Below are 57671 nucleotides of genomic sequence, written 5' to 3' on the forward strand. Positions count from 1 at the left end.
TAGCTCCGCTATCACGACGTTCCGGCGCCTTGCGATGCACCGCACCAGGCGCCGCACCCTGACCGACCCTGATCCACCAGACACCCCCTAGCCCGACGTGACCTCGCGCACCGCGGCCGCGAGCAGAGCGACCCCACGGGTGATGCGGGCCGCGGGCAGGGCCGCGTACCCCATGAGGAACATGGGCTCGGCCGGCGGGTCCTGGACGAAGTAGCCCGACGCGGGATGGATCCGCACCCCGCGCGCGGCCGCGGCCTCGGCGATCTTCTCCTCCGGGATGCCGCGCGCCCCGCTCAGGGTGACCAGGACGTGCAGTCCTGCCGCCTCCCCCGAGACACGGACCCCGGCCCCGAAGTGCTCGTACAGCGACCCCAGAAGGCGGCTGCGGCGCTGGCGGTACAGGCGCGTCATGCGGCTGATGTGACGGGCGTAGGCACCGGTGCGGATGAAGTCGGCGAGGGCGTCCTGGGCGACCGTGGGCGTGAGCCGGTCGGTGATCCACTTGATGCCGAGGAAGGGCTGAACCAGGTGCGGCGGCAGGATCGCGTAGCCGATGCGCAGGGCGGGGAAGAGCGTCTTGCTGAAGCTGCCGACGTGGACGACGGTGTCACGGTGCCGCTCGGCGGCGAGCGCGGGAAGCCGCTCGCCGGTGAACGTGAACTCGTTGTGGTAGTCGTCCTCCAGGACGATCGCCCCGTGCTCGTACGCCCACGCGAGGAGCCCCCGCCTGCGCTCCCCGGACAGGATGAACCCGGTGGGAAACTGGTGCGACGGTGTCACGTACACCAGCTTCACCCGCGCCGGATCGTGCCCGTACGCGCGGACGCACGCGTCGATGTCGCCGACGCGCAGCCCCTGTTGGTCCACCGGCACGGGCACCACATGCGCCTGCGAGCAGCCGAAGACCTGGCGGAGCACGGTGTGGCTCGGGTCCTCGATCACCACCACGTCGCCCGGCCCGACCAGCATCCGGACGACGATGTCCAGGGCCTGAGTGGCGCCGCTGGTGACCATGATGTGGTCGGGTGACGCGTCGAGTGCCCGGCTCCGGCGGACCAGGGACGCGATCTCCGTACGCAGCGCGGGCGAGCCCTCGGCGGGCCCGTACCCGAGCGAGGCGGCGTCCGCGCGGCCGTACGCGTCGTGCAGCGACTGCCGCCAGCGTGCCACGGGGAATTCGGCGAGGGCGGGCGTGCCGTGCCGGAAGTCGATGACGCCGCCCGGACGGCGGCCGGGCGCCGGCTCCCAGGGCTGCCACAGCGCGCTGTCGCGGTCGGTGGCCCTGGGCGGCTGCGGCGCGAACGCGGCGGTGGGCGTGCGCGGTCGCGGGGCCGCGACGCCGCCCGCGCCGGGCGCGATCCGCGTGCCGGAACCCCGCTTCGCGACGATGACGCCGTTGGCACGCAGCAGCTCGTAGGCGCGGGTGACGACGGTCCGTGACACGTCGAGCTGGGTCGCGAGCGCGCGGGAGGCGGGCACATCGTCGCCGGGCCGCAGCCGGCCTGTCCGGACCAACGCCGTGATCTGGTCGCAGAGTTGACGCTGCAACGGCGCCCCGTCGTCCCGGTCGAGGACGATCAGCAACTCCGACGACCCCACGCCCGCGCCCCCTCCGCCCGGCACCCCCGCCCGGCCCCGGCCGAAAGTCTGCCACGGACCGCGACCCCGGCTGCCCAGTCCGCGCGACGGCGTCGTGCGGTCATTGGTTTGCCTGATCCACCGCCCGCTGTTCCCGGCCCCCTGCCCGACGCCCGCCTCGTCGTCCGGGCACGGGGGCCGACCCCCACGCCCGGGTCAGAGGTGCATCATCGACATCACCTCGCCGCTGCGCACCCCCGTCGACACCGAGGGGATCTTCTCGCCCGGCTGGATCCAGCCGGCGCGCTCGGCGGCTGCGACGGCGTGTTTTTCCGTGTCGTCGGCCTCGGCGTTCAGCGCGGCGTTCGCGCCGAGGTGCCCGGCTCCTGCCGCCGCCGACGCGGCGAGCGACGCTGTGAGCGCGGCCGTGCAGGCGGCGACGGACGGCTCGGTGTCGCCGTCGACGAGCCGGCCCATCCGGGCGGCCTGCGCGGCGGAGGCGGCCGCATTCCTGGCGCAGCGGGAGTCCGCGGCCGGGTCGGGAGCGCTCTCGGCGATCACGGCCAGGGCCCCGGCCGCGACCCGGGCGGCGTGGGCGGACTTCCAGGCGGCCTCGGCGCGGGCCGTGGAGTCTTCGGACTCCGCTGCTGAGCCGCGCCGCTCGATGTAGTGGCTGAGGGCGGCGGCGCGTGCCGCGGCGCTCTCGGCGCGCGCGGCGTGGCGCTGCCTGAGGGCCGCCGCCTCGGGCGGCCGCCGGTCCTGGTCGCGTTCGCTCATCGGCTTCTCCCTGTCTGCCGGGACGACGGTGCGCGCCCTGTGCGCCCCGCCCTGCGCGTGCCGCCCTCCGAGAACGCTGTGCCATGGAGGGCGGACATGCGGGGCAGGGTGGCATGTAACGGCGTAACAGACCAGAGGCACGAGCGACGCTTCGACGCCGTGGCGCACGGTGGCCGAGGGAGGACGGGGCTACGCGCTGCGTTGCGAGGGGGGAAGCAACAGGTCACGCTCCGGATGGTGCGCACCCCTGACGCTGCCGCTCACCCCGAGGTCCTGGCGCGCGGCGTCGTGGAAGGCGTTGATGGCGCCGAACACGGCTCGATTGCGGGCCCGCCAGTCCTCAAGGGACCCGGTAAGCCGGCCGGTCGCCTGCCAATCGATTGTCAGCGCGACCGCGTTCACCTCGTGGGCGGCTTCGATGACGTCGTCACCGGCGAGGAGCATGATGCGCTCGAAGGCGCGCCCCCTGTGGTGTCCGGCGGCCGACATCTCGGCGTGGACTTCCCGCTCGCCCTGCTCGCTCTCACGGATGCCTTCGCGAAGCTCGTAGAGGTGGACCGCGAGGAAGACGCACGATCTGACCGCGTCCACGTACCCCTCGTACGCGTCGAGCTTCCGGGCGTCCCAGCGGACGCTGTAGTCGTGCTTGTGCCGGCTTCGCTGCAACGTGTAGTTGGTCAGGTGCGTGGTCAGCGCACCCAGCAACACCGCTGCCACTGTGACAAGTTGCTCGCCTGTTCCCACCGTTCCCCCAGGTCGGCCGCGCTCGTGCAGAGGTCCGGACGATCTTATGGGCGCGAAGCCCTCGCCGCGGGCTGACGGTACGTCAGTGAGGCGCGGCTCCGCCGATGGTGCGAGGGGGCGGATGTGGAGGAACGCTTGCCGTCGCCAAGGGCAGCCCATACGCTCGAATCTGATGGCCCGTCAGATTCGGGCCGGTGGAACCGGCAGGCAGCAGGGGGTAGGGCGTGGTCAGCAGCGAGAGCGGCAGCAGGGAGATCCCCCGGGTCATCAGCGTGGACGACCACGTGATCGAGCCCGCGCACCTCTTCGAGACGTGGCTCCCGGGCAAGTACCGCGACCGGGGCCCGAAGCCTTTCACCGCGGGCATCGGTGAACTGGCGTACATCGGCGGCAAGTACAGGTTCACGACCGACCCCGAGGGCCAGATCACCGACTGGTGGGAGTACGAGGGGCAGATCTTCCCCTACAAGCGCATCATCGCGGCCGTCGGCTTCTCGCGCGACGAGATGACGCTCGACGGGATCACGCGTGAGCAGATGCGGCGGGGGTGCTGGGATCCCAAGGCCCGCTTGGAGGACATGGACCTCAACCATGTCGAGGCCTCGCTCTGCTTCCCCACCTTCCCCCGCTTCTGCGGGCAGACCTTCGCCGAGGCCAAGGACAAGGAGGTCGGGCTGGCCTGTGTGCGGGCGTACAACGACTGGATGGTCGAGGAGTGGTGCGGGGACAGCGGTGGCAGGCTCATCCCGCTGTGCCTGATCCCGTTGTGGGACATCGACCTGGCCGTGGCGGAGATCAAGCGCAATGCGGCCCGCGGGGTGCGTGCGGTGACGTTCTCCGAGATCCCCACGTACCTGGGGCTGCCGTCGATCCATTCCGGCTACTGGGACCCGTTCTTCGCGGCCTGCGAGGAGAGCGGAACCGTGGTGAACATGCACATCGGCTCGTCGTCCCAGATGCCGGCGGCGTCTCCGGACGCCCCGCCCGCGGTTCAGGCGTCGCTGAGCTTCAACAACGCGATGGCGTCGATGATGGACTTCCTGTTCTCCGGCGTCCTGGTCAGGTTCCCCCGACTCAAACTCGCCTACAGCGAGGGGCAGATGGGGTGGATCCCCTATGCCCTGGAGCGCGCGGACGACGTGTGGGAGGAGCACCGGGCCTGGGGCGGGGTGAAGGACCTGATCCCCGAGCCTCCGTCCACGTACTACTACCGGCAGATCTTCTGCTGCTTCTTCCGCGACAGGCACGGCATCGAGGCCATCGAGACCGTGGGTGTGGACAACGCGACCTTCGAGACCGACTATCCGCACGTCGACTCGACCTGGCCGCACACGAAGCGGGTGGCCACCGAGCACGTGGGCGGGTTGTCGCAGGAGGTCGCGTACAAACTGCTGCGGGGCAACGCGATTCGGATGCTGGACCTGCCCTTCGACAAGGACCGCAGGCTCGCCGCCGGGCGCTGATCACGGCTGCCGTTCGTGCGGAGCGCTGGGGTGGCCGCCCTCCCCGGCGTTATCGTTCGCCCGTCCCCCGACGGAGAGGCAATCGGATGAGCAAGCCCATGTCGCAGGCCCTGGTCACGCTGGGCCGTCGGTACGTACGCGATGCGCCGGGCACCCTGGGGAAGGCCGCGCTCGCCGCGAGATACCTCAACCCCCGGCTCGGCGCAGAACCGCGTCGCCGGGTCACCCGGGACCGGTCCGGCGCCCGCTTCGCCGTCGACACGCAGGACCTGATCCAGCGCTACCTGTACCTGTTCGGAGTGTGGGAACCCCACATGACGCACTGGCTCCGGCGGCGACTGCGGCCGGGGGACACCTTCATCGACGTCGGCGCCAACATCGGTGTCTTCTCCGTGCTCGCCTCCCGCCTCGTCGGCGGCACGGGGCACGTCGTGGCGATCGAGGCGTCGCCCGCCTTCCACCGCCGGCTGCTCCAGAACGCGGACCTGAACCACTGCGACAACATCCGCGCGCTCAACGCGGCGGTCTCGGACGAGCGCAGGACGTTGACGTTCGTGCTGGCCAGCTCGGACAACATGGGTGCCAACTCGATCGTTCCCTACGACGGTCCGGCGGAGTCGGTCTTCGAGATGGAAGCGGCGCCCCTGTCCGACATCCTGGAACCGGACGAGGTGGCCACCGCACGCGTGATCAAGATCGACGTCGAGGGCGCGGAGGGTGGCGCCGTCCGGGGGCTCGCTCCCGTGCTCGGCGACCTTCGGCCGGATGTGGAGATCGCCATCGAGGTCACCCCGGAGCGGATGGCCCAACTCGGCGATTCGGCCGATGAGTTGCTGGACACCCTGCGCGCGCACGGCTTCCACCCGTATCGGCTGCCGACCGAGTACGCGCCGGGGAGCTACCCGCGAGCGATACAGCACCCCGTCGCCCCGGTCCGCTGGCGTCAGCCGATCACCGGGGAGACCGAGCTGATCTTCTCGCGCAGGGACGCCGAGACGCTGGGCTGACACGACGAGGCCCGGCCACCCCCTAGGGGGTGTCTGGTGGATCATGGCCGGGGGTGCGGCGCCTGGCACGGCACCTCGCGGCGTTGCCGAAACGCCCCGATAGCTCCGCTATCACGACGTTCCGGCGCCTTGCGATGCACCGCACCAGGCGCCGCACCCTGACCGACCCTGATCCACCAGACACCCCCTAGGGCCGGTCAGCCGCCGTTGTTGGGGTAGCGCCACTGGAAGTGGTCCAGTGCGCGCGCCCGGGCCTCCACGACAGCCATCCGTGCCGCGCGCTCGTCGGCGTCGACGTGAGCGGCCTGGCCGGTCGCCTGCCCCTCCCACTTCCGGTACAGGAGACCGACCTCGGACGAGAACCAGCCACGGGCGACGGCGTTCAGCGCCAGCAGCAGGCCGGTGTCCTCCGAGGCGGGAAGCGCCATCCAGCCGCCGAGCGCGAGGAGCAGATCGCGGCGCACGAAGAGTGTCGCCGGGTGGACCTGCGCCCGGTAGTCGTTGGCCGCCCAGTGGTCGAGCACTGCCTGCCGCTCGACCGGGCCGGGCTCGGGGTCACCCGGGAAACCGGCGGTCGAGCCGTCGGGCAGGAAGTCGAGCACGCGTGACGTGGCCCAGCCGATGCTCGGGTCGGCTTCCAGCGCCGCCAGGTCGCGGGCCAGCGTCCCCGGGGGAAGCTGGTCATCGGCGTCCAGGACCTTCACGTACGCGCCGTCCGCGTGGGCGAGCGCCATCATGCGCGCGACGCCGGGGCCGCCGGGACGGCCCTGCCGGAACGTGATCCGCTGGTCGTCGGGGACGTGCGGCGCCACCTGGTCCGTCCTGCCGTCCTCCTGGATCAGCCAGTGCCAGGTCCAGCCCTGCGGAAGCTCCTGCTCACACAGCGACTTGTACGCGTCCGGCAGGAAGTGCGCGGACGGCGCGTGAACGGCGGTGACGATGATGATGCGCCGGTTCACGGCTCACCACCTTTCCAAGTGAGTCGTGAACAGCATGTCGGTGCGGTCGCCCGGCAGGACCACGTCGGACACCTCGACCACCCGGCCCCCGGTGTCGTACGAGGACTTGCGGAGCACGAGCACGGCGGTGCCGGGCCCCAACTCCAGCTCCTCGGCCTCCTCCACGGTCGGCGGCCGCGCGGTGACGTGCTCGTCCACGCGGACGATCTCGATGCCGACCGTATGGAGCTGGTTCCAAGTCCCGCCCGGCCAGGGCTCGTTCGTCTCGTCCAGGAGGTCCGGGTTGCTCTCGATGTGGCTGCGCACCAGATGGGATGTGACCAGGGTGAACGGGGCGCGTTCCGCGCTGTGGCGCGTCCGGTAGGAGCGCCGGAGGAGCGGTGTCCCCTCCGGGACACCGAGTGCTTCGGCGATGTCCCGCGCCGCCTCGATCTCCTCGTACGAGGCGTGGAAGACGAGGTCGTCGACGGCCAGACCGGTGTCGTGCTCGGTCGCGCCGGTCGACAGACGCCGGGCCTCGGCCACCCGCGCCCGGTCCTTCTCCCACTGGTGCCGGGCGTTCGAGCGCTGGACGCGGGTCCGTGGCCGGCGGACGAAGGTGCCACGGCCGTGCTGCTTCTCGATCAGCCCCTCGGTCTGGAGGACACGCAGGGCCTGCTGGACGGTCGGCCCGCTCCGGCCGGTGCTCCGTACCAAGTCGGCCTCGGACGGCAGCCGGTCCCCGGGGCGTAGCTGACCTGCGCGAATGCGGGCGCGGAGGTCATCCGCGATCTTCTCGTAGGCCTTTGCCACGGGAGCACACCGTCCTGTCTTCCGGTGCGGCTCACCCTATGACTCCTCAAGAGGTCATGACGAGTCGGAGCGCCGGATCGGGTCGGCGGTGGGTCGCTCGGGTCGCTCGGGTCGGCGGTGGGTCGGCAGCGGCTCGGCAATGGGTCGCTCGTCGGCTGGCCGGTGTCGGTGTCGTGGCCGCATGCCATGGCGGCGCGGGCATGGCTCGGGGGAGACCCGGCCGAGCGGTGGGAGGTCATTGGCTACGTGGGGGCTGTGGGGCCTGTGGGGGTGCGCAGGGGGCATGTCTGCGCGCTCTGCGGTGGCCCCCGTCGATGTCTTGCCCGAAGCGCATCGGTAACCGTCGGCTCCCGCGGAATTCGGGGCGGCTTCCGAATCGTTTTTCGATGGCAAATCCCACGGCCCGACTGCAAAGGGAGGTTCGGCCTGCCAGGAGGTGAATCCGGGTCCGATCCCTGCCCGCGCGGCTGTCGCGGCCGTGCGGGCGCGCACGGCCAATTGCGGCAATGCGGACAATCCTTGCCGCCCGGAATTCCGCGGGAGCCGGCGGTTCGCGGTGCCTACGAATGCGCCGCCCACCAGTGACGACATGCGAACGCCCGATCGCTGGCGACGGGGGATGCACCAGCGATCGGGCTGTCGCCAACACTAACAACGCCGCGTGTGCGGCGGGAATCTCCTGTGGGGCCGCAACATCGGGTTGTGATCGAGATCACGTGGTGCGATTACTGATCGCAAGGGGGTGCGTACGACAGCCGTGGCAGATTTTCGTGCCACTTTTCAGCCGTCAGAACACCCCGGGTGGATGAGCAGATACGGCTAATGGCCTCGTTGGCGTCCAAGTTCCACAGCCGGACGGTATCGCTGCCGCTCGACACCCCGAGCAGGTGGCTGTTGGGGCTGAACGACAGGAAATTCCCCGTCTTGGCAGTGGGGCTCATCGACTGCCCGATGGCAGAGGCCTCGGACGGGCGGGCGACGTTCCAGAGCCGGACCGCGTTGTCGTTGCCTCCGCTGGCCAAGGTGCGTCCGTCCTGGCTGAAGGTCAGCGACACGACCGCCTCGGTATGACCCGTGAGCGGTGCCCCCAGCGGGGCCGGCCCATGGGGTCCTGCGATGGACCAGAGCCGGACGGTGTCGTCGTCGCTGCCGCTGGCCAGCGTATGGCCGTCGGGGCTGTAGGAGAGCGCGTTGATCGGCCCGAGATGGCCTGTGAGAGGCGCCCCGAGCGGGGAGCCGTGACGCGGATCGGCCACATTCCACAGCCTTATGGTGCCGTCCGCGCTGCCACTGGCGAGCGTTCGGCCGTCCGGGCTGAACATGAGGGAATTGACGTAGCCCCTGTGGCCCGAGAGCGGTGTGCCGAACGGAAGATGGCGCGAGGGATTCCCGATGTCCCACAGCTGAATGGTGCGGTCGTCGTAGGCGGTGGCCAGGGTGCGTCCGTCCGGGCTGAACGCCAATGCGCTGGGGCCCGAGAACCGGGTCCGCAGAGCGATGGGCGGACCGTAGGGAATCGGCCGCTTCGGGTCGAGGATGTTCCAGAGCTGTACGGTGCGATTGCCCATCAGCACGGCCAGGGTGCGGCCGTCGGGGGAGAACGCCAGCGAACGCACATCGCCGTCCCCGGGCGTGAACGGTTCGCCCAGCGGAACGGGTTTGTTTGCGCTGCCGACGTTCCACAGCCGGACCCTGTTGTCGCGCGCGGCCGTGGCGAGTACCCGCCCGTCCGGGCGGAACGATCCGATGCGGCCGATCATGTCCGACGTGGGAATCGACCACAGCCGCACCTTGCTGTCGCCGCTCCCGGTGGCGAGGGTGCGGCCGTCGGGGCTGAAGTCCAACGCGTACATCTCGCCGCTGCTCCCGGCGAGGGGTTCGCCGACCTGCGAGGGGTAGGCCGGATCGCTGACGTTCCACAGGCTCGCCGTACTGTCCGCGCTCGCGGCGCCGAGCTTGGTGCCGTCAGGGCTGAAGGCCACCGACCAGATGGGGCCGGTGTGGCCGGTGAGCGGTGTGCCGAGGGGGCTCGCGTGACGCGGGTCGCGCATGTTCCACAGCCGGATGGTGTCATCGGCGCCGCCGCTGGCCAAGGTGTGCCCGTCGGGGCTGAACGCCACCGAGTGCACGGTGCCCGTGTGCCCGGTCAACGTCGTGCCGACGGAGGCCGGGTGGCGGGGATCGGTCATGTCCCACAGCCGGATGGAGCCGTCGTCGCCGCCCGCCGCCAGCGTCCGCCCGTCGGGGCTGAACGCCACGGATCGTACGGCGGCGGTGTGGCCGGTCAGGTCGTCGAAGGCCTTGGGCCTGCGGGGGTCGGCCACGTCCCACAGGCGAACGGTGTGATCCTCATTGGCCGAGGCCAGCGTGTGCCCGTCCGGGCTGAAGGCGACCAGGTAGATCGTGCCGCCGGGGCCGCTCAACGGCGCGCCGAGCGGCTGCGGTCGGCCGGGATCCCGCACGTCCCAGAGCCGGACCGTGCCGTCGTCCGAGGCGCTGGCGAGCGTGCTGCCGTCCGGACTGAAGACCGCGCTGCTCACCCAACTCGTGTGCGTGGTGAGCGGTTTGCCCAGCGGTTCGGGGCGCGTCGGGTCCGACACGTCCCACAGCCGGACGGTCCGGTCGTAGCTGGCGGTGGCAAGGGTCCGCCCGTCCGGACTGAACGAGGTGAGGTAGACGGCGCCGGTGTGGCCGAGGAGCGGCGTCGCGAGGGGGGCGTTCACCGTCGAGATCAGCCGGTTGTTGGTGCCCTCGTCGTCGGGCCGCAAGTGGTGTGCCACCAAGGCGAGTTGAGCGGACAGCGAGGGATCGGTGTGCTGAGCCCTGTCGGCCTCGGCGAGCACCTGCTCGAACACGGCGTCGTCCCGTTGCTGCCGTGCGACGATCGCCGAACCGACGGCCAGCATGGCGAGGACGACCAGGGCCGCCACCGCACCGCGCATGAGCCACACCGTGCGCTTGCGTAGCTTGACCGAGGCGGCCAGGAACTCCACCGCGGCGCGGGTCAGGAAGGGGTCACCGGCGGACTTCGCCCAGGTGCGGGCCTGTTCCAGACGCGACCCCCGGTACAGCAGCGACGTGTCGCGGCTCGATGCCTCCCAGGCCCTGCCGTCCTCCTCAAGCCGCTGGCGCAGCAGGTTGCCCGTCCTGTCCTCGTCGATCCAGTCGCGAAGGCGCGGCCAGGCGTGGAGGAGCGCTTCATGGGTGATCTCCACGGTCTCCGCGTCGAGCGTCACCAATCGGGCGCGGACCAGCGCTTCGAGAGACTGCTCCGTCTTGTCGGAGTCCGTCGACTCTTCCGCCAGCTGGCGACGCGCCCCGCGCCTACGGGTGGCCTGGGTGTCTTCGCCGAGCCGGACCAGCCGGAGCAGGAGCAGCCTCGCGGCCGTACGCGCTGCCGGGTCGAGGCCCGTCCAGGCCTGCTCGGCGGTGGCCGCCACCGCTCCGTGGATCCCTCCCGCCGCGCGGTAGCCGGCCAGCGTCAGCCGTCCCGCCTTGCGCCGCTGCCAGGTGGCGAGCAGGGCGTGGGACAGGAGCGGCAGGGCCCCCGCGGTGTGCGCCCCTCGGGGGCCGTCGGTGCTCACTTCCCGCACGATCAGCTCCGCGAGGCCGGGTTCGAGTTCCATCCCCACGGCTTTGGCCGGCCCGGTCACCGCTTCGCGCAGTTCCGCGGCGGTCAGGGGCCCCAGCACCATGTGCCGGTGCTGAAGTGCGTCGGCCAGTTCCGGATACGCGAGGCACTGCTCGAAGAAGTCGGCGCGTACGCCGAGGACCACGAGCGCGGGGGCCGGCTCGCCCGGCTCGGCGGGCGTGCACGCGGCGTGCAGGATCTGGATGAAGGTGCGCTTGTTCGCGTCGTCGGAACTGAGGGTGAACGTCTCCTCGAACTGGTCCACGATGACGACCGGAGGGGCGGCCGCGTCCTTCTCGCGTCGCGCCCACGCCGTCACGGCTTCCCGTACCGCCTGCCCGAATCGCGGAGTCCCGCGCTCCGTCGCGGCCGGGCCCGCCGCGGCGGACACGACGGGTTCGAGCTCGGGGATCCGGCGGGTCAGCTCCGCGAGCGGATCGGCGCCGGGCACGAGCTGGAGTACTTCCCTCGCGCGGCCGCCCTGGCCGCCCTCGCCGCCGCCCAGCGCGCCCTCGCGCAGCGTGGGTACAAGACCGGCGTTCAGGAGGGAGGATTTTCCCGCCCCGGAGGCGCCCACGAGCATGACGAGACCGCCCGTCCTCTCCACGGCGCGGAGCTGGGCGACGAGAGCGTGCGTACTCCGTTCCCGGCCGAAGAACCACCGGGCGTCCTGTGGCCGGTAGGAGGCGAGCCCCAGATACGGGCACACACCGCCCGGTACGGCAGCGGTTTCGGCGGGGGGCTCCTTCTCCTCCGTGGGTGGCGCGGGGCGGTCGGCGACGGGGTCGGCGATCGCGTGCTCCCACAGCCGCTGCCAGTGGGCCACGTCGTACAGGCCCTCGGAGACCGGTGTGGGCCTTGAGCGTCGTGCTTCGGGTATCAGGATGTGCAGCACCACGGCGAGCGCGGCGAACTGGGCCGGCACGTTCCTGGCCCGCCGCCAGTCGCTGATCCGCTGCGCGGACACCCGTACCGGTCGCCCGCGCTCGTCGACCCGCTGTAGCCGCACGACGGACTCGGCGACGCGCTTGAGCGGCGGGTCGCCGGCCTCCTTGTACAGCAGCGCGAGCCGTTCCGCGAAGGCCGTGCGTGCCCCTGAGTCGGGACTCAAGGTCGCCTCTCCTTACTTCCCCCGTGCCTGCGTGTCCGGACCGGAAAACTCACCCTATAGGGCTGACCTGCGGTGAAGCCGTCGTCCGGATGCCGGAACCTCAACGGCGTGAGCCACAGGTGACAGGATCTCCACGTAGTCGCGCATCAACCGGGCGTTGCTGGCCGGGCCAGTCGGAACAGCGCTCGGAGAGACAGTTCATGATGCCGCATCTTTGCGGTTCCACCTCGGTGGAGCGGTGAGGCGGTGGCCACTTCCGGCCGCGTGGCCGGGAGCCCGGATCCCGGAGCCTTGGATTTGGGAGCCCCGGAGCCTGGGGTCCCCGAAGCCCTGGAGCCCTGGGCCGCCGGAGCCCTGGAGCCCGGGGCCGCCGGAGCCCCGGGAGCCCTGGGCCGCCGGAGCCCGGGGATCCGTGGAGTCGGTCCTAGCCGGACTGGCGTCGGCCGGGTCCCCGGGATCCCGGAACCCGGAGCTCCGGGATCCGTGGAGTCGGTCCCAGCCGGACCGGCGTCGGCACCACGGATTCGGTCGTCCGTGCTCCGCGCCGAACCGGTGCGGGGGGCGCGACGCCGGCCGTCTGGTTCAGTACCGGTCCCCACAGGGGAGGGACCGGTGCCGAACCAGACGTTCGGGGTCGGCGCTCCGGGGCCTGTACCACCGTCTCGTTTGCGGTCGAGCCTTCGTCGTCTGATCCCCGACGGTCGAAAGGGCTGTGGCTCGGAGGAAGCACCTGTGCCCCCGGAGCACCCACGCACACTCCGGCCCCGGAGCAGCAGGCCCGCACCCCTGCCTCATCCGGCGCACGAACCGCCCCCGCATCAACCGCGGCGGGGACCGACACACCCACAGCGCCCTCTACACCATCGTCCTGGTCCGCATGCGGCACGACGAACGGACACGGAGCGACGTGGCCGGACGCACGGCCGAGGGCATGTCCACCAAGGACAAGATGCGGTGTCCCAAGAGGTTCGTCACCCGTGAGCTCTACAGGCACCTCATGAACACCGACAACACCCCGAACACAACAGGCTCGGCCAGAGCCGGATCATGACGCCGACCGGTTACCGACCGAGTCGCCGGAACCGAGCGACGTGGCCGCAACCAGGCGCTCGACGAACGCCTGAAAGTGCGGGGCCAGCGGGAGCTCCGTGCCGTCGTCCACGTCGAACCACGTCACGGACGGCTCCCCGCCGCTGCCGCACACCCGATAGTCGAGAGCGATCCAGCAGTGACCGTCACCGGACAACAGCACCAGAGGTGACGGAAGACCCCACTCCTCGACCAGACAAGCCGTGTCAAGCAAGGACGACTGGCCGTTGTGACAGCCGATGCCCATCATGTCGTCGAGCGGAACGTGATTCTCGCTCCACGACGTCGGCACATCGGTCGGGAACGCGTTCCACAGCTCCGCCACCGCACCGCCGTTCCGGACCCGCAGGATCTCAAGCAACGAAGCCGGCAGACGGACACCGAGCCGACACTCGGCATCCTGAACGACCGCGTCGGTCAACGGCGGCTGAACCCCGTACCGGCCCTCGCCCCAGAACGTCGCCTTGACCTCATCAAATCGCGCCACGAACGCATCTTATGGACCCTGCCCACGGGCTTGACGAAGTGCTCTTATCCATCCGCCGCCGGAGCCCGACTGACGATGTCGGACAGAGGTCCGCGATAGGTGGTGCCGAGCTTGCTCACCGCGCCCAGGGTGGGGCCGGCCCCGTTCTTCATGCGGCTCACGTAGTTTTCGGGCAGCAGTACTCGGTCCCCGACCGCAAGTGGTGTGCTCCCTCGCCAGCGGTAGGCGTATCCGCCGACGTCCACGACCTGGTGGCCGCCGATCTCGTAAACGCGCTTCGCGTCGTCCAGCTGCTCCTCAAGCTCTTTGACACGCTGCTCCAGACGCTCGATCCGGGATCTGGAGGAGCTTGCACCGCTCTCACTGCCCGACTTGTAGCCGTCGCTCCACCCGCGTCGGTGAGCCTGGGCCACGGCTTTGTCCTGCTCCGTCGCATGCGTGCCGCAGGCCACGTCCGAGCCCGATATCCGGACCTTGCACGGGTTCCCGGAGCGGGTCGGGCGCCCGCAGGTGCGGTTGTGCTGGTCTGTCATGTGCGATCCCCCTGGGAGAAGCTGACCATGATCCTCTCTCAGGTTTCCTGCCGAGGGGACGGCAGAAATCAGACATACCTCGGATCTGTTGATTGGTGCGTGGCGGTGCCGTCGACCTGGCTCAATGGACACATGGAGACCGGGGAACGCTGGGCCTATCGGGCCACGCCGAAGGAACTGGGTGGCGCGGTGCGCCAGGTCGAGATCGTGCGGGTCCGCGGTTCTGGAAGATCAGGGAACATTCATGTGCGGTTCCTGGATGGTGAGGAAGCCGGCCTGCAGGAGTGGGTGAGCCCCGGATGCCTGGTGGCCTCGTGGAATGACGTCGACTCCTTCAGAGCGGATGACACAGCGGAGCTGGCGCTGGCCGAGGCGTCGAGGGAGGTCCGGGGCAGCACGGATTTCGAGGCCGCCCGCATGATCCTCGGCTACGTACGTCCCAAGAACAGGCTCCGCCTGCGCCGAACGGTGGCCGACGCCGGGGTCCTGGAACTGGGCTGCCTCGACGAGACGGCACCGCTCATCGGCATGGACGCAGCTGAACTGCGCGGCGACGCCATGGTCTACGAGAACCGTCACGGCATGAGCCTGGCCGGCTGGCCGGTCACCGAGCGCGTCGCCCGCCAGGTCGCCGGCCGCCTCGCCGACGAGATCCTGCCGGAGGTGGACCGCAAGCAGCAGGGCATCGAGCAGGAGCGCGCCCAGCCCTCCTGGTACTCCTACAGCCGAAGGGACGACCGGCAGCTGGACGCAGAGGCAGCTGTCCTGCGAACCGTCCGGGCCTGGTGCGGCGAAGAAAAGACCGACCGCTACGACGAGTTGGTGGCTTTGCGCGCCGAGGTCATCCGGCTCGGAGAGCTCGTCGACAAGGCGGTCAGGGCCCTACGCGACCGAGGTCACGGCGTCATCGCCGCCACCATTGAGCGCGACCTTGGCGTCCATATCGCCACCCTTGATCCTGATGTGCGTCGATGACGCCGCGCCACGGGTCTGGCTCCGGCTTCGGAGGCGTTGGCTGAGCCGGAGGCTCCTTCTCCGGCCGGTCCGGCCGCCAGCCGTCGAGGAACGGTCGCAGCTGCTTCTTCGTCGGCTCCACGTTGAAGTCACGGGCGGCCAGGCCCTTGCCGTTCGTCGTGGGGTCGAGCTGATCGGCCTCCGCGTTTCCCCAAGCCGACCACTCGCGCAGCCGCTCAGCTTCGGGGGCGTCCTCCGATGCGGCGGCGACGTCATCCAGCGCGGCACAGAAGGCCCGGATCTCACCGGCGACACGCCACTGCTCCAGGGCTGTGCCGAAGTGCTCGGCCCGTACCGCGTGAACCGCCTTGGCTGAAGCCGTACTTACGGCGGCCTCCCACTCCCGCCGCTCGCGCTCCTCCCGCTCCGCCGCCAGTCGTCGGCGCTCGGCCTCCTGACGCTCCCGCTCCTCTCGCAGACGCCGTTGCTCCGCCTCTCGTTCCAGCCGGGCTTGCTCCTGCTCCTCCGCGCGTGCCTTCAACGCACGCAGGACTGAGGCGATCTGGTCCTCCAACGGCTTCTTGGCCGTGTCGGCCCATTCCTTCTTCCAGCCGTAGTTGTAGCTGTAGTCCGAGTTCTCGCTGACCAGCAGCTCCAGTTCGCCGGACGGCTCGGACTTGTGGGCCGGCGTGACCCGCTGCCAGTCGTACGTGCGCCGACCCGGCTGCTTGGGGACGTAGCGGACCTGCTTCTGCCGCTCACGGAAGCCGACCTCGTACGTTCTTCCGTGGACGGTGAGCAGCGGCCTCGGCTGCCTGCGCTTCTTGGACACCGCGATCTCGCCGTACCGCGCGAGTGCCTGATCGGCGAGGAGCCGGATCAGTGCGAGCACCCTCGGCAGGACCTCCTCGGAGATCTCGAACGCGCTGTGGTCCTTGGCGACGGCGGCGAGCACGTCCTCGACGCCGGTGATCACACGACTGCGCGCCAAGCGGATCCGGTTCCACTCGGTGTCGTCTTCACCGGTCACCCGGAGCAGGCCGAGGAAGAAGTCCCCCTTCGCCCGCCCGCTGTACTTCAGGTGGTATCCCTCCGGAGCGCACAGCCGAGCTGCGTCGAACGCCCTGCGATACCGAGCCCGTTCCTCTGGGTTGGGATCAGGGATCCGGAGAAATCGTCCGGCCTCCTGCACCTGCGCGAGGAGCGCCGGCCCGACGGCCTCTGACGACGGGCGCGGAGGTTTCACGGCCCGTTTCGGAGCGGGCTTCGGCTCGGTCGGGGGATCGGCATCCTGCGACGGACCGGCGGCAACCGGCGCCCCGGCTTCAGACGCCGCCGCACGAGGCTTGCGTGGAGCCGACTCCGGACGGTCGGGATGATGCCCGTGCTCCAGGTAGAAGCACCCCGCGTCAGTGATCTCCGCCTGCCACCTCCCCTTCCTCCTGGGCATGGTCACCAAGCCCCGATCCCTGAGCGCGCGAGCCGTGACGGCGAGCTCGGGGCTGTCCGAGGTGACGGGGCCGGTTCCGCCCCCGATACGGGTGAGGAGTGCGAGCTGCCGGTCATTCAACGCAGACCAAGGGTGCATGGCGATCGTCGTACCGCCTCAGGTCTGCTCGGCACAAGCGGTGCAGTGACTCATTCGGGGGCGCGATGCGTACCTGCGCGCCGAGAGGAGACAGAAGGCCGCTCCCCGGGGAGCCGTTGGGAGCCGGATCCCGAAGATCACACCCGGCTGGCTCCCCAATGGCCCCCAAAACGGGGCCACAAAACAGGGCAACAAAACACATCAGGCTCGGTGCTGATCTCTCAGCACCGAGCCTGACCTGGTGTTTCAGCTGTCGGGGTGGCGGGATTTGAACCCACGACCTCTTCGTCCCGAAAGCGACTTGGCTGGGGGCTCTGCCTTGGGCTCGTGTGCCGTTCTCCTGCGCTGACAGTCCGCAGGCGTCCGTGCTTGTCCGCCGCTGTGCGTCGGCGTTGTCACGCGGTTAGAGACTCTTCGCCACCAGGGTGGCGTGCACCAACGAGGAGGCATGCCTGGGTTAGCGGTCGCCTGGTGGGTGTTATGTACCTTTAAGCGCAACTAACTTGTATTTGTCCATCTTGTGCCGAAAAACACTTCCGTCACCATGGGTGGGCTCATGCGAGATCAGCTGACCCGCCACATGCGGCAAAGAGCTCCGCTAGCATGATCGTCCCAAATGTGGGTGCTCAGCCGGGTGGGGGAAAAGGTGCATATGCACTTCTCGATAGACGGAGTTGTCGATCAAGTGGCCGGGGAGGGTCTTTCGTTTGACCGTGCGGCTATCGAAATAGATGAAATCATCCGAAGCATGGATGGTCATGAGTTCTCTGCCCTGCTGGTGAGGGCCGGATGTATTCCTGAGCGGTACAGCCACGACTCTACCGAGGAAAAGTTGTATGCCAAGGCAATGGATGCGGTCGTTGCCGAATCTCTTCGCCGGCTCGGATATGAAGCCGAAGTGTCACAAGAAAGAGCAAATTCGGCAGACGTGGTGGCACGCGGAGGAGCACCGGCGCACTCTCTGGTGGCGGATGCCAAGGCCTTCAGGCTTTCTCGCACAGCACTCAACCCGAAGGATTACAAGATCGAGGCGTTGAGCAGGTGGCGGAAGGGGGCTGATTTCGCTATCCTGGTCGCCCCTATCGCTGGTTATCCGGAGGGTGAAAGTCGGCTCTATGTGGAGGCTGACAGATATCAAGTGACGCTACTGTCCTACTCGCACCTCGCTCTGATGATCGACTCCGAGTCGGGGGCATCTCAGCTTGAGAGTATTTGGAAGCGTAGCGTCGAACACGCATCAGTCACCGTCAGTGCTCCAAAGTATTGGAGCGCACTGGACAGCGCACTGCGTCACGCTCTGTCGTGGGATCTGACGAATTGGTCGGAGGCGAGAAGAAAGTACTTCGAAAGTCTTCTGCTTAATGCAGAGGGGGAACTCGCTTACTTCGACCAAGTGAAAAAGGAAATTGCAGCCAAGAGTCGTGAAGAGCTCGTCGACATCGCTGTAGACGCACTCAAAATAGACAGTAAGACACGAACCATCCGAGCGCGGGTGGCTAAAACCCGGGCTCTTATGGATGAGATGGAAATTCGCGAACGGTAAAACAGCCGTGCGTTGCCTCCCTCGGTGCACCCCAGCCGCCAGAGGCAACGAAGATCAACGAGACGAGAAGCTGAATCCTGGGATGCCTTCGTAGATTCGATCGGCGACTTCCCGGCATGCCGAGTTTACTGCATCCTGCTGGCTCAACATCTCGCCCGTGAATTGACTGAGTCGGGCCTCAGCGGCGGAGACGAAGGCCAAAGTTGCTGCCACATCATCTGGCCAGTCGGCTGCGGCTGCGCGATCCATTGCCGCTTTGATCACCTCGTCAATATCGGGTGATTCTTGGACCAGGCCCATCGAGCTCGCTGCATCGTAGGGCCTGGCGACCAATACGAGAGAAGTGTTGATCGCGGCAGATTTCATCGAGCGAGGCCGGTGTGTTCGCTCGATTGTCATGGGCCACAGTTGAGTAATTTTAAGTTGTGCCCTCACGTAAGCCGCGATTAGCGATGACCAACCGCTAATAGAACTGTGAGCGTAGCAAACCGTAATTACTCCATCGGGCTTAATGACGCGACGTGATTCTCGCAGGACCTGTGTCATGCCTGTACTGAAGTAGGTCCACGCTTCTCCAGGGCTTCCCTGGCGCCTAGGAGCTGCGGTCAGTTCCCTGGTTGAGTCAGTTCTCGGCTCGCTGAAAATCTCAGGAAAGCAGCCAATCAGCGCCATCCTTTTGAAGGCATAAATGCAGTCGGCGAGGATGCTGTAGTACAGATTGTCGTAGTATGGAGGGTCCGTGACTACAGCGTCAAAGAAGGCGTCCGGGTAGGCCATTGAACGGGAGTCGCCACGAGTGATTCTTTCCTCTTGGTCCGCTGACATTGGGATTTGGTCTACGCCGGCAGCGATACGCTCGAGCTTTCCGTAAAGATTCGCTGGCCCGCGCAAAAGCGGGTCAATCTCAACGAAGTCCCACAGCATAGGCATACCGGGACCGGAGAGGCCTCGACCTACCTGCTCATTCTGTGAAATCCACATGCACAACCTGGAGTTCCAGTCAGCTAGCTGGTCAATAAGACCTGAAAGGAAAGCGACGATTGCCTTTGATTCGAGCTCGCCATATTTTTCCTCCCATAGCTTCTGTCGCTCATTCAAAATCCTGCATAGGCGGATGGTGACTGCGAGCTGTCGCTCTGTGAATAGGGAGGAAATAGTGTCATGGCCATACACGGTGGGGTTGGTGATGCCAGACCACGCCGGGATTGCAACGTCAGGAAGTTGAAGGCCGAGCGTGGCACAGTCTTCTTTGATCATCTGCTCCGCGAGGGCTTCAGTAATGTAGTTTTGAGGCACCGTTGCGGGAAGGAAATGCTTGCGCTTGTCGAGTTGAGTAACGGCTGTGAGTTTGTCGGTCGAAGCCTTTCGGATCAACTCGGCCGTTTGCTGTCTATCGTATTCCTGTCCACAAAAAAGGCATTTGAGAGAGTTTCGCCCGCTCCATGCCGAGAAGTCGGTCGCTGTGTCAGTGGATGCTTCGACGACGCGCACATCGAAGGACTTCGAGTCATAATTCGGGTCCTGCACAATAGCGCGCTGCTTCCCCGCTTTCTTGGAAAGCCAAGGTCGCTTTTGGAGGGGCATCTCGCCACCGCAGCCAGCGCACGTGGCGGAACGGCTCCAGAAGTAGCAGATGATGTTGTCGGCGTCGCGGGCCGGATAGAGGTCGCTGGTCTCAGATTTTAGTTGGTCCAAGACTTGCCTTCCCTCCAGCATCAGTAGATGTCGGAGCTGTTGGCCGGCCGGCCTGCTGAGATCGAGGAGTGCCTTCGCCGTGAAATAAGCGAGCTCGTTGTTCTCCATCCCGTACATCTTGACACCTAGGCGAGTACCGGCAAGCGGGAAGGTGGCGCCACCCACGAATGGGTCAAGAACCTTCGATTCCTCTGCTGGTTGAGCCGGGTCGAGGGAAGCGGAGATTAGATCTCGTGCCGTCGAGAACGGACGGCGAGCCCACCAAGTGAAGACAGTGTGAGGGGAAGAGGCGCGCTGGTATCTTTCGGAGGTACCTGCTTCGGAGATCGATGCGACGTCGAGATACTGCTCAATCGGACGCTTCTGGATCTCTGGCACTGCTTCTCCCTAGGAAATCTCAAATCAACATGGTGTCCCATATCCCGTGCGCTCTGCGGGAGCTCTACGGCTTCGTGGTCCACAAGACCATACCGAAGTCGCTGTGTTAGCGGGTCTGTGGCGGTAGTTCTGTAGCGGATAGCGCGCTGTCGAGGACACGGAGCGGCTTTGGGCTTGAGTTGTCATGGGGCGAGTGATCATGGCCCCGTAAGCTGATGGCGCGTAGGGCAGCCCCGCCCAAGGATGACACCTGCCGCACCATCGACTCCTGCGACTGGTTCTCCGCCCTGGTCTTCGATCACATCGCCCGTACGAAGCCGACGCCTTGTCGTTGCCATGGCAGGACGTACGCCTTCCGAGGGCAGGGAGCCGCCCGCACGGGTGGCCACCAGGGCGCGAAGCTCACCGATGTCGCCCGCCGCGCGGGGGGCTCCACGGGGACGGTCTCCAACGTCCTCAACCATCCCGACCGCGTACGCGAGGACACCCGCGTACGCGTCGAACTCGCCGTGGCGGAGCTCGGGTTCGTACGGTGAGGCACCACGTCCGAGTACGCCGCTCACTGGCGCCGCAACGGCTTCGCCACCTGGCTGTTCACCCCAGCGGCCCCCGGCTGGTACCCGAAGAAGGCGCCCCAGGAAGCCCGCCCGGTGCCGATCCTCGGCGAACCGTGGCTCGGCGTACCGGCCAGAGGCCGGGGTGCTGCTGCTCGGGCAGATACCTGCTGGCTCCCGATAGCAAAGGGCCCTACGCCTCACGGCCTTCGCCACCCGGGCGGGTAGCCGTCGGATCCCCCCCCCATGACCCCGCGCCAGGACGGCCACCACTGGTGATCCTTTGCCGAACAGTCGACCACGTAGCCGCTGTGCCCAGGTAGCTTCCAGACATCCGTTGATTGCTGGAGGTGGAGGGCGCCATGAGCCTGGTCAACTTGTTCGACGCCGCGGCTGGACTGCCGGATGCCTGGAACTCGCATCTTCTGGGGCAGGTGGGGACGGCCGACGTGAAGGTGCTGCGCATGGACGACTTGCCCGTCGGTGAGGAGGCGCACGGCACTGCCGAGGCGCTGGTGGTACTCGACGGCAGGCTCGAACTGGTCGTGGATGGTGTCTCCGTGGCGGTGGGGCCAGGTGAGCTCTATTGGGTTGCGGCGGGTGCGCGACACGCGGTCCGGCCGGGCAGCAGTGGCACGCTGGTGATTGTGGAAGTGCCCGAGGGCTGAGGGCTGGGCATGGGGCGGGGCGATCTGACAGATGCCGAGTGGGAACGGTTGCGGCCGTTCCTGCCGGTTGGCAACAGGCGTTGTGGCAGGTGGCGCGACCACCGGCAAGTGATCGACGGGATCTTGCACCGCGTACGGACCGGCGTTCAGTGGCGTGACCTGCCTGAACGGTTCGGTCCGTGGAAGACGGTCTATGAACGCCATCGTCTGTGGTCGGCCGACGGAACCTGGGAACGCCTGCTTCAGCAGGTCCAGGCCGCAGCCGACGCGGCAGGCGAGATCGACTGGGACGTCTCGGTCGACTCCACCATCGTGCGGGCCCATCAGCACGCGGCCGGCGCACGCGCCGAACCACCGCCGGCGCCCGGCTGAAAGGGGGACGCAGCGGCAGAACACCAGGACGAGAGGCCCTGGCAGAGCCTCGCCGCCCGCCTGGTGGAGGTGGTGCAGGAGGTGAGGGCCTGGGCCGCTCGCGCGGCGGGTTCACCACCAAGTTCCACCTGAGCGCGGACGGCCGCTGCCGCCCGCTGTCCCTGGTCGGCACTGCGGGACAGCGGGCGGACTGCACCCTGTTCAAGCCTGTGTTGGAGAAGGTCCGTGTCCCGCGGACCGGGCCGGGCAGACCGCGCACGAAGCCTGACAGCCTCGCAGCGGGCAAGGCTTACAGCAACAACCCCTGCCAACCCGGAGAAGACGGACAGCCAGGCCGCTCGCCTACGGAACTGCCCGATCGGCAGCAGGTTTCTCCTGTCCACGGCATTGACTGTGCCGTCTCGCGCTACCCGAGAGTCAAGCCCGTCCTCGAATGATGGCTTCACCGCCATCGCCAAGGTGCGCCCGGGCGTCCCCGCGCGCCGAAGTTCCGCGACGGCCTGATCCGAAAGACACCGAGGTGGCACTCGGTGCCATAGTGCGGAGATGAATCATTCGCATCAGTTGGGCACGGCACAGGCGTGGGCGGCATTGGACGGTGAACCCGGACTTCTGCGCCATATCGTCTTCGAGGGCGCCGGGGCGCTGCCCTCGCGTCTGCCCGTCATGGATCTGGCACGCTCCACGGTGGCGGTCTGCGCGCTCGCCGCCGCCGAGCTCACCGCCGCAGGCACCGGCCGCGAGGTGCCCGCCGTGCGCGTGCACGACGGCGCGGTGACCACCGCGTTCCTCAGCGATCGCCTGGTCCGCGTGGACGGCGTGCCGCCGACGACCTTCGCGCCGCTCTCCCGCTTCTGGCGCGCCGCCGACGGCTGGGTCCGTACCCACGCCAACTATCCCCACCACCGCGCGCGGTTGCTGTCGGCCCTCGGTCTGCCCGCCGACGCGGAGGTGTCCGCGGTGGCGGACGCGATCGGCGCCCGCCCGGCACAGGACGTCGAGTCGACGGTCTACGCGGCGGGCGGCCTCGCCGTGGCACTGCGCAGTCCGAAGGAGTGGGCCGCCCACGAACAGGGTGCGCTGGCCGCGGCTCAGCCCCTGTTGACGACGGAGCGCATCGGCAGTCGACCGCCCCGCGTGCCGCGCGGGCTGGACGGAGATCCGCTGCTGCCCGCCGCGGGACTGAGGGTGCTCGACCTCACCCGGGTCCTCGCGGGTCCTGTCGCCACCCGCACGCTCGCGCTCCTTGGCGCCGACGTCCTGCGGATCGACGCGCCCCAGCTGCCCGAGAGCCAGGAGGCTCACAACGACACGGGCATGGGGAAGCGTTCCACCAGGCTCGACCTCGGCGACCGCGCCGACCGCCGCACCTTCGACGAACTGCTCGACACCGCCGACGTCGTGGTCACCGGCTACCGGCCCGGGGCCCTGGAGCACCACGGCCTCACCCCCGAGGCCCTGGCCGAGCGCCGGCCGGAGCTGGTGATCGCCCAGCTGTCGGCGTGGGGACGGTACGGGCCGTGGCACGAGCGCCGCGGTTTCGACAGCCTGGTCCAGGTCGCCACCGGGATCGCCGCCCTGGAGGGCACTCCCGACGCGCCGGGTGCCCTGCCCGCGCAGGCCCTCGACCACGGCACCGGCTATCTGCTGGCCGCCGCGGTGCTGCGCGCGCTGACCGGACAGCGCGACTCCGGTGGCGCCCGGCTGATCCGGCTGGCGCTGACGCAGACCGCGGCCTGGCTCACGGACGGCCTCACGGCACAGGCGGCCGCCCGGACCGACGCCCCGTACGAGCAGGAGCGGTGGCTGACGGAGACGGACAGCGCCATGGGCAGGCTGCGGCACGCCCTGCCGCCGGTCTCCTACGCCGGTGGTCCGCTCAACTGGTCGCGTCCGCCTGGACTTTGGGGTACGGACGCCGCGCGTTGGGTTACGGCCTGACGAGGATGGGTGCCGACCGTTGGGCTACGGCCTGACGGGGGCGGGTGTTGGCTGGGGGCTGGTCGGTCGGTGGGTCGATCGGGGTGGGCGCCGGGCCAGGGGAGGGGGCGGAATCGCCCGCTACGGCTGGACCTTGGCGCTCGGCGAGCACTCCTGCTGCTTCTGGCTCGGTATCGCGCCGCAGATCGTCACGGTGTTCGGCGGTGCCTCGTCGGTGTCCGCGAGCATCTGGGTGTAGGTGTCGCGGTCGGTCAGGATCGTGGCCTCCTGCTCCAGGCCGGTGGCAGGCCGCGCGGGGTCAGGCCGTTGGCGCCGTACTCCGCCCCTCGCTCTTGGGAGGGAAGGGGGGCTGCTGCAGGGGATCTGCTGCGCGGCCGTCATCGAAGTTCATGCTGTTGTTGCCCGCCTCAGCCGATGGTGCCTTCGACTTCGATGCCGACCTGTTCACCTGTCGCTTCGATGGTCCCGGCGTTCTGGTCGACGTGGGCTCGGCCGCGTTCCGTGATGTCGCCGCCAACACGCATGCCGACCTGTTTGCCGTGGCTGAGATCTGCTTGCTGGGAGACCTCTATGCCGGGCCGATCTGTCTTCTTCTCGTCCCCGAACGGCAGGTGGCGTCCGTATGCCTCCTCCAAGTCCCGGCGAAGACGCCCCAGTACCCGCTCATCTCGGCGCCATCGCCGAGAAGGAACTCGGGGCGCGAGAGGTAGACGCGAAGCGCCCCGTGGGCCCCGGTGATGCGGGCGACGCGCTCGTCGGTGAGCGCCTGCGCCCTGACCAGCAAGGGCTGCGTTTGCCCGGCGACCTGCTCCGGCTCTTCCAGCGGTACCCGACCTGCCTGCCGGTCCAGCACCGCACTCGCTCGGTCAAAGAGAAACTTGACCGCTTCGGTCAGGAGTGTCCCGGCCAGCGCATCCCGAAGCCGGCTCCCAAACGGCCCCCAAAATGGCCCCCCAACGCAAATCAGGCCCGGTTCTCCGTGAAGGAAAACCGGGCCTGACCCGGTGTTTCGGCTGTCGGGGTGGCGGGATTTGAACCCACGACCTCTTCGTCCCGAACGAAGCGCGCTGCCAAGCTGCGCTACACCCCGATTGTCTCCGCTTGTCGCGGCGACGTCGTTTACTTTAGCCCACTGGCGGCTGGAGACGAAATCCGGTTTTCGGGGCCCCGCGGGCCGGGGCGGACGCGAGGCAGGGGCCCGGCCGGCGCCCGAGTCGCTGTGGGGCGGTGCCCGCCCGGCGGCTCAGCTCTGCCGTCCCACCAGCGTCAGCAGCGTCGCCTCCGGGGGGCAGGCGAAGCGGACCGGGGTGTAGCGGTTCGTGCCGCAGCCTGCCGAGACGTGGAGGTAGGCGCGGTTGCCGTCCGCCGTGTGCGTGGAGAGGCCCTTCACCCGGTCCGTGTCCAGATCGCAGTTCGTGACCAGGGCGCCGTAGAAGGGGACGCACAGCTGCCCGCCGTGCGTGTGGCCGGCCAGGATCAGCGGATAGCCGTCCGTGGTGAAGGCTTCCAGGGAGCGAAGGTAGGGGGCGTGGACCACGGCGATCGACAGGTCGGCGTCCGTCTCGGGGCCGCCCGCCACCTTCGCGTACCGGTCGCGCTTGATGTGCGGGTCGTCCAGGCCCGTGAAGGCCAGCTCCCTCCCGTCGAGCTTCAGGCGGCCCCGGGTGTTGGTCAGGTTCACCCAGCCCGCCGAGTCGAACGCGTCCCGCAGGTCCTCCCACGGGTTGTGCACGACGCCCTGGGCCGGGGCGTTGCCGTTGAGGCCGTGCCGGCCCTGCGCCTTCTCGAACAGGTACCGGGCGGGGTTGCGCAGCTTCGGCCCGTAGTAGTCGTTCGAGCCGAAGACGTACACCCCGGGGAACTCCATCAGCGGCCCCAGCGCGTCCAGCACCTCGGGCACGCCCTCCGGGTCGGACAGGTTGTCGCCGGTGTTCACGACGAAGTCGGGGCGCAGGCCCGCGAGCGACTGCAACCACGCCCGCTTCTTGCGCTGGCCGCTCACCATGTGGATGTCCGAGACCTGGAGTACGCGCAACGGGCGGGCCCCCGGCTCCAGCACCGGCACCGTCACCCGGCGCAGCCGGAAGGACCGCACCTCGAACCCGGCCGCATAGGCGAGACCGGCGGCCCCGACCGCCGTGATACCCAAGGGAATTCCGTATCGCGCGCGCATGAACCCATCGTCGCAGACGCCGACGGCGGTGGAAATCCGCGGGCGGGCACGGCTGCGCACCTGACACACTGGGGACATGACCACGCTCAAGGCCCGACTCAAGGACGACCTCACCACTGCCATGAAGGCGCGCGACGAGATCGTTTCGTCCACGCTCCGGCTGACCCTCACCGCCGTCGCCAAGGAAGAGGTCGCCGGTACGGCCGCGCGGGAGCTCTCCGACGACGAGGTCCTGAAGGTGATCGCCAAGGAGGCGAAGAAGCGCCGCGAGGCCGCCGAGGCCTTCGACAAGGGCGGCCGCGCCGAGTCCGCCGCGCGTGAGCTGGCCGAGGGCGAAATCCTCGACGCGTACCTGCCCAAGCAGCTCTCCGACGACGAGCTCGCGACGATCGTCGCCGGCGCCGTCGAGGAGGCCAAGGCCGCGGGTGCCGAGGGGCCGCGCGCGATGGGTGCCGTCATGAAGATCGTGAACCCGAAGGTCGCAGGGCTCGCCGACGGCGGCCGCGTCGCCGCCGCGGTGAAGCGACTCCTGGCCGGCTGAACAACCCAGCCGTACGGGGCGTAGCTGCTGCCGTATCTGGCGTACGTGGCGGGCTGCCGCACCTGGCGCGCCCAGCCGCACGGGGCGTAGCTGCCGTATCTGGCATGCCTGGCGTGCCCAGCCGTACGTGGCGTACCTGCCGTGCCTGGGCGTACTTGCCGTACTCAGCCGTACCTCGCGTACTCAGCCGTACCGGCGCCGCCCGCACAGGTCCGCGTGCAGAGGGGCGCCCCGGGAAGTGAATCCCGGGGCGCCCCTCTGCGCGTTCCCTGCGTCACGACCCGGCGGGGTCCTACTGCGGCCACCCGCCCGTGTCCCCGCCGACGACTCCCGGCGGGAACGAGATGCCGGGGAACGGGGGCTGGCCGCCCTGCTTCGGGGGCTTGTTGTCGCCGCCCGGCTTCGGCTTGTGCTTGCCCTTGTTCTTGTTCTTGCCCGGGTTGCCGTTGCCCCCGTTGCCAGTGCCGTTGCCGTTGCCGTTGCCGTTGTTCGCGGGCGCCCCGGCCGTCGCGTCGTCCGGCTTCTGGGCGCCGTCGCCGACGTTGACCGAGGTGAAGGGCGCCGACGTCTGGCCCTGGAGCGCCCCCGTCATGGCGTCGCGCCAGATGGGGCCGGGGACCTGGCCGCCGTACACCTGCTCGTACGTCTGGCCGCCGATGGTGATGTTGTTCATCTCGACCCGCTGCGAGGGGCTGCCGACCCAGACCGCGGCCGACAGGTTCGAGGTGTAGCCGACGAACCAGGCGTTCTTGCGGGCGTCGGTGGTGCCCGTCTTGCCCGCGTTGTCGCGGTCCTTGAGCCCGGCTTCCTTACCGGTACCGGAGTCGATCACGCCACGCAGCAGCGAGCTGATGGTGTTCGCGGTGTTCTCCGACATCGCCCGGTTGCAGGACGACTTGGGCACCGGCAGCGACTTGCCGTCCGCCCGCTTGATGGACTCCAGGGCGATCGGCGTGCAGTACGTGCCGTGGTTGGCGAAGGCCGCGTACGCCGTCGCCATCGTCAGGGGCGAGATGCCCCGGGCGCCGAGGGCGATGGCGGGGGACTGGGGGAGCTTCGCACCGCTGCCCTCCACCACACCCAGCTTGTCGGCCATCTGCATGACCGGGCACAGGCCGATGTCCTGCACCATCTGGATGAAGTACGTGTTGACCGACTTGGCCATCGCTTCGTTGAGCGCGTACGGACCGACCTCGTCCTCGCTCTCGTTCGGTACCCGGTCGTGGCTGAGGTTGACCCACGGCTTGCCGCTGCAGGTCTGCACCGAGGGGTACTCCATCTCGTTCGGCGAGGAGTACACCTGCGTCGGCGGGCGGCCCTGCTCTATGGCGGCGGCCGCCACGAACGGCTTGAACGTCGAACCCGTCGGGAAGCCGAAGTTGGAGCCCGCCATCTGCCGGTTCACCGAGAAGTTGATCTGCGTCTCGTTGTCCCCGAAGCCGTACGGCTTGGACTGCCCCATCGCCAGGATCTTGCCGCTGCCCGGCTGGACCATCGTCACGGCGGTGGCGACGGAGTCCTTCTGGTAGACGTGCTCCTTGATCGAGGTCTGCGCGGCCTTCTGGCTCTGCGGGTCGAGCGTCGTCTGGACCGTGAGACCCCCCTGGTTCCAGAGCTTGGCCCGCTCCTCCTTCGTCTTGCCGAAGACGGGGTCGGAGAGGAACACCTCGCGCACGTAGTCGCAGAAGAACCCGGCGCCGTCGACCGCCGTGATGCAGCCGTTCTTCGGCTTGCTCACGTGCAGCGTGATCGGGGCTTCCTTGGCCTTGTCGGCCTCGCCCTGCGAGATGTCCTTCATGTCGACCATCCGCTGGAGCACCGTGTTGCGGCGCTTCTTCGCCTCGGTCGCGTCATTGACGGGGTCGTACCGGGTCGGCGACTGCACGATGCCCGCGAGCATCGCGGACTCGTCCAGGGTCAGGTCCTTGGCCGACTTGGAGAAGTACCGCTTGGCCGCGGCCTCGATGCCGTACGCCTGCTGCCCGAAGAACGTGATGTTGAGGTAGTTCTCCAGGATCTTCTTCTTGCCGAGCTCTTCCTCGACCTGGATCGCGTACTTGAGCTCCTTGACCTTGCGGCCGATCGTCTGCTGGGTGGCCTCGGCGACCTTGTCGGGGTCGTCACCGGCCTCCTCGACGAAGACGTTCTTCACGTACTGCTGCGTGAGCGTGGACGCGCCCTGCGCGACACCGCCGCTCGTCGCGTTCTTGTTCATCGCGCGCAGGACGCCCTTGAGGTCGATCGCGCCGTGCTCGTAGAAGCGCGAGTCCTCGATGGCGACGATCGCCTTCTGCATGTACGGGGAGATGTCGGCGAGCGGCACCACGGTGCGGTCGCGCGAGTAGACCTGGGCGATCGTGCCGCCCTTGTTGTCCAGGATCGTGGTGCGCTGGCTCAGCGGCGGGGTCTTCAGATTGGCCGGGATCTCGTCGAAGCCCTCGACCGTTCCCCTGGCCGCGAGCCCCAGCGCACCGGCCGCGGGGAGGGCGATTCCCGCGAGCACCGCACCCGCCAACACACTCACGCCGAGGAACTTGGCCGCCTGCTGAGTCCCGGTCAGGCCTCCGCCCGATCGCTTCATTGCCATGGGGGGCAGCCTACGTTCTCAATCGCCGGACACGAGTGAAGGCTCTGGCCTAAGCTGCTCTCAACTGTCACAGCAGCCGGTCGCGCATCACGTTCTCGGCCATGCGTGGGAGTGTTCCGCAGGCCCCCGAATGCGGTTCCGCCGACCCCCGAATCCGGCCGGAATCAACCCGGTTGATGTCCGGTTGGTGTCCGGCTGATGTCCGGTTGAGCCTCATGCGTCACCCGGTGTCCGTTGTGGCTCGGCTCATACGTCCCGTTATTTCGGATTCGTCTCGCATGTCCTCGGCTCACTCCGTTGGGTGATCTGCCGCGTACGCATAGTCCGTTCGGACCATTCAAGATTGGGCCCGACGGGGGTGTTGCGCTGTGCCTGCCTTCCGTAACGTCCTCAACTGGCAGCGGTGAATATGCCGCTACCGCCGTGGGGGAGCCTCGATTCGGGAGAGGACGGCGCCGGCATGGGCTGGGTAACCGACTGGAGTGCGCAGGCAGCCTGCCGCACTACCGATCCGGACGAACTGTTTGTACAGGGTGCAGCGCAGAACAGGGCCAAGGCGGTGTGCACCGGTTGCCCGGTGCGGACCGAATGCCTGGCCGATGCGCTCGACAATCGCGTCGAGTTCGGCGTGTGGGGCGGAATGACGGAACGGGAGCGGCGCGCACTTCTGCGCAGGCGCCCCACTGTCACCTCCTGGCACCGCCTTTTGGAGACCGCGCGCACCGAGTACGAGCGCAGCACGGGCATCATGCCCGTGTGCGCGGAGGAGGAGTCGGTGTCGGCGTACGACTACCGGCATTCCTTCGGAGACGAGGCATACGCGGCAGCCGGCTGAGGGCGCCGACGGATCAGGCAGCTCCGGCCGGGGAACCACCGGCCGCGAGCCGGTCCCCGATGGCCCGCAGCCCCGCCAAGTCGTGCACATCGCCGGGCAGGGCGGCCACTTCGGTGACCGCGACCTCGGGGTGGAGCGCGGCGAAACGCTCGCGCGTCCGTCGCTCACGCGCGAGCACTCGCATCCGTTCGGCGTGCAGCCGCAGCAGGCCTGCGGTCAGCCGCTCGATCGAATCGCCGGCCGCATCCTCGACCGCAGCGTCTGCCGTAGCAACAGCGGCAGCGGCGGCCGCAGCGGCAGTCCTGTCGTCGGCCGTGTTATCGGTTCCGTCGTCGATCGAATCGTCGGCCGTTTTGTCGATCGCACCGTCAGGCGTGTCGTGGCTGGAATCCGCGCTGGAATCTGCGCTGTAATCCCCGTCGGAACCCGCACGGGAACCGTCGCCGGATTTCTCATCCACAGAGCCCCCAGCGCTTACCTCTGGGGTTTCTGAGCCCGCAGAGGCCTCAGCGGCCTCAGAGTTCACAGGAGCCTCAGAGTTCGCAGGGGCGCCGGAATCCTTGGTAATGGCGCGATCTTTTCGGTGCGCATGAGCGTGGACCGTCGACCGGTCCTGGGAATTGTCCGGTGACTCGGCAGCGTCGGGAGAGGAAACGCCGGGGCCACGAACTCCAGCCTTCCCGGCCCCCTGATCCACAATGCCGCGTTCGTCAAGATTTTTGGCAGAGGTTTCTGCGGAGGTTTCCGAAGGCGGCGCGGCGGACGTCTCAGCAGACGGTTCCGCAGACGTTTCGGCAGATGCCTCCGCAGGCGCCACCGCAGACGTTGAAGCAAGGGTTGATGCGTGCTCCAGCGAGTCGGAGGGGTCCGGCGCGTCGGGGGCGTCCAGTAGTTCCGTGAGGTGTTCGGCGGCGGCGAGCGCACGTTCCGCCGAGAGCCGGGCGGCCGCGCTTCCGTGGACGCGGTTGAGCACGAGCCCGGCCAGCGGCATGTCGTCGGCGGCCAGACGCTCCACGAAGTACGCGGCCTCGCGGAGCGCGTCCCGCTCGGGCGCGGCGACGACGAGGAAGGCGGTGCCGGGCGCCTGCAACAGGCGGTACGTGGCGTCCGCCCGGGTCCGGAACCCGCCGAACATCGTGTCCATGGCCGCCACGAAGGTCTGTACGTCGTGCAGGAAAGGACCACCGAGCAGCTTGCCGAGCGTGCCGGTCATCATCGACATGCCGACGTTGAGGAACTTCATCCCGGCCCGGCCGCCCATCTTCGCCGGGGCCATGAGCAGCTTGATGAACGTGCCGTCGAGGAACGATCCGAGCCGCTTCGGCGCGTCCAGGAAATCGAGCGCCGAGCGCGAGGGCGGAGTGTCGACCACGATCAGGTCCCACTCGTCCTGCGCCCGCAGCTGGCCCAGCTTCTCCATCGCCATGTACTCCTGCGTGCCCGCGAAGCCGGCCGACAGGGACTGGTAGAAGGGGTTCGTCAGGATCGCCTTGGCCCGGGCCGGGTCGGCGTGCGCCTCGACGATCTCGTCGAAGGTGCGCTTCATGTCGAGCATCATGGCGTGCAGTTCGCCGTCGCCCTGGACGTCCTTGACCCGCCGCGGGGTGTTGTCCAGCGAGTCGATGCCCATGGACTGGGCGAGCCTGCGGGCCGGGTCGATGGTGAGCACCACGACCTTGCGGCCCCGCTCCGCGGCCCGGACTCCCAAGGCCGCCGCGGTAGTTGTCTTGCCCACGCCGCCCGAGCCGCAGCACACGATGATCCGGGTGCCCGGGTCGTCCAGCAGGGGATCGATCTCCAGCGCCTCGACCGCGTCCACAGTCACTCTCCCACCCCGAGCTTGCGCAGTTCCGCGGCCAGGCGGTACAGCCCGGCCAGGTCCATTCCCCCGCCGACCAGAGGCAGTTCGTATGTCGGGAGCCCCAACTCCGCCAACGCCGCCCGCTGTTCACGCTCCAGCTCCACGCGCTCGGCGTGCTCGGCCGCCTGCTCCAGGAGCGGTGTCACCAGCTTCGCCGAACCGGTCAGGCCGGCCCGCGTCAGCGCCTTGGCGACCTCCTTGCGCCGGTCACCCGTGACCCCGCGCACGGCCGCCTCGTCCAGGATGTGCGGGCGCACCATGTTCACGATGACCTTGCCCGTCGGCAGCTCGGCGCCACGCAGCTCGCCGATCCCGTCGACGGTCTCCTGCACGGGCATCTCCTCAAGCAGCGTCACCAAGTGCACGGCCGTCTCGGGCGACTTGAGAACCCGCATGACCGCCTGCGCCTGGTTGTGTATCGGGCCGATCTTCGCGAGCCCGGCCACCTCGTCGTTCACGTTCAGGAAGCGGGTGATGCGTCCGGTGGGCGGCGCGTCCATGACGACGTGGTCGTACGCGAACCCACCCTGCTTGTTCTTGCGGCGCACCGCCTCGCACGCCTTGCCGGTCAGGAGCACGTCCCGTACTCCCGGCGCGATGGTGGTGGCGAAGTCGATCGCGCCGAGCTTCTTCAGCGCCCGGCCCGCGCCGCCCAGCTTGTAGAACATCTGGAGGTAGTCGAGGAGCGCCCGTTCCGCGTCGATGGCCAGGGCGTACACCTCTCCGCCGCCGGGTGCGACGGCGATCTTCCGCTCCTCGTACGGAAAGGCTTCCGTCTCGAAGAGCTGCGCGATGCCTTGTCTGCCCTCGACCTCGACGAGAAGCGTGCGCTTGCCCTCCGTCGCGAGGGCGAGCGCGAGTGCTGCGGCGACCGTGGTCTTGCCGGTACCGCCCTTGCCGCTGACGACCTGGAGCCTGCTCACACCTTCGAGCCTAACCAGTCCACCCGCGGTGTACGCATGTGGTCCGCGTAAGGCGCTCGCGCCAGGCCACGGCGGGCAGCGGCTACAGTCGGGCCCATGACCAAGTGGGAATACGCGACCGTGCCCCTTCTCGTGCACGCGACCAAGCAGATTCTGGACACCTGGGGCGAGGACGGCTGGGAGCTGGTCCAGGTCGTCCCCGGGCCGAACAACCCCGAGCAGCTGGTGGCCTATCTGAAGCGGGAGAAGCAGGCATGAGCGCCGTCGAAGCCAAGCTCGCCGAACTGGGCCTGACCCTTCCGTCGGTCGTCCCGCCGCTCGCCGCATACCAGCCCGCCGTGCGCTCCGGGGTGTACGTGTACACCGCCGGCCAGCTCCCGATGGTGGACGGCAAGCTGCCCGTCATCGGCAAGGTCGGCGGCGAAGTCACCCCGCAGGAGGCCAAGGAACTGGCCGCCACCTGCGCCCTGAACGCACTCGCCGCGGTCAAGTCCGTCGTGGGTGACCTGGACCGCATCGCGCGCGTCGTGAAGGTCGTCGGCTTCGTGGCCTCCGCACCCGACTTCACCGGCCAGCCCGGCGTCATCAACGGCGCCAGCGAACTGCTCGGCGCCGTCCTCGGCGACAAGGGCGTTCACGCCCGCAGCGCCGTAGGCGTCGCGGTCCTGCCCCTGGACGCCCCGGTCGAAGTCGAGATCCAGGTCGAACTCGTCGAGGACTGAGCCTCCCTCACGGGAGGCGTGCCTCGTGTCGAGGGCGTGCCTGCCTCACGGGAGGCGCGCTTCGTGGGGAGGGCGTGCCTGCCTCGCGGGAGGCGTGCTTCGTGGGGAGGGCGTGCCTGCCTCACGGGAGGCGCGCTTCGTGGGGAGGGCGTGCCTGCCTCGCGGGAGGCGTGCTTCGTGGGGAGGGCGTGCCTGCCTTGCGGGTGGCGTGCCTGCCTTGCGGGTGGCGTGCCTCATGGGGGAGGGCAGGTCCACTTCAGGCGGGCCGCCTTCCCTTGAGCGGGCCTTCGTTTCGGCCGAGTCGGGCGGGGTCCTCTCCGCCCGGGTGGGCCTTTGCGCTGGTCGGCCGTGGCCTCTTCCGCCGGGGCGAGCTTTTGCGTTGGTCGGGCCGTGGGCCTTTCCGGCGGGGCGAGTCTTTGCGCTGAGGGCGTCGGCCCGTCGGTGCGCGCGGCGGGCTGGGGACGTCCGGCTGAGGGATGCCACCTGCACGCACCCCCTCGAACATCCGCACGCCACCCCGTAGCATCCGCCCATGCCCAATGGTCAGTGGTACCCGCCGGAGTGGCCGGACCGCATCCGTGCCCTAGCCGCAGGCGAGCTCATCGCGGTCGAGCCGCGGCGGGCCGCGACCGTGATGCTGCTCCGGGACGGTGCGGCCGGCAGCGACACCGGTCCCTGCGTGCACATGCTGCGCAGACGCACCTCCATGGCGTTCGCCGGCGGCGCGTACGCGTACCCGGGCGGCGGCGTGGACCCGCGCGACGCCGAGGACGCGCAGCTGGGCTGGGCCGGCCCGTCCCGCGAGACGTGGGCCGGACGCCTCGGCACCAACCCCGCCTCCGCCCAGGCCATCGTCTGTGCCGCGGTCCGCGAGACCTACGAGGAGGCAGGCGTCCTCCTTGCGGGCCCCGACGCCGCCACCGTCGTCGGTGACACCACCGGCGACGACTGGGAGGCCGACCGCCACGCCCTGGTGACCCGTGAGCTCAGCTTCGCCGAGTTCCTGGACCGGCGTGGCCTGGTGCTCCGCTCCGATCTGCTCGGCGCCTGGGCGCGCTGGATCACCCCCGAGTTCGAGCCCCGCCGGTACGACACCTGGTTCTTCGTCGCGATGCTCCCCGAAGGCCAGGTCACCCGGAACGCCTCGACCGAGGCCGACCGGACCGTCTGGATCCGCCCCGCCGAAGCCGCCGCCGGCTACGACAAGGGCGAGCTCCTGATGATGCCGCCGACCATCTCCACCCTGCGTGACCTCCTTCCGTACGCCACCGTCGCCGAAGCCCTTGCGGCCGCGGCCGGACGTGATCTGGACCCGGTGCTCGCCCGAGCCCGCCTGACCGACTCCGGGGAACTCGTCCTGAGCTGGCCGGGCCACGACGAGTTCACCAAACACATCCCGGCAGGGGGCCCGTCCTGATGTCCCCCACCGCCACCCCGAGCGGCCCCGCGGGACCCGGGCGCCGCGCCCTGCCCGTTTCGGCGGGGCCGGTCCGGGTGACCGCCGCCCCCGTCACCCCTGGAGGTGCCGTATGAGTGACGCCGCCGCTCTTCCCGGGCAGCCGCGCGGCGGGGTCCTCTCGGGCCCTGCCACCGCCCGCGCGACCAATGTGCTGGCACCCAACGCCTCCGCCATGACTCTGGACGGCACCAACACCTGGATCGTCGCCGAGCCCGACTCCGACCTGGCCGTCGTCATCGACCCCGGGCCCCTCCACGACGGCCACCTCGGCCATGTCATCGCGATGGCCGAGAAGGCCGGCAAGCGAGTCGCGCTGACCCTGCTCACGCACGGCCACCCCGACCACGCCGAGGGCGCGGCCCGTTTCGCGGAACTGACCCGTACCCCTGTGCGTGCCCTGGATCCGGCCCTGCGTCTGGGGGACGAGGGCCTTGCGGCGGGCGATGTCATCACCACGGGCGGCCTGGAGATGAGGGTGGTGCCCACCCCGGGCCACACCGCGGACTCGCTCTGCTTCCATCTGCCCGCCGACCGGGCCGTCCTGACGGGCGACACGGTCCTGGGGCGCGGTACGACCGTCGTTGCCCATCCCGACGGACGCCTGGGCGACTATCTCGACTCCCTTCGCAGGCTGCGTTCGCTGACTGTCGACGACGGCGTGCACACGGTGCTGCCGGGGCACGGCCCGGTGCTCGACGACGCGCAGGGTGCCGTCGAGTTCTATCTGGCCCACCGCGCCCACCGGCTGGCCCAGGTGGAGACTGCGGTGGAGAACGGGCACCTCACGGCGGCCGACGTGGTGGCCCTGGTCTACTCGGACGTCGACCGGTCGCTGTGGCCGGCCGCCGAGCTTTCGGTGCTCGCGCAGCTTGAGTATCTGCGCGAGCACGGCCTGATCTGACGCCGCCGGTCCAGCCGGCCGGAGCGATCGTCTCCGGCCGGGGTGACCGCCTTCGCGCTCGTAGCGATCGCGTGCGGTCGGGACCGGTGTGGTTCGGACCGGCCGGGCCCGGGGCGGCTCAGGGCGCGTCTGGGCTGCCCCCATGGCTGGCTCTCCATGGTCGGCTCTCCATGGCCGGCTTTACTCGGCTGGCTTACATGGCGGTGTGAAGGGGCGCCCCGCAGAGGAGAGTTGGGTGGGACGGCTCTCAACTCTCGTACGGACGCTGCGCGTTGAAGCGGCAGAGGCCGTGCGGCGTTCGGTGGCGGGGGCACGGCCCGAGATCTTCTGGCTCCTGCGGTGTACATCGTGAAAACGTCCCGCTCCGCGCCCGGGTTCCCGGCCGGGACACATAATTTTTGCCCAACTCCCCGGGCCGGCCCGGGTCCTCGCCCGCGCCCGCGCCTCGCGCCCGCGCCTCGCGCCCGCGCACGCGAAAGGGGCCGGTCCCCAATGAACCGGCCGTGCCGCGTACGGGTACGCACACGCGAAAGGGGCCGGTCGCGAACGGACCGGCCCCTCAGGCGTACGAAACGACGGCCACGGTGGGCCGAGGCCCAGCGAACGCGGCCGCCGGTAAAACGGGCGCGGCGTTCGTGAGCCGGGTGGATCAGCGCGAGCGCTTCGCCAGGCGCTCCACGTCCAGCAGGATGACCGCGCGGGCTTCCAGGCGCAGCCAGCCGCGCTGGGCGAAGTCGGCGAGCGCCTTGTTGACCGTCTCGCGGGAGGCGCCGACCAGCTGGGCCAGCTCTTCCTGCGTGAGGTCGTGCACGACGTGGATGCCCTCCTCGGACTGCACGCCGAAGCGGCGCGACAGGTCGAGGAGCGCGCGGGCGACTCGGCCCGGCACGTCGGAGAAGACCAGGTCGGACATCTGGTCGTTGGTCTTGCGCAGGCGGCGGGCGACGGCGCGCAGCAGAGCCGTTGCCACCTCCGGGCGTGCGTTCAGCCAGGGCTGAAGGTCGCCGTGGCCCAGGCCGAGCAGCTTGACCTCGGTCAGCGCGGTCGCGGTGGCGGTGCGCGGGCCCGGGTCGAAGAGGGACAGCTCGCCGATGAGCTCGCCCGGGCCGAGGACGGCCAGCATGTTTTCGCGGCCGTCGGGCGAGGTGCGGTGCAGCTTCACCTTGCCCTCGGTGACCACGTACAGGCGGTCACCCGGGTCGCCCTCGTGGAAGAGAGCATCGCCGCGGGCGAGCGTCACCTCACTCATCGAGGCGCGCAGCTCCGCGGCCTGCTCGTCATCGAGCGCCGCGAAGAGCGGGGCGCGCCGCAGAACGTCGTCCACGAATCTCTCCTTGTGACCGGTTTCAGGGGATCCAGCTCCCCATTTTGCCGGACGGTATAAACAGTGCGATCAATCACAGGATGACGTACTGGAGTGCCGGACCGTGAGTCAGGGGGCCGATTGGGGCGCTGATTGGCTGTGCTCGGGGCGGATGTCAGTGCCGGGCTTTAGGCTGGCCGAGTGTCCAATTCGCCGGTGAGAGCGCAGGCCAGGGGGGCTGATGGAGTGTCGGTAGAGAACGATTCAGCTGTGGGCGAACAGCCCGCGTCCGAGCCGAAAGCCGCCGCGAAGAGGGCCGCGCGGGCGGCCGGACCCGCCTCCTCGGCCGGGCTCGGCGACGCGACCCCGGACGCCACCGGCGAGAGTTCCACGGCGAGGCCTGCGGCGGCCGACGGACGGGCCCTCGCCGACGACGTTTCCACGGCTGACGAAGGAAGCAAGGACAACAACGTGCCCGAGTCCCAGAGTGCACCGAAGGCCTCCAAAGGCGCCTCCAAGGCAAAAGGCGCCGCCAAGACGAAATCCGCACCGCGCGGCAGCACGGCGACTGCGGCTGCCCCCGCCGGGGCCACATCCGCGAACTCGGCTGTTCCGCAGGACGTGGTTGTGCCTGGGAACCCGGCCGCCACGCCTGAGGGGAAGCCCGCCAGGAAGAGTCGGGCCGCCACGCCCGAGGGGCAGCCCGCCACCAAGAGCCGGGCCGCCGCCAAGGACCGAGCCACGCCTGAGGGGAAGCCCGCCACCCAAGAGGTAGCCACGGCGAAGCGCACAACCGGCTCCAAGCGTGCGGCCACGCCCAAGCGCGCCCCCGCTCCTGCGGCAGGCAGCGAGATCGGGGCCGGGCAGCCTGTCGGGGGGAAGGCCGAGTCGCATCGCGCGATGGTGCGTCGGGCCCGCCGGATCAACCGCGAGCTGGCCGAGGTCTATCCGTACGCCCACCCCGAGCTGGACTTCCGCAACCCGTTCGAGTTGCTGCTCGCGACCGTCCTGTCGGCCCAGACCACCGACCTCCGGGTCAACCAGACGACACCGGCCCTGTTCGCCGCGTACCCGACGCCCGAGGACCTTGCCGCGGCGAACCCCGAGGACGTTGAGGGGATCATCCGGCCGACCGGGTTCTTCCGCGCCAAGGCCAAGTCGATCATGGGAATCGCCGTGGCCCTCAGGGATGAGTTCGGCGGCGAGGTGCCGGGCCGCCTTGAGGACCTGGTCAAGCTGCCCGGAGTCGGGCGCAAGACGGCGAATGTCGTGTTGGGCAATGCTTTCGGGGTGCCGGGGATCACCGTCGACACCCACTTCGGCAGGCTGGTGCGGCGTTTCAAGTGGACCGATCAGGACGATCCGGTGAAGGTCGAGGCGGAGATCTGCGCGATCTTCCCGAAGAGCGAGTGGACGATGCTCTCGCACCGGGTCGTCTTCCACGGCCGCCGCATCTGCCACTCCCGCAAGCCCGCATGCGGTGCGTGCCCGATCGCGCCGCTCTGCCCGTCGTACGGGGAGGGCGAGACCGATCCCGAGAAGGCGCGCAAGCTCCTCAAGTACGAGAAGGGCGGCCTGCCCGGCCAGCGGCTGAGCCCGCCGCCGGACTACCCGGGCCTCCCGGCGCCGCCGCTGGGAGGCGCCTGACGTCACCCGGAAGACGGACGTCGGGGCCGGGCGGAACGAAAGGGAGCGGCACAGGCGTTGTGGACGATGAGCGACGGGGGTGCAGATGACGCACACGAGCGAGACGTACGACGGTGATCTGAGCGGCATCGGACACGGTGGCAGCGGCGACGCCGACGGCGATGGCGACGGCAGGCTCGGCGGTTCGGGCAGCCGGGCCGCGCTGGCCGGCGGTGCCGGCGCCGCGCCGGTTGGTGCCGGTGACCCGGGCGGCCGTGCCGATGCCGGGCAGCAGCCGCAGCACGGCCGATCCGGCGGCCAGGCCGGCGGAGGGGCCGGGGGCGGTGCCGACGTGGCGGCCGCCGAACCGGTCCGGACCAGCGGTCGGCTGGACGGCGCAGCAGCCGAGCCCCGCAACGGGGGCCGCGGCGACGGTGTGGACGCCGAACACGGTCGTTCCGGCGATCGGGCCGACGGGACCCGCCGGATCGGCCGCCCAGACCCAGCGACCGCACGCCCGGGTCCACCCACGGACCTCCCCGTCCCACCGACCGCACGCCCGGGGCCGCCCATGGACCTCCCCGTCCCACCGACCGCCCACCCGAGCCCAGACTCGGCCGCCGCCCGCCCAGGCGCCGGTCACCGCAGTGGCGGTGATGGCCGTGATGGCCGTGATGGCGGTGGCGGCGTTGGGGTCCGGCAGCGCGTCGGGGAGGCCGGGCACGGTCTCGTGGTGACCAGTGACGGCTTGCCCGGCTGGCTGGAGCCCGTCGCGCGGGCGGCCGAGGCCGTCCGGCCCGAGCAGATGAGCCGGTTCCTGCCGCCGGAGAGCGGCGACGGGCGGCAGTCCGCCGTGCTCATCCTCTTCGGCGAGGGCCCGCGCGGGCCCGAGCTGTTGCTCATGGAGCGGGCGAGCCAGCTGCGTTCGCACGGCGGCCAGCCGTCCTTCCCCGGCGGCGCCCTCGACCCCGAGGACGGCGACCCAGCCACCACGGGGCCCCTGTGCGCCGCGCTGCGTGAGGCCGAGGAGGAGACAGGGCTCGACCCGGCCGGCGTCCAGCTCTTCGGCGTGCTGCCCCGGCTCTACATCCCGGTGAGCGAATTCGTCGTGACGCCCGTGCTCGGCTGGTGGCGCGAGCCGACGCCGGTGCGGGCGGTCGACAGCGGTGAGACGGCGCGTGTCTTCACGGTGCCCGTGGCGGATCTCACGGACCCCGCCAACCGGGCGACCGCGGTGCACCCACGGGGCCACGCAGGACCGGCATTCCTGGTCGAATCGGCGCTCGTGTGGGGGTTCACGGCCGGTGTGATCGACCGGATCATGCACTTCGCGGGCTGGGAACGCCCGTGGGACCGAGCCAAGCGGGTGCCGCTCGACTGGCACGCGTGACAGGCTGGGGCCCGTGAACGTGCTGGACATCCTGTTGCTGGTCGCCGCCGTATGGTTCGCGATCGTCGGCTACCGCCAGGGCTTCGTCGTCGGCATCCTGTCGGTGATCGGGTTCCTCGGCGGTGGTCTCATCGCCGTGTACCTGCTCCCGGTCATCTGGAACCAGCTGACCGACGAGTCCCAGGTGTCGACGACGGCCGCCATCGTCGCGGTCGTCATCGTGATCGTCTGCGCCTCCGTGGGCCAGGCCTTCACCACCCACCTCGGCAACAAGCTGCGCCGGTACATCACGTGGTCGCCCGCGCGCGCCCTGGACGCGACCGGCGGCGCCCTCGTCAACGTCGTGGCCATGCTGCTCGTGGCGTGGCTTATCGGTCTGCTGCTCGCCGGGGCCGCCCTGCCGACGCTGGGGAAGCAGGTCCGCAACTCCAAGATCCTGCTCGGCGTCTCGGACGTGATGCCCCAACAGGCGTCGACCTGGTTCAGCGACTTCTCCTCGGTCCTGGCGCAGAACGGCTTCCCGCAGGTCTTCACGCCGTTCTCGAACGAGTCGATCACCGAGGTCCAGGCGCCCGATCCCAAGCTCGCGGGCAGTCCGGTGGCGGCCGCCGCCAAGAAGTCGATCGTCAAGGTCGTCGGGATGGCGCCGAGTTGCGGCAAGCGCCTCGAAGGCACCGGCTTCGTCTTCGCCGACCGTCGCGTCATGACCAACGCGCACGTGGTGGGCGGGGTCGACGAGCCGACCATCCAGATAGGCGGTCAGGGACGTACGTACGACGCCAAGGTCGTGCTCTACGACTGGCGCCGCGACATCGCGGTCCTGGATGTCCCGGACCTGAAGGCGCCCGCGCTCCAGTTCACCTCCACCGACGCGCGCACCGGCAACAGCGCGATCGTGGCGGGCTTCCCCGAGGACCATCCCTACGACGTGCGCTCCGCCCGGATCCGCGGCCGGATCAGCGCCAAGGGGCCGGACATCTACCGCCGCGGCACGGTCCGCCGCGACGTGTACTCGCTGTTCACCACGGTGCGTCCGGGCAACTCCGGCGGCCCGCTGCTGACCCCCGAGGGCAAGGTCTACGGCGTGGTCTTCGCGAAGTCGCTGGACGACCCGGAGACCGGGTACGCGCTGACCGCCGACGAGATCCAGACCGACATCCAGCAGGGCCGCACGGCCGACCAGCAGGTGGACAGTCAGCAGTGCGCCCTGTGAACCCGCCGGTGAACCCCGCAGTGCGCCCTGTGAACCCGCCGGTGAACCCCGCAGTGCGCGCCGTGACCCCGCCGGTGAACCCCGCAGTGCGCCGGGTGAACCCGCGCGAGCCGCACACCCACCGGCCGGCCTCCACCTGCCGACGGGTTCCACGCTCACCGGCCGGTCCCGCGACCCCGCTGACAGACCGTACGGCGCCCCACGTGATGCGCCACGTGATGCATGCTTCCTGACGAGATGACTCCCTGACGAGAAGGCTGCGATGCGACTGACGATCCTCGGCGGCGGTGGCTTCCGGGTCCCGCTCGTGTACGGCGCGCTGCTGCGCGACCACGCCCCCGGGCGCGTCACGGAGGTCGTCCTGCATGACCTGGACGCGGCCCGGCTGCACGCCGTGAGCCGAGTGCTCGCGAACCGGGCGCACGGGATCGAGGACGCTCCCCGGGTGCGTACCACCACCGATCTCGACGAGGCGCTGCACGGCGCGGACTTCGTGTTCTCCGCGATCCGCGTCGGCGGCCTCGAGGGCCGGGCCGCCGACGAGCGGATCGCGCTCGCCGAAGGCGTCCTCGGCCAGGAGACGGTCGGCGCGGGCGGCATCGCGTACGGGCTGCGTACCGTGCCGGTCGCCGTCGAGATCGCCCGCAGGGTCAAGGTGCTGGCCCCCGACGCCTGGGTCATCAACTTCACGAATCCGGCGGGTCTGGTCACCGAAGCGATGGCCGAGCACCTCGGTGACCGTGTCATCGGCATCTGCGACTCGCCGGTGGGCCTGGCCCGCCGGGTGGCCCGCGCGGTCGGCGCCGACCCAGGCGTCGTACGCCTCGACTACGCGGGCCTCAATCACCTGGGCTGGCTGCACGGCCTGTACGAGGGCGAGAAGAACGTCCTGCCGCGCCTGTTCGAGCAGGGCGACGAACTCCTGACCTCCTTCGAGGAGGGCAAGCTCTTCGGCGCCGACTGGCTGCGTTCGCTCGGCTCGGTCCCCAACGAGTACCTGCACTACTACTACTTCAACCGGGAGGCGGTGGCCGCCTACCAGCAGGCCGAACGGACCCGCGGCGCGTTCCTCAAGGACCAGCAGGCACGTTTCTACGCCAGCGCGGAGACCGTGCCCGACGCCTCGGTGTGGGCGGCCTGGGACCGCACCCGGGCCGAGCGGGAGGCCACGTACATGGCCGCGAACCGGGACGTCTCGGGGGCCGGTGAGCGCCATGCCGACGACATGGAGTCCGGCGGGTACGAGCAGGTGGCGCTCGCCCTCATGCGGGCCATCGCGCGCGACGAAGCGGCGACGCTCGTCCTGAACGTGCGCAACGGCGACTCGCTGCGCGTCCTCGACGAGCGGGCCGTCATCGAGATCCCGTGCCTCGTCGACGCGGACGGCCCCCACCCGCTGCCCGTCACCCAACTGACCGGCCACGAGGCGGGTTTGGTCAGCTCGGTGAAGGCGGTCGAGCGATGCGTCCTTGAGGCGGCCGCCGGCGGATCGGCGCGCGCGGCGGTGAAGGCCTTCGCGCTGCACCCACTGGTCGACTCCGTCCAGGTGGCCCGACGCCTCCTGGACGCCTACCGGAGCGCCCACCCAGGACTCGACTACCTCCGAGCGACCTAGGCAGGCGCCGCGCAACGCCGCCCATCAGGCACGCCGCGCGCACCGCCGCGCATCAGGCACGCCCGCGCGCAACCCGGCTCAGGCCGACGAGATGCGGGTGTGCCGCAGCCGTGCCGAGACCCAGCGGGCCCGGCGGCGCAGGATGCGCGGGATGCCCACCACCTCCGGGGATTCGGGGGAGGGATGCTGCACCCCCAGCCCCTGCGGGCCGCTCCTCTCGTACGAGACCGGCCCTGCGGCCGTTCGGCGGTTCCGTGCTGCGTCACCGTAGTCGTGCGTCCAGCCCATACCCCGACGTCTGCCCGGGGCTCATGGTCGATAACCGCTCCGGAGGGGGCCAATTGGCCTATGCGCCAGGCATTTGGCTGTTCGTAGGACAACCGTTCCCCCGGCGTCGACAGAACTCAGCGGTCCGGCTCCGGATCCTTGAGCCAGTTGACGAGTTCCGTGGAGAAGGCCGCCGGATCCTCTTCGTGCGGGAAGTGGCCCAGGCCGTCGAACAGCCGCCAGCGGTACGGCGCTTCGACGTACTCGCCCGAGCCCGCCGCGCTGCGGGTCCGCATCACCGGGTCGAGCGATCCGTGCAGGTGGAGCGTCGGCACCCGGACGGGCCGTTTCATCCGCCGGTTGAACTGGATGCCGTCGGGACGAGCCATCGACCGCACCATCCACCGGTACGGCTCGATCGAGCAGTGCGCCGTGGAGGGGATGCACATGGCCCGCCGGTAGGTCTCCACGGCCTCGTCCTCGGGTTGGCGCGGGCCCGACCAGTCCCGTACGAGCCGGCCCACCAACGCGCCGTCGTCCGCCACCAGCTGACGCTCCGGCAGCCAGGGGCGCTGGAAGCCCCACACATAGGATCCGGCGGAGGTCTGCTTGACGTCGCCGAGCATCGCCGACCGCCAGCGGCGCGGATGCGGCATCGACGACACCACGAGCCGGCGCACCACCTTGGGGCGCATCACGGCCGCCGTCCACGCCAGGTATCCGCCCAGGTCATGGCCGACGAGGGCCGCGTCGGGTTCGCCAAGGGACCGTACGACGCCCGTGATGTCGAGCGCGAGGTTGGCCGGGTCGTAGCCGCGCGGGGTGCGGTCGCTGCCGCCGACTCCGCGCAGGTCCATCGCGACCGCTCGGTAACCGGCGTCGGCCAGCGCGGTCAGCTGATGGCGCCAGGTCCACCAGAACTGCGGGAAGCCGTGGAGCAGCAACACCAGGGGACCGTCGCCGAGTTCGGCGATGTGGAAGCGCGCCCCATTGGCCGCCACGTCCCTGTGGGTCCAGGGACCATCGATGCGGACAGGGCTGCCGGTGCCGCCAGGGCTTCCGGTGCCGGGATCGGGTGCGGTCATGCAGACGAGCGTGCCACAGTGGCGCCGGTGTCCGTGACCGTCACCTCGACGGTGGCCGGGCGCGGGTGCGGCTTGACGCCCTGGAGCGCGGCGGCGGTCGCCTTGGCCGACGCGATCGACTTCTCCGGCGGCTTGACCTTCTTGAACTTGGTGACCGCGAGCACCCCGAGCAGCGCCGCGAGCAGCAGGAACGCGCCGCCGACGATGAGGAACGACCAGGCGAGCCCGAGCCCCAGGTTGTGGATGCCGTACGCCGCCGCGAAGCTCAGCACCGGCAGCGAGAACAGCGCGAGCACACCGGCCGTACTGATGGCGAGGCCACCGATCGCCCCGCGCTTGACGTCCTGCCGCAGCTCCGCCTTGGCCAGGGCGATCTCGTCGTGCACCAGCGCGGACATCTCGGCGGTCGCCGAGGCGACCAGCTGGCCGAGGCTGCGCTCGGCGCTGCCGGCGTTGTGGCTGGGGTCGCTCATCGCTGACTCCCTCATCTCTTCTCGGTTACCGACGGTCCAACGGGTCCAACGGGTCCAACGGGTCCAACAGGTCCAACAGGTCCAACAGGTCCAACGGGTCAAGTAGGCCCAACAGGCCGAACACGTCCAGCGGGTCCAACACGTCCAACGGGTCCAAACAGGTCCGTTGTCAGATCATGCCGGACGGTCGGCGTCGTCGCGCTCCGCCCCCGCCAGTTGCGCCAGTCTGCGGTGTTCGGCCGCCTTGTTCTCGTGGATCGCGGCCATTCTCAGGTGGTACTCCGGCTTGTCCCGTTCGTACACGTCGGGGATGCCGTCCTGGTCCTCGTCGCGCTCCTCGTCCTCGACGAGTTGCTTGTACCTGCGCACCCGCAGCTTGAGCAGGACGGAGGACAGGACGGCGGCGGTCAGCGAGCCGACGAGGACGGCCGCCTTGACCTCGTCCGTCAGCTGGTCCTGGCCGGCGAAGGCGAGCTCGCCGATGAGCAGCGAGACCGTGAAGCCGATGCCGGCGAGCGAGGCGACGGCGAAGACGTCGGGCCAGGCCAGGTCGTCGTTAAGTTCGGCCTTGGTGAAACGGGCGGCGAGCCAGGTGCCGCCGAAGATGCCGACGGCCTTGCCGACGATCAGGCCGAGCACGACGCCCAGCGTCTCGGGCCGGGTGAAGACATCGGCAAGGGTGCCTCCGCTGATGCTCACACCGGCCGAGAAGAGCGCGAACAGCGGCACCGCGAGTCCGGCCGACACCGGCCGCACCAGGTGCTCGATGTGCTCGCCGGGGGAGTGGTCCTCGCCCTCGGTGCGGTGGCAGCGGAGCATCAGGCCCATCGCGACGCCGGCGATGGTGGAGTGGACGCCGCTGTTGTACATCAGCCCCCAGATGACGAGCGCCAGCGGAATGTAGAGGTACCAGCCGGGTACGCCCCTCCTGAGCAGCCACCAGAAGAGGACGAGCCCGACGACGGCGCCGCCGAGGGCCACGAAGTCGATGCTGCTGGTGAAGAAGACGGCGATGATCAGAATCGCGAAGAGGTCGTCGACGACGGCGAGCGTGAGCAGGAAGGCGCGGAGCGCGGAGGGCAGCGACGTGCCGATGACCGCGAGTACGGCGAGGGCGAACGCGATGTCCGTGGCGGTCGGTACGGCCCAGCCGTCGAGGGAGCCGTCGCCGAACACGTTGACCAGCGTGTAGACGAGCGCGGGGACCGCCATGCCGCACAGGGCCGCGATCACGGGCAGGGCGGCGGCCTTGGGGTCGCGGAGCTCTCCGGCGACGAGTTCACGCTTGAGTTCGATACCGGCGACGAAGAAGAAGATGGCGAGCAGCCCGTCGGCGGCCCAGTGCTGAATGGACAGGTCGAGACCGAGGGCGCCGATCCCCAGGTGGAAGCCGCGGACCGACTCATAGCTCGAACCCAGGGTGTTCGCCCAGATCAGCGCGGCGATCGCGGCCACGAGCAGCAGCACACCGCCGACGGTCTCGGCGCGCAGCGCCTCCGCCAGGTAGGTGCGCTCGGGGAGCGAGAGGCGCCCGAGGAACTTGTGCTTGCTGGGGGTGGGTGTGGCCACGAGGGCGACCTCCGGTCGGTTCGGCGGGCATGGCTAGCACGTTGCCGACCAGACTTCCCGGCGCACCTGACTTTCTGTCGCGTCGTTGACGCTTTCCTTACTTTACCTAACTTTGCGGTGCGGCGCATGCGTCGGGGTGCATCCGGTGATCATCACTTTAGGGGCATACCCGGCATACGGCGCGCGAAAAAGGCCCGGCCACCTGCGCGGCCGGGCCCTTCCTACGCGGTGTGTCCGCCGCTCAGTCCTCGGTGGCCGCGCTCGGCAGCTTGGTCTGGATGAGCGCCATGACCGAGGAGTCGGTCAGGGTCGTGACATCGCCCAGCTCGCGGTTCTCGGCGACATCGCGCAGCAGCCGGCGCATGATCTTGCCCGAGCGGGTCTTGGGCAGCTCCGCGACCGGCAGGACGCGCTTGGGCTTGGCGATCGGGCCGAGCGCCGAACCGACGTGTGCCCGCAGTTCCTCGGCCAGCGTGTCGGTCTCGGCGGCGGTGCCGCGCAGGATCACGAACGCCACGATGGCCTGCCCGGTCGTCTCGTCGGCGGCGCCGACCACGGCCGCCTCGGCGACGGAGGGGTGCGAGACGAGCGCCGACTCGACCTCGGTCGTGGAGATGTTGTGGCCGGAGACGAGCATGACGTCGTCCACGCGGCCGAGCAGCCAGATGTCGCCGTCGTCGTCCTTCTTGGCGCCGTCACCGGCGAAGTACTTGCCCTGGAAGCGGGACCAGTACGTGTCGATGAAGCGCTGGTCGTCGCCCCAGATGGTGCGCAGCATGGAGGGCCACGGCTCGGTCAGGACCAGGTAGCCGCCCCCGCCGTCGGGGACCTCGTTGGCCTCGTCGTCGACCACCGTCGCGGCGATGCCGGGCAGGGCGCGCTGGGCCGAGCCCGGCTTGGTCTCGGTGACGCCGGGCAGCGGCGAGATCATCATGGCGCCGGTCTCGGTCTGCCACCAGGTGTCCACGATGGGGCACGTGTCGGCGCCGATGTGCTTGCGGTACCACATCCACGCCTCGGGGTTGATCGGCTCACCGACCGAGCCCAGGACCCGCAGACTGCTCAGGTCGAACTTGGCGGGGATGTCGTCGCCCCACTTCATGAACGTGCGGATCGCGGTCGGCGCGGTGTAGAGGATGGTCACGCCGTACTTCTGCACGATCTCCCAGAACCGCCCCTGGTGCGGGGTGTCCGGGGTGCCCTCGTACATGACCTGGGTGGCGCCGTTGGCCAGCGGTCCGTAGACGATGTACGAGTGTCCGGTGACCCAGCCGATGTCGGCGGTGCACCAGTAGACGTCGCTCTCCGGCTTCAGGTCGAACACCGCGTGGTGGGTGTACGCGGCCTGGGTGAGGTAGCCGCCGGAGGTGTGCAGGATGCCCTTGGGCTTCCCCGTCGTCCCCGAGGTGTAGAGGATGAACAGCGGGTGCTCGGCGTCGAACGCGACGGGCGTGTGCTCCACCGACTGGCGGGCGACAATGTCGTCCCACCACACATCGCGGCCCTCGGTGAACGCGGTGTCCTGGCCCGTACGACGGACCACGAGGACGTGCTCGACCTGCGGGCAGCGGGCGACGGCGTCGTCGATGGCGGGCTTCAGGGCGGACGGCTTGCCGCGCCGGTAGCCGCCGTCGGCGGTGATGACGAGCTTGGCGTCGGCGTCCTGGATGCGGGAGGCGACGGCGTCGGCCGAGAAGCCGCCGAAGACCACCGAGTGCGCCGCGCCGATGCGCGCGCAGGCGAGCATCGCGACGGCGGCTTCCGGGATCATCGGCAGGTACACCGCGACGCGGTCACCGGCCTCGACTCCCAGCTCCGTCAGGGCGTTGGCGGCCCTTGACACCTCGTCCTTGAGCTCGGCATAGGTGAGCGAGCGGCTGTCGCCCGGCTCGCCCTCGAAGTGGATGGCGACCCGGTCGCCGTGCCCCGCCTCGACGTGCCGGTCGACGCAGTTGTACGCCACGTTCAGCTTGCCGTCGGCGAACCACTTGGCGAACGGCGGGTTCGACCAGTCAAGGGTCTCGGTCGGTTCGGTGGCCCAGGTCAGGCGCCGGGCCTGCTCGGCCCAGAAGCCCAGCCTGTCCGCATCGGCCCGCTCGTACGCCGTCGCCGTCACGTTGGCGTGCGCGGCCAGCTCGGAGGGCGGCGCGAACCGCCGTTCCTCCTTCGCGAGGTTGGCCAGGCTTTCGTTGCTCACGACATCTCCCTTTCCCAGGGCGTCCTCTGTGCGTATGTGTCCCGGCCCTAGCTCATCAGGCCAAGCGCCGGGTGACAAGGGGCTCCAGGAAATTGGTTTAGACCTGTGAAGATTTCCTGGTCATCGGCGTGGCGCGCGAACGGCCTCCCCCTTGGCGGGAGAGGCCGTTCGTGACCCGGGGAAGGCGGGCAGGTTCAGGCGGGCGCGTCCTCCAGGAGGTTGACGCCGACGCCCTCGAAGACCTCTTCGTGGTCGTCCGCCGACAGCAGGTACGCCTGCGCCTCGCCGACGTGGAAGTACATGCCGTGCAGTGCGAGGGTGCCCGCCGCGAGGGCGCGCGCCACGGATTCGTGCCGGCGCAGATGCTCCAACTGCTGGACGACATTGGTCAGACAGAGCTGTTCGACGGCGTCCGCCGGCAGCCGGCCCGCGATCCGCGCCCAGGGGCGCCGCCGGTTCCCCATCCGCTCCAGGCTCGGCAACCCGTGCCGCAGCCAGCGGCGCAGCGGCGTCATCGACGACCCGGGCGTGGTGGTGAGCAGCGCCGTCATGGCACCGCATCCCGAGTGCCCGCAGACCGTGATCGACTGGACTTGGAGGATGTCGACGGCGTACTCGATGGCGGCCGCCACCGACTCGTCGCCGCCCTCGTCGCCGGGCTTGGGGACCAGATTGCCGATGTTGCGCACGGTGAACAGGTCACCCGGGCCGCTGGAGGTGATCATGCTGGTGACCAGGCGGGAGTCGGCGCAGGTGATGAAGAGCTGCTGCGGCCGCTGGCCTTCACGGGCGAGCCGGGCCAGCTCGTCACGCACCAGCGGAGCGGTGTTGCGCTGGAACGAACTGAGCCCGCTCACCAGGGGGTGCCCGTGGGTTCGCTGGGGCGGCTGGTCATGGCAGTGGTGGTTGCGCCAGGGGGTCCACGGACGGCAGCAGGTGTGCGCCGCGGAGTCGGGCTCGGCGCTCCTGCCCGCGGAGCGCCCGGTGATGCGCACGCTGCCGCCCTGCGCATGGTGCGCGTCCTGCCAGCCCTGCAACGCCTCGAAGGCGGCGTGATCCATGAACGATCCGTCCAACTCCACGATGGTTTCTGCTCCTTGGGGTACGTGGCCGAGCGTCCGGGTGAGCCGGGGCACGGCGAGGAACGTCAACTGTCCGCGGGCGCGCACCAGATAGGTGCCGTCTGCCTCCTGCTGGCCGGTGATACGGGTGCGGGACAGCCGGTGCAGCGCGACCGCCACGGCCACCGCGATCCCCAGGACCACTCCTTGCAGGACGCCCAGGACGAGCACTCCGCCGACGGACGCCACATAAACCAGGAACTCGCGATGTTTATGGACGTTACGGATGTGCGCGAAGTTGACCATTTGGATGCCGACCATCATCACGAGGGCGGCGAGCGCGGCCAGCGGGATCCATTCCAGGACGGTCACGAGCAGCCCGGCGGCGAGCAGCACCCACACGCCGTGCAGCACGGTCGAGGCGCGACCGGTCGCGCCCGCGCGGACGTTGGCGCTGCCGCGCACCGCGCCGCCGGAGACGGGCATGCCGCCGAGCAGCCCGGAGACGGCGTTGGCGATGCCCTGGCCGCGCAGTTCGCGGTCGAGGTCGACGCGCGGGACGGCGCTGCCGGGGCGCTCGGACGCGAGGCGGTCGACGGCGACCGCCGAGAGCAGCGACTCCAGGCTCGCGACCAGCGTCACGGTGAGCACCGCGGTGGTCAGCCCGAGCACCGGGCCGTGCGGCATGCCGGGCAGCACATGGGCGTTCCAGGAGGGCAGTTCGACCCGGGCGATCCGGGGCGCGGCGAACGCGGCGACACCGGTGGCGATCACCACGCAGGCGAGCGCGGCGGGGATGCGGCGCAGGGCGTTTCCGGTACGTCCGGGCAGGCGGGGCCACAGCAGGAGCACGGCCAGGGTCAGCGCACCGATCAGCGGTTCGGCCGGCCCGACCTGCGCCAACTGGCCCGGCAGCGCGAGAGCGTTGGCCACGGCGGAACTCTGTGGGGAGCCGCCGAGAACGATGTGGAGCTGGGCCAGCGCGATGGCGGCGCCGATGCCGGCGAGGGTGCCGTGCACGATGGCGGGGCTGACGGCGAGGGCGGAACGCGCCGCCTTCAGGGAGCCCAGGGCGACTTGGAGCAGGCCCGCGCACACGGTGATGACGCAACTGGTGCGCCAGCCGTAGGTCTGGAGGATTTCGGCGGACACCACGGTCAGGCCGGCGGAGGGCCCGCTGACCAGGAGCGGTGAGCCGCCCAGCAGCCCGGCGACGATGCCGCCGATACCGGCCGCGATGAGGCTGGCCTCCAGGGGTGCGTCGATGGCGACGGCAAGGCCGAGCGACATCGGGACGGCGAGCAGGAAGACGGTGATGGACGCCGACAGGTCGGCGCCGCGGATGCGGAAGCGGTGGCGCGGGGACCGGTCTCCGGAGGGAGGGGGCGCGTGTGGTCGCCGGATGCCGGGTCGGTGAGCTGGAGTCTTGGCGCGTGTGGGGACGCAAGCAGGCATGTTCCCGTCTCCTCCGGGGCAGCGCGGTCGCGGAACGTGGGGTCGCGGCCGTGGGTCACGGCAGTGCAGCGGCGGGATTCTCAACGCTCGGTAAACGAATAGTAATGCAGAGTAAAGGCATTGCTGTCCCATATGAGTTAAATGGGGCAATGATTCACTCGGGGGAGTGAATAGGCAGCTTTTCGTTCGGCTTGTCGTCCCGGTATGCCCCAGTCTGCGTGCGACTTTTGCGGCGCCGTGACGGCATTCAACGCACAGAACCGCAAGGAAGAGGTGGGCGGATGATCGCCGCCACGCACGCCACGAAGAAGATCGCTGTCGGCGTCCTCGCCGCCGCGCTGGCCCTCGGAGCCGCGGGCTGCTCCTCCGGACCCCCTGCCGCACCCATCGGCAAGAAGGGCGCCGCGGCCCCCAACATCGCCCCGCATGTCATCGGAGACGGCTCGACCGCGTACACCGGGCTCCAGCCGCATCTGCTCAAGGCCCAGAAGCTGAAGCCCGGACAACGGCCGCCGCAGTTCGTGGTGTTCTCCTGGGACGGCGCGGGCGAGGACAGCCAGAAACTCTTCTCGCACTTCCGTGAGGTCGCCAAGGAGTCCAACGCGACCATGACGTACTTCCTGAGCGGCGTGTACATGCTCCCGGAGGCGAAGGCGAACCTCTACACCGCGCCCAAGCACGCCCCGGGCCACTCGGACATCGGCTTCAACGACCTCAAGGGAATCAAGGACACCGTCACCCAGGTGCGCGCCGCGTGGAAGGAGGGCAACGAGATCGGTACCCACTTCAACGGGCACTACTGCGGGCCCGACGGCGGCGTCGGCACCTGGTCGGTGCCCGAGTGGAAGAGCGAGATCGCCCAGGCCAAGTCCTTCGTGAAGAACTGGAAGACGAACTCGGGCCTGAAGACGGAGGCTCCGCTCCCGTTCGACTACGACAAGGAGCTCGTCGGCGGCCGCACCCCCTGCCTGGAGGGCCAGAAGAACTTCGTCAAGACCGCGGGCGAGCTGGGCTGGCGCTACGACACCAGCGGCGTCAACGACCAGGTGTGGCCGAAGAAGAACCCCAACGGCATCTGGGACCTGTCGATGCAGCTGGTGCCGGTCCCGGGCCGGGACTTCCAGACCCTGTCCATGGACTACAACTTCTACATGAACCAGTCCGACGCGATGACCGGTGACGCCGATCAGCACGAGTACTGGGGCAACCAGATGCGCGACGGCCTCCTCCAGGCCTTCGACCGCTCCTACGACGGCAACCGCGCCCCGCTGATCGTCGGCAACCACTTCGAGTCCTGGAACGGCGGCGCCTACATGAAGGCCGTCGAAGAGACGATCAGGACGGTGTGCGTCAAGCGCGACGTCCACTGTGTCTCCTTCCGTCAGCTCGCCGACTGGCTCGACGCCCAGGACCCGGCCGTGCTCGCCAAGTTCCACTCGCTGAAGGTGGGGGAGGCGCCCAAGGGCGGCTGGGCAGCGCTCGAAGCCGCCCAGCCGGCGGCCCCGGTCAAGCCTCTCGCGCCGCAGATGCCCGCGGCGCCCCAGCCCGCCGTCAAGCAGGCCGCGGGTCACTGACCTCGTCGATCAGTGCGCCGTCAAGCAGGCTGCGGCTCACTGACCTCGTCGATCAGTCGCTCGCTCAGCACGAAACCGGGGTCCACCTGCGCCGCCAGGTCGGCCCCGGTCTTCGCGTTGCCCCAGCTCTCCGCGTTCTTCAGGTGGAAGTGCACCATCTGCTGCGTGTAGCGGCCCCAGTCCCGGTGTCCGTACGAGTCGTCCGCCGCGTCCTGCAACGTCTGAAGGGCGACCCGGTTGTCGGCCTCCAACAGCTCGAAGCGGGCCGGGCGCCCCTTCTCCATGGCGCGCACCCAGTCCGAGTGGCCGACCGTGACCAGGAGATCGTCGCCGACCTCGGCCCGCAGGAAGTCCACGTCGTCCTGGCCCTGCACCTTGTTGCCGACGACCTTGAGCGCGACCCCGTAGTCCCGGGCGTACTCCTTGTACTGGCGGTAGACCGAGACGCCCTTGCGTGTCGGCTCGGCCACCAGGAACGTCATGTCGAAACGGGTGAACATCCCCGAGGCGAACGAGTCGGAGCCCGCCGTCATGTCGACGACGACGTATTCGTCCACGCCGTCCACCAGGTGGTTCAGGCACAGCTCGACCGCGCCGACCTTCGAGTGGTAGCAGGCCACCCCGAGATCGGACTCGGTGAACGGCCCGGTCGCCATCAGACGGATGTCGCCGTCGTCGAGCCCGACCCGGCGCGCGCACGCCTCGTACACCGGGTTCGCCTCGCGCACCCTGAGCAGGCGGGAGCCGTGGCCGGGCGGGGTCGTCTTGATCATCGTCTCGGTGGAGGCGATCCGCGGGTTGGTGCCCCGCAGGTACTCCTTGATGAGGGGAAGGTGCGCGCCCATCGCGGGCAGCGCGGCGGCCTCCTCGTCGTCGAGCCCGAGCGCGGCTCCCAGATGCTGGTTGATGTCGGCGTCGACCGCGACGACGGCGGCCTCGTTGGCGGTGAGGTGACGGATGAAGAGCGAGGACAGCGTGGTCTTGCCGCTGCCGCCCTTCCCCACGAAAGCGATCTTCATGTTCACCAACGGTAATCGTATGGTGGCGGTAAGTGTGCGAGGTGAGTGAAGAAGACCACTCGAAGGTGGGGCGGGGCTTGCGGACGCGTAGCCTCCCTACTTATGAGTACGAACGCCGCTGACCCTCTTGTCGCCCTCGGCGGGCTGCCGGGCGTGCCCGATGCCGTGGACCGCGTCCGCAAGGCCGTGGACCGGGTCTACGGGCACCGCGTGATGCGGCGCCGCAGCAACGAGATCACCTCGGAGGCGGCCCTGCGCGGAGCGCGCGGGAGCGCGGCCCTGTCCGGGGCGGACTGGGCGCTCGAAGAGGTCAGGCGACGGAGCGACTTCGGCACCGAACCCGAGGCGCGGGCGGTCGGTGCCGCGCTGCGGCTCACCGCCGAGGCGGGGCAACTCCTCTCCATCTGGCGGCAGTCACCGCTGCGGGTCCTTGCCCGGCTGCACCTGGTGGCGGCCGCGGACGCGGGGGACGCGGTGGGGCGGCCGCGCGGGCGCGGCGAAGCCGTCGACGAGCCCCTGGTCGAGCTTCCCCTGCCGGACGCGGACGAGGTCGCGGGCCGTCTCGAAGGGCTCTCCCGGCTGATCATCGCCGGCGGTTCGGCTCCCGCCCTGGTGACCGCCGCCATCGTGCACGGCGAACTGCTCGCGCTGCGCCCCTTCACCTCGTACAACGGGCTTGTCGCCCGCACCGCCGAGCGCATCGTGCTCATCGGCAGTGGCCTCGACCCGAAGGCGATCTGCCCGGCGGAGGTCGGCCACGCCGAGCTGGGACGGGCGGCGTACGCGGCGGCGCTCGACGGCTATGTCTCGGGCACGCCGCAGGGGATGGCGGCCTGGATCAGCCATTGCGGGAAGGCGGTCGAACTGGGCGTGCGGGAGTCGACGGCCGTGTGCGAGGCGCTTCAGCGCGGCGCGGCGTAGGGCCTCTGTCGCTGCGCTGCGTGGACCCTGGCCGTTGCGCGGGGACGGCCACAGACGCTGTGCGCGGGGATGACCTCGGTCGCTGCGCGGGGCGGCCCCATTCGCCGCAGGGCGCGGGGCGGGGCGGGGCCGAAAAGGGTTGCGGCGGTATCGGAAACCGATACCGCCGCTGGCATGTCCACCGTGTTACCAAGCGTCCTCGAATGTTGCCCATCAGGCCGGGATTCTCTGCCCGTTCACCTGGTGCGGCTGGCCCGTAATCGACGGGTCGACGTCGCGTGGGTGCTCGATGTCCATGCTCGGTCCGTGGGGCCTTGCTGCGTAGAAGGTGATCCTCTCGGATGTCCCAGGTCTCGCGGGCCGTTGAGTCCTTTCTACTCCCGTACGGCGAGAAGCGAAACCCCTGACCCCGGTTCTTTACTTTTAGGTTCAAACAGGGGTGAAACGGGCGGCGGTTTTCAGGAGTTGTCCCCAGGCGTACTGACGCGGGCGCCTTCTCCCTCGCTTCAGGCCGGGACGGAACCGCGCCTCTTGGCGGCATACCAGACGAGCCCGGCGGTCGCCGCGGCCGCGCCGACCGCCGCCGCTGCCAGCAGGGTGGACCGGGGCGGCATCGTGAGGGTGGGCAGCCGTTGCTTGAGACTGACCGGCCGGTTGAAGACGAGAATCGGCCAATCCCTGGCGGTGGCCTCGCGGCGCAGTGCCCGGTCCGGATTGACCGCGTAGGGGTGGCCGACCGACTCCAGCATGGGGACGTCGGTCGCCGAATCGCTGTAGGCGTAGCAGCGATTCAGGTCGTATCCCTCGGACGCGGCAAGCTCCTTGACGGCTTCGGCCTTCGTCGGCCCATAGGCGTAGTACTCCACATCCCCCGTGAAGCAGCCGTCGTCGCCGACCACCATTCTGGTCGCCACCACCCGGTCCGCGCCCAGCAGTTCGCCGATCGGCTCGACGACCTCGGCGCCCGAGGTCGACACGATGACGACGTCGCGGCCCGCCGCATGGTGCTCCTCGATGAGGGAGGCGGCCTCGTCGTAGATGATCGGGTCGATCAGGTCGTGCAGGGTCTCGGCGACGATCTCCTTGACCTGCTGGACGTTCCAGCCCTTGCACAGGGCGGACAGGTACTCGCGCATCCCCTCCATCTGATCGTGGTCCGCGCCGCCGGCGAGGAATACGAACTGCGCGTACGCAGTGCGCAGTACGGCGCGTCGGTTGATCAGTCCTCCTTGATAGAAGGACTTGCTGAAGGTCAGCGTCGACGACTTGGCAATGACTGTCTTGTCCAAGTCGAAGAAGGCGGCGGTGCGCGGCAGCGAGTGGTTTTCCACGAGTCCGAGCATAGGCGCCCACCATTCGGCGTAAGCTGGGGCGCGTGGGTTTGCCTGAGAAGGCTCTCGGGTACACCATGGAAGTCACGGATCGTTCGCGACCGTGCTAACCCGGTCCGGCTCCTCCCCCCCGAGTCAGACCGTGGGGACGACCCCCGCTCTCCCCCCCCGGCGGGGGTCGTCGCATGTCCAGATGCGTTTTCGACCCTGGACCCTCCCCTCGCCCGGCCTTTCGGCCCCGCTGGCTGCGCCCTCTTCCCCCACCATGACTCGTGACTGTGCGTAGTGGTTGCGCTGCGCTCCGGAAGTCACCGGTATAGGTGAACGGGATATTCACATTGCGGATAGTTGTCCACAGATTTCGACCAAGATCCACATTATTTCGGGTCCCGCTCCACGGTGATTCCAGTGCGCGAACAACGCGGACACGGGAATCGGAGTGAGAGGGGGCGGAAATCGTGGACGGAGCCATGGCGTGCGACCGGCCGCCGGGCGCGGAGGGGCGGCGCGGCGGACCGCTGATCGTGACCGAGGACGAGGAACTGCTCGATGATCTGCTGCGGCTGTGCGCCGCGGCCGGCACCGAGCCGGAGGTGTGCCACGGGGTGCCGGGGCGCAGGGGTGGCTGGGAGAGCGCGCCGCTGATCCTGGTCGGCGACGACGCCGTGCCGCGGCTGCTCGGATCGGCCCGCAGGCGCGGCGTGCTGTTGGTGGGCCGAAACCAGGACGACCCCCGGGTGTGGCAGGCGGCGGTCGAGCTCGGCGCGGACCATGTGCTGCGGCTGCCCGACGCCGAGGCGTGGCTCGTCGACCGGATCGCGGACGCCGTGGAAGGCGTGGGGCGCCCCGCCCTGACCGTCGGGGTGATCGGCGGGCGCGGTGGCTCGGGGGCATCGACCCTGGCGTGCGCCCTCGCGGTGACCGCCGCACGCTCCGGTCGGCGCACCATGCTGATCGACGGCGACCCGCTCGGTGGCGGGCTCGACGTGTTGCTCGGCGGGGAGCAGAGCGATGGTCGGCGATGGCCGGATTTCGCCGCCTCGCGAGGGCGGGTCGCCGGCACCGCTCTGGAGGAGTCGCTGCCTCGGCTGCATCAGTTGAGGGTGCTCAGCTGGGACCGCGGGGACTCGGTGGTGATCCCGGCCGAGGCGATGCGCGCGGTGCTGGCGGCGGCCCGGCGTCGGGGCGGGGTGGTCGTCGTGGACCTGCCGCGCCGGATCGACGACTCGGTCGTGGAGGCGCTCGCGCAGCTGGACCTGGGCCTGCTCGTGGTCCCGGGCGAGCTGCGCGCGGTCGCCGCGGCGAACCGGGTCGCCGTATCGGTCGGCATGGTGCTGCGCGATCTGCGCGCGGTGGTACGGGGCCCCTACGCCGACGGGCTCGACGAGCAGTGGGTGGCCGATGCCCTCGGACTGCCGCTCGCCGGTGAACTCCCGGTGGAGCCCGGGCTGTTGGAGGCACAGGGAGGCGGAGCGCCGCCGGGCAGCGCGGCGCGCGGACCACTGGCCAGATTCTGCTCGGCGTTCTGGGACCAGGCGCTGGCCGGTGGCCTCGCCGGGGGAGTGGCGTCGTGAGCGGGCCGACGGACGAGAGCCGGCTCGCGTCCGGCGCGGCCGAACCCGCGGGCGGCGGGGCGCGGCCCTGGGGAGCGCCCTCCTGGGGCGGAGGGCCGCCGCTGCTCGACGCCGTGCGGCAGCGGCTGGCAC

General features: G+C 69.6%; 45 protein-coding genes, 1 tRNA gene and 2 pseudogenes (1 of these 48 running past the window's edge). 23 read left to right on the forward strand and 25 right to left on the reverse strand.

Annotated features, from left to right (window positions below; all coding sequences use genetic code 11):
* Positions 1-87: 87 nt before the first annotated feature.
* The 3 genes from ACGFW5_RS20625 to ACGFW5_RS20635 form a co-directional block, all read right to left on the reverse strand.
* Positions 88-1599 (reverse strand): PLP-dependent aminotransferase family protein, encoded by a 1512-nt coding sequence (locus tag ACGFW5_RS20625; RefSeq protein WP_393835713.1) that lies wholly within the window; start codon positions 1597-1599, stop codon positions 88-90.
* Positions 1600-1794: 195 nt separating this feature from the next.
* Positions 1795-2355, reverse strand: coding sequence for a hypothetical protein (locus ACGFW5_RS20630; RefSeq protein WP_393835714.1), 561 nt, complete (start codon positions 2353-2355; stop codon positions 1795-1797).
* Positions 2356-2544: 189 nt separating this feature from the next.
* Complete coding sequence (locus ACGFW5_RS20635; RefSeq protein ID WP_393835715.1) at positions 2545-3072, reverse strand: hypothetical protein; 528 nt, start codon at positions 3070-3072, stop codon at positions 2545-2547.
* Between the two features lie 251 nt (positions 3073-3323).
* Here ACGFW5_RS20635 and ACGFW5_RS20640 point away from each other — a divergent pair, with 251 nt between their 5' ends.
* Both ACGFW5_RS20640 and ACGFW5_RS20645 read left to right on the forward strand, forming a co-directional pair.
* Positions 3324-4562: an amidohydrolase family protein gene (locus ACGFW5_RS20640; RefSeq protein WP_393835716.1), complete on the forward strand. Its 1239-nt coding sequence runs from the start codon at positions 3324-3326 to the stop codon at positions 4560-4562.
* A gap of 86 nt (positions 4563-4648) precedes the next feature.
* The gene (locus ACGFW5_RS20645; protein WP_393835717.1) at positions 4649-5569 is read left to right on the forward strand and encodes an FkbM family methyltransferase; all 921 of its coding nucleotides are present in this window, start codon (positions 4649-4651) and stop codon (positions 5567-5569) included.
* 197 nt (positions 5570-5766) lie between these two features.
* On the opposite strand, the gene ACGFW5_RS20650 is transcribed toward ACGFW5_RS20645, so the two are convergent.
* From ACGFW5_RS20650 to ACGFW5_RS20660, 3 genes are all read right to left on the reverse strand, one after another.
* On the reverse strand, positions 5767-6528 hold the full coding sequence (locus tag ACGFW5_RS20650; RefSeq protein WP_393835718.1) for a glycosyltransferase family 2 protein: 762 nt from the start codon (positions 6526-6528) through the stop codon (positions 5767-5769).
* Positions 6529-6531: 3 nt separating this feature from the next.
* Positions 6532-7320: a GntR family transcriptional regulator gene (locus ACGFW5_RS20655; protein ID WP_393835719.1), complete on the reverse strand. Its 789-nt coding sequence runs from the start codon at positions 7318-7320 to the stop codon at positions 6532-6534.
* A gap of 725 nt (positions 7321-8045) precedes the next feature.
* The gene (locus ACGFW5_RS20660) at positions 8046-12062 is read right to left on the reverse strand and encodes an AAA family ATPase (protein ID WP_393835720.1); all 4017 of its coding nucleotides are present in this window, start codon (positions 12060-12062) and stop codon (positions 8046-8048) included.
* Between the two features lie 877 nt (positions 12063-12939).
* Between ACGFW5_RS20660 and ACGFW5_RS20665 the strand changes: the two genes are divergently transcribed.
* A complete protein-coding gene (locus ACGFW5_RS20665; RefSeq protein ID WP_393835721.1) occupies positions 12940-13113 on the forward strand; it encodes a hypothetical protein in 174 nt (57 codons plus the stop codon).
* Here ACGFW5_RS20665 and ACGFW5_RS20670 read toward each other — a convergent pair.
* Entirely contained in the window at positions 13108-13638 is a 531-nt protein-coding gene (locus ACGFW5_RS20670; RefSeq protein WP_393835722.1) for an SMI1/KNR4 family protein, read from the reverse strand. The genes ACGFW5_RS20665 and ACGFW5_RS20670 overlap by 6 nt on opposite strands.
* 44 nt (positions 13639-13682) lie before the next feature.
* Positions 13683-14171, reverse strand: a complete 489-nt coding sequence (locus ACGFW5_RS20675) for a hypothetical protein (RefSeq protein WP_393835723.1) — start codon at positions 14169-14171, stop codon at positions 13683-13685.
* 132 nt (positions 14172-14303) lie between these two features.
* Between ACGFW5_RS20675 and ACGFW5_RS20680 the strand changes: the two genes are divergently transcribed.
* Complete coding sequence (locus tag ACGFW5_RS20680) at positions 14304-15146, forward strand: PE-PGRS family protein (protein WP_393835724.1); 843 nt, start codon at positions 14304-14306, stop codon at positions 15144-15146.
* On the opposite strand, the gene ACGFW5_RS20685 is transcribed toward ACGFW5_RS20680, so the two are convergent.
* Positions 15076-16155: a hypothetical protein gene (locus ACGFW5_RS20685; RefSeq protein ID WP_393835725.1), complete on the reverse strand. Its 1080-nt coding sequence runs from the start codon at positions 16153-16155 to the stop codon at positions 15076-15078. The genes ACGFW5_RS20680 and ACGFW5_RS20685 overlap by 71 nt on opposite strands.
* Before the next feature lie 1174 nt (positions 16156-17329).
* On the opposite strand from ACGFW5_RS20685, the gene ACGFW5_RS20690 reads away from it, so the two are divergent.
* Positions 17330-18256, forward strand: a complete 927-nt coding sequence (locus ACGFW5_RS20690) for a HindIII family type II restriction endonuclease (RefSeq protein ID WP_393835726.1) — start codon at positions 17330-17332, stop codon at positions 18254-18256.
* Positions 18257-18310: 54 nt separating this feature from the next.
* On the opposite strand, the gene ACGFW5_RS20695 is transcribed toward ACGFW5_RS20690, so the two are convergent.
* Positions 18311-20329: a DUF1156 domain-containing protein gene (locus ACGFW5_RS20695; protein WP_393835727.1), complete on the reverse strand. Its 2019-nt coding sequence runs from the start codon at positions 20327-20329 to the stop codon at positions 18311-18313.
* Positions 20330-20562: 233 nt separating this feature from the next.
* Here ACGFW5_RS20695 and ACGFW5_RS20700 point away from each other — a divergent pair.
* The 4 genes and pseudogenes from ACGFW5_RS20700 to ACGFW5_RS20715 form a co-directional block, all read left to right on the forward strand.
* Positions 20563-21099: pseudogene (locus ACGFW5_RS20700) on the forward strand (LacI family DNA-binding transcriptional regulator); the annotation flags it as partial.
* Between the two features lie 146 nt (positions 21100-21245).
* Positions 21246-21551, forward strand: a complete 306-nt coding sequence (locus ACGFW5_RS20705; RefSeq protein ID WP_393835728.1) for a cupin domain-containing protein — start codon at positions 21246-21248, stop codon at positions 21549-21551.
* A 9-nt stretch (positions 21552-21560) separates the two neighbouring features.
* Positions 21561-22222, forward strand: a pseudogene (locus ACGFW5_RS20710) (IS5 family transposase); the annotation flags it as partial.
* Positions 22223-22469: 247 nt separating this feature from the next.
* Positions 22470-23864 carry a CoA transferase gene (locus ACGFW5_RS20715; RefSeq protein WP_393835729.1) on the forward strand — a complete coding sequence of 465 codons (1395 nt, stop codon included), beginning with the start codon at positions 22470-22472 and terminating at the stop codon, positions 23862-23864.
* 407 nt (positions 23865-24271) lie between these two features.
* Here the strand turns inward: ACGFW5_RS20715 and ACGFW5_RS20720 are convergent, their stop codons facing one another.
* The 3 genes from ACGFW5_RS20720 to ACGFW5_RS20730 all read right to left on the reverse strand — a co-directional run bounded on the left by ACGFW5_RS20720 (position 24272) and on the right by ACGFW5_RS20730 (position 26037).
* Positions 24272-24499, reverse strand: a complete 228-nt coding sequence (locus ACGFW5_RS20720) for a hypothetical protein (RefSeq protein ID WP_393835730.1) — start codon at positions 24497-24499, stop codon at positions 24272-24274.
* A 381-nt stretch (positions 24500-24880) separates the two neighbouring features.
* Positions 24881-24954, reverse strand: a tRNA-Pro gene (locus tag ACGFW5_RS20725).
* A gap of 153 nt (positions 24955-25107) precedes the next feature.
* A complete protein-coding gene (locus tag ACGFW5_RS20730; RefSeq protein ID WP_393835731.1) occupies positions 25108-26037 on the reverse strand; it encodes a metallophosphoesterase in 930 nt (309 codons plus the stop codon).
* Between the two features lie 76 nt (positions 26038-26113).
* Between ACGFW5_RS20730 and ACGFW5_RS20735 the strand changes: the two genes are divergently transcribed.
* Positions 26114-26578 (forward strand): GatB/YqeY domain-containing protein, encoded by a 465-nt coding sequence (locus tag ACGFW5_RS20735; protein WP_393835732.1) that lies wholly within the window; start codon positions 26114-26116, stop codon positions 26576-26578.
* A gap of 292 nt (positions 26579-26870) precedes the next feature.
* Here the strand turns inward: ACGFW5_RS20735 and ACGFW5_RS20740 are convergent, their stop codons facing one another.
* Positions 26871-29165: a transglycosylase domain-containing protein gene (locus tag ACGFW5_RS20740; RefSeq protein ID WP_393835733.1), complete on the reverse strand. Its 2295-nt coding sequence runs from the start codon at positions 29163-29165 to the stop codon at positions 26871-26873.
* 460 nt (positions 29166-29625) lie between these two features.
* On the opposite strand from ACGFW5_RS20740, the gene ACGFW5_RS20745 reads away from it, so the two are divergent.
* Entirely contained in the window at positions 29626-30000 is a 375-nt protein-coding gene (locus ACGFW5_RS20745) for a WhiB family transcriptional regulator (protein ID WP_393835821.1), read from the forward strand.
* 13 nt (positions 30001-30013) lie between these two features.
* Here ACGFW5_RS20745 and ACGFW5_RS20750 read toward each other — a convergent pair whose 3' ends face one another.
* Positions 30014-31825: an ArsA-related P-loop ATPase gene (locus ACGFW5_RS20750; RefSeq protein ID WP_393835734.1), complete on the reverse strand. Its 1812-nt coding sequence runs from the start codon at positions 31823-31825 to the stop codon at positions 30014-30016.
* The gene (locus ACGFW5_RS20755) at positions 31822-32784 is read right to left on the reverse strand and encodes an ArsA family ATPase (protein WP_393835735.1); all 963 of its coding nucleotides are present in this window, start codon (positions 32782-32784) and stop codon (positions 31822-31824) included. Before ACGFW5_RS20755 ends, ACGFW5_RS20750 begins: the two co-directional genes overlap by 4 nt.
* A gap of 96 nt (positions 32785-32880) precedes the next feature.
* On the opposite strand from ACGFW5_RS20755, the gene ACGFW5_RS20760 reads away from it, so the two are divergent.
* The 4 genes from ACGFW5_RS20760 to ACGFW5_RS20775 all read left to right on the forward strand — a co-directional run bounded on the left by ACGFW5_RS20760 (position 32881) and on the right by ACGFW5_RS20775 (position 35866).
* Positions 32881-33042, forward strand: coding sequence for a DUF4177 domain-containing protein (locus ACGFW5_RS20760; RefSeq protein WP_003975360.1), 162 nt, complete (start codon positions 32881-32883; stop codon positions 33040-33042).
* A complete protein-coding gene (locus tag ACGFW5_RS20765; RefSeq protein ID WP_393835736.1) occupies positions 33039-33506 on the forward strand; it encodes a RidA family protein in 468 nt (155 codons plus the stop codon). The genes ACGFW5_RS20760 and ACGFW5_RS20765 overlap by 4 nt, the downstream gene beginning before the upstream one ends.
* Positions 33507-34038: 532 nt before the next feature.
* A complete protein-coding gene (locus ACGFW5_RS20770) occupies positions 34039-34923 on the forward strand; it encodes an NUDIX hydrolase (protein ID WP_393835737.1) in 885 nt (294 codons plus the stop codon).
* Positions 34924-35035: 112 nt separating this feature from the next.
* Complete coding sequence (locus tag ACGFW5_RS20775; RefSeq protein ID WP_393835738.1) at positions 35036-35866, forward strand: MBL fold metallo-hydrolase; 831 nt, start codon at positions 35036-35038, stop codon at positions 35864-35866.
* A 649-nt stretch (positions 35867-36515) separates the two neighbouring features.
* On the opposite strand, the gene ACGFW5_RS20780 is transcribed toward ACGFW5_RS20775, so the two are convergent.
* Positions 36516-37190 (reverse strand): Crp/Fnr family transcriptional regulator, encoded by a 675-nt coding sequence (locus ACGFW5_RS20780; RefSeq protein ID WP_017947815.1) that lies wholly within the window; start codon positions 37188-37190, stop codon positions 36516-36518.
* A gap of 831 nt (positions 37191-38021) precedes the next feature.
* On the opposite strand from ACGFW5_RS20780, the gene nth reads away from it, so the two are divergent.
* From nth to ACGFW5_RS20800, 4 genes are all read left to right on the forward strand, one after another.
* Positions 38022-38816: an endonuclease III gene (nth, locus tag ACGFW5_RS20785; RefSeq protein WP_393835822.1), complete on the forward strand. Its 795-nt coding sequence runs from the start codon at positions 38022-38024 to the stop codon at positions 38814-38816.
* A 550-nt stretch (positions 38817-39366) separates the two neighbouring features.
* Positions 39367-40185, forward strand: a complete 819-nt coding sequence (locus ACGFW5_RS20790) for an NUDIX hydrolase (protein ID WP_393835823.1) — start codon at positions 39367-39369, stop codon at positions 40183-40185.
* 13 nt (positions 40186-40198) lie between these two features.
* A complete protein-coding gene (locus ACGFW5_RS20795; protein ID WP_393835739.1) occupies positions 40199-41398 on the forward strand; it encodes a MarP family serine protease in 1200 nt (399 codons plus the stop codon).
* Positions 41399-41660: 262 nt separating this feature from the next.
* On the forward strand, positions 41661-43013 hold the full coding sequence (locus ACGFW5_RS20800; protein ID WP_393835740.1) for a 6-phospho-beta-glucosidase: 1353 nt from the start codon (positions 41661-41663) through the stop codon (positions 43011-43013).
* A gap of 78 nt (positions 43014-43091) precedes the next feature.
* On the opposite strand, the gene ACGFW5_RS20805 is transcribed toward ACGFW5_RS20800, so the two are convergent.
* The 6 genes from ACGFW5_RS20805 to ACGFW5_RS20830 form a co-directional block, all read right to left on the reverse strand.
* Positions 43092-43301 (reverse strand): hypothetical protein, encoded by a 210-nt coding sequence (locus tag ACGFW5_RS20805; RefSeq protein WP_393835741.1) that lies wholly within the window; start codon positions 43299-43301, stop codon positions 43092-43094.
* Positions 43302-43417: 116 nt separating this feature from the next.
* Positions 43418-44365 (reverse strand): alpha/beta fold hydrolase, encoded by a 948-nt coding sequence (locus ACGFW5_RS20810; RefSeq protein ID WP_393835742.1) that lies wholly within the window; start codon positions 44363-44365, stop codon positions 43418-43420.
* Positions 44362-44838 (reverse strand): phage holin family protein, encoded by a 477-nt coding sequence (locus ACGFW5_RS20815; RefSeq protein ID WP_393835743.1) that lies wholly within the window; start codon positions 44836-44838, stop codon positions 44362-44364. The genes ACGFW5_RS20810 and ACGFW5_RS20815 overlap by 4 nt, the downstream gene beginning before the upstream one ends.
* A 174-nt stretch (positions 44839-45012) precedes the next feature.
* Positions 45013-46407 (reverse strand): Na+/H+ antiporter NhaA, encoded by a 1395-nt coding sequence (nhaA, locus tag ACGFW5_RS20820; protein WP_393835744.1) that lies wholly within the window; start codon positions 46405-46407, stop codon positions 45013-45015.
* 241 nt (positions 46408-46648) lie between these two features.
* Entirely contained in the window at positions 46649-48604 is a 1956-nt protein-coding gene (gene acs, locus ACGFW5_RS20825; RefSeq protein WP_393835745.1) for an acetate--CoA ligase, read from the reverse strand.
* A 194-nt stretch (positions 48605-48798) separates the two neighbouring features.
* Complete coding sequence (locus tag ACGFW5_RS20830; RefSeq protein ID WP_393835746.1) at positions 48799-51120, reverse strand: SulP family inorganic anion transporter; 2322 nt, start codon at positions 51118-51120, stop codon at positions 48799-48801.
* Between the two features lie 281 nt (positions 51121-51401).
* Here ACGFW5_RS20830 and ACGFW5_RS20835 point away from each other — a divergent pair, with 281 nt between their 5' ends.
* Positions 51402-52694, forward strand: coding sequence for a hypothetical protein (locus ACGFW5_RS20835; protein WP_393835747.1), 1293 nt, complete (start codon positions 51402-51404; stop codon positions 52692-52694).
* Positions 52695-52714: 20 nt separating this feature from the next.
* On the opposite strand, the gene ACGFW5_RS20840 is transcribed toward ACGFW5_RS20835, so the two are convergent.
* Positions 52715-53713 (reverse strand): ATP-binding protein, encoded by a 999-nt coding sequence (locus ACGFW5_RS20840; protein ID WP_393835748.1) that lies wholly within the window; start codon positions 53711-53713, stop codon positions 52715-52717.
* A 102-nt stretch (positions 53714-53815) separates the two neighbouring features.
* Here ACGFW5_RS20840 and ACGFW5_RS20845 point away from each other — a divergent pair, with 102 nt between their 5' ends.
* Positions 53816-54634, forward strand: coding sequence for an oxidoreductase (locus tag ACGFW5_RS20845; RefSeq protein WP_393835749.1), 819 nt, complete (start codon positions 53816-53818; stop codon positions 54632-54634).
* A 506-nt stretch (positions 54635-55140) separates the two neighbouring features.
* Here the strand turns inward: ACGFW5_RS20845 and ACGFW5_RS20850 are convergent.
* Positions 55141-55977, reverse strand: coding sequence for an HAD family hydrolase (locus ACGFW5_RS20850; RefSeq protein ID WP_393835750.1), 837 nt, complete (start codon positions 55975-55977; stop codon positions 55141-55143).
* 458 nt (positions 55978-56435) lie between these two features.
* Here ACGFW5_RS20850 and ssd point away from each other — a divergent pair, with 458 nt between their 5' ends.
* Positions 56436-57539, forward strand: coding sequence for a septum site-determining protein Ssd (gene ssd, locus ACGFW5_RS20855; RefSeq protein ID WP_393835824.1), 1104 nt, complete (start codon positions 56436-56438; stop codon positions 57537-57539).
* A gap of 101 nt (positions 57540-57640) precedes the next feature.
* Positions 57641-57671: the 5' portion of a TadA family conjugal transfer-associated ATPase gene (locus tag ACGFW5_RS20860; RefSeq protein WP_393835825.1), read on the forward strand. The gene runs 1106 nt beyond the window's last position; only the first 31 of its 1137 coding nucleotides appear in the window; it begins with the start codon at positions 57641-57643; its stop codon lies beyond the right edge, outside the window.

The organism is Streptomyces sp. NPDC048416 (assembly GCF_043200435.1).
GTDB lineage: Bacteria > Actinomycetota > Actinomycetes > Streptomycetales > Streptomycetaceae > Streptomyces.

Bases quoted from the DNA above. Each gene is read 5' to 3' on its own strand.
- ACGFW5_RS20630 (WP_393835714.1), bottom strand. From the start codon at position 2,355: ATGAGCGAACGCGACCAGGACCGGCGGCCGCCCGAGGCGGCGGCCCTC.
- ACGFW5_RS20645 (WP_393835717.1), top strand. From the start codon at position 4,649: ATGAGCAAGCCCATGTCGCAGGCCCTGGTCACGCTGGGCCGTCGGTAC.
- ACGFW5_RS20665 (WP_393835721.1), top strand. From the start codon at position 12,940: ATGCGGCACGACGAACGGACACGGAGCGACGTGGCCGGACGCACGGCC.
- ACGFW5_RS20675 (WP_393835723.1), bottom strand. From the start codon at position 14,171: ATGACAGACCAGCACAACCGCACCTGCGGGCGCCCGACCCGCTCCGGG.
- ACGFW5_RS20680 (WP_393835724.1), top strand. From the start codon at position 14,304: ATGGAGACCGGGGAACGCTGGGCCTATCGGGCCACGCCGAAGGAACTG.
- ACGFW5_RS20690 (WP_393835726.1), top strand. From the start codon at position 17,330: ATGTGGGTGCTCAGCCGGGTGGGGGAAAAGGTGCATATGCACTTCTCG.
- ACGFW5_RS20705 (WP_393835728.1), top strand. From the start codon at position 21,246: ATGAGCCTGGTCAACTTGTTCGACGCCGCGGCTGGACTGCCGGATGCC.
- ACGFW5_RS20715 (WP_393835729.1), top strand. From the start codon at position 22,470: ATGAATCATTCGCATCAGTTGGGCACGGCACAGGCGTGGGCGGCATTG.
- ACGFW5_RS20730 (WP_393835731.1), bottom strand. From the start codon at position 26,037: ATGCGCGCGCGATACGGAATTCCCTTGGGTATCACGGCGGTCGGGGCC.
- ACGFW5_RS20735 (WP_393835732.1), top strand. From the start codon at position 26,114: ATGACCACGCTCAAGGCCCGACTCAAGGACGACCTCACCACTGCCATG.
- ACGFW5_RS20740 (WP_393835733.1), bottom strand. From the start codon at position 29,165: ATGGCAATGAAGCGATCGGGCGGAGGCCTGACCGGGACTCAGCAGGCG.
- ACGFW5_RS20745 (WP_393835821.1), top strand. From the start codon at position 29,626: ATGGGCTGGGTAACCGACTGGAGTGCGCAGGCAGCCTGCCGCACTACC.
- ACGFW5_RS20760 (WP_003975360.1), top strand. From the start codon at position 32,881: ATGACCAAGTGGGAATACGCGACCGTGCCCCTTCTCGTGCACGCGACC.
- ACGFW5_RS20765 (WP_393835736.1), top strand. From the start codon at position 33,039: ATGAGCGCCGTCGAAGCCAAGCTCGCCGAACTGGGCCTGACCCTTCCG.
- ACGFW5_RS20770 (WP_393835737.1), top strand. From the start codon at position 34,039: ATGCCCAATGGTCAGTGGTACCCGCCGGAGTGGCCGGACCGCATCCGT.
- ACGFW5_RS20775 (WP_393835738.1), top strand. From the start codon at position 35,036: ATGAGTGACGCCGCCGCTCTTCCCGGGCAGCCGCGCGGCGGGGTCCTC.
- ACGFW5_RS20790 (WP_393835823.1), top strand. From the start codon at position 39,367: ATGGACCTCCCCGTCCCACCGACCGCCCACCCGAGCCCAGACTCGGCC.
- ACGFW5_RS20800 (WP_393835740.1), top strand. From the start codon at position 41,661: ATGCGACTGACGATCCTCGGCGGCGGTGGCTTCCGGGTCCCGCTCGTG.
- ACGFW5_RS20805 (WP_393835741.1), bottom strand. From the start codon at position 43,301: ATGGGCTGGACGCACGACTACGGTGACGCAGCACGGAACCGCCGAACG.
- ACGFW5_RS20810 (WP_393835742.1), bottom strand. From the start codon at position 44,365: ATGACCGCACCCGATCCCGGCACCGGAAGCCCTGGCGGCACCGGCAGC.
- ACGFW5_RS20815 (WP_393835743.1), bottom strand. From the start codon at position 44,838: ATGAGCGACCCCAGCCACAACGCCGGCAGCGCCGAGCGCAGCCTCGGC.
- ACGFW5_RS20830 (WP_393835746.1), bottom strand. From the start codon at position 51,120: ATGCCTGCTTGCGTCCCCACACGCGCCAAGACTCCAGCTCACCGACCC.
- ACGFW5_RS20835 (WP_393835747.1), top strand. From the start codon at position 51,402: ATGATCGCCGCCACGCACGCCACGAAGAAGATCGCTGTCGGCGTCCTC.
- ACGFW5_RS20840 (WP_393835748.1), bottom strand. From the start codon at position 53,713: ATGAAGATCGCTTTCGTGGGGAAGGGCGGCAGCGGCAAGACCACGCTG.
- ACGFW5_RS20845 (WP_393835749.1), top strand. From the start codon at position 53,816: ATGAGTACGAACGCCGCTGACCCTCTTGTCGCCCTCGGCGGGCTGCCG.
- ACGFW5_RS20850 (WP_393835750.1), bottom strand. From the start codon at position 55,977: ATGCTCGGACTCGTGGAAAACCACTCGCTGCCGCGCACCGCCGCCTTC.
- ssd (WP_393835824.1), top strand. From the start codon at position 56,436: ATGGCGTGCGACCGGCCGCCGGGCGCGGAGGGGCGGCGCGGCGGACCG.